Source organism: Candidatus Ichthyocystis sparus (assembly GCF_900078745.1).
In the GTDB taxonomy this organism is placed as follows: domain Bacteria; phylum Pseudomonadota; class Gammaproteobacteria; order Burkholderiales; family 2013Ark19i; genus Ichthyocystis; species Ichthyocystis sparus.
Map to the genome: position 1 here is coordinate 1 of NZ_FKII01000047.1, position 57,671 is coordinate 57,671.

The window sequence follows — 57,671 nt, forward strand, 5'->3', positions numbered from 1 at the left end:
AAATATTATTTAATATTTTGCTTGCAAAGCGTAAAGATAACTTGTCTGCTCTTTCTATGTCTGTATTAAGGAATAAATTTAATGCCATTTTAGCTTTTGGTAGTCTTTTGGATAATATTTTTATGCTCAAAGATGTTATGGATGCTAGAAGAATAGCTAATATGATTTTTTTTCTATTGGATCATAGAAGTAAAAGGGGATATTCTGCTCTATTTTATGCTGTTAAAGGAGATTGTGCTGATGAAGTACGTGCTTTAGGTGCATTGATAGATAGGTTGCTTACTATGAAAGGATGTATACCTAATGATGATATGGCAAGCATGATTTTTAGACTATTAGAATCTGAATCTAAAGGAATGTCTGCACTATTTATTGCTTTGTTCTGTGGTAGTTCTAATGCAATGGTTGCTTTTTATGAATTGATGGACAGATTATTTATTATGAAAGGAAGTATACCTGATAATGATATGGCAGATATGATTTTTAAATTATTAATACACAAACCTAAAATCTATTCTTCCGGTCTGTTAATTGCTTTGGAAAAGGGTCACATTGATACAGTAGTTGCTTTTAGTGGATTGATAGGTAGAGTTGTGGTGTTTCTAAAGGAGAGTGTGTCTACGCCTAAATTCGATTATATGATGCTAGAAATATTAATGATTAGGGAACGTGACGGCACATCCGGTATATTCAGATTATTAGAATTGGCAGAAGGTAACATTGGTGTTATGGGTGCGTATAATTCATTATTAATGCATGCATCTGAAGAAATTAGAAGAGGAATGTCTTGTGAAATATCTCGTGTTAAAAATAAAGTTAAGATGAGTACCATGTATTCTTCATATTCTATGAAAAAAATACCATGTGATAGAAAAAATTCACCTTATATATCTAAAAAAAATATTGATAATGTATTAAATTTAAGTGATCAAGTTGAAATTGATGGAACAATTGTTTCTTCTATGGATTTATCTTTATTATTTCTTCTTAATAGTATTGATTGCTATAGAAGTAGCACCGAAATGAAAATTTGGGAACTATTTTCAGATGAAGAATCTGTTAGAGCATCAGCTCTTAAAAAAATTAAAGAGGTTCGTAAAATTACGATGGAAAGAGACTTTTCTTATGCTCGTACTATAGATTGCGGTAGGTTTGGTAATTTTTTGCATGATACAGCATCTGATTTGACTCTTGGAGAGCAGAGATTCTTCATTTTGCAGAGTTACAGTCACGCAATGTCTTTTAATATAATACACAAAAATAAGGAAATAGAAGGAGCACCAACAAGTATGAGAGAGTACGTAATACATTTTTTCGATCCTTACAAGACCAACGTTGTATCACGTAGTGAGGTTTTAAGCTGTGAAGAATTTTTAGACCCAAGTAAATTCTCTTTAAAAATGTTTATAGGTGAAGATTCTTATAAAAATTATTTTGAATATGAGGGAGGAAATGAATGTGCAGCAATACATGAGTATTATGGCACAACTGGAGAAAGGTTAGTTTGTTGCCAAATACTATAAAATCTTAATCATCTGAAAGTGTGCCGGCTTTATTTGTAGACATGCACGGAAATTATGTTGAGTGTATAAATGGTTTGGGTTTATTATTGGTATATGAATAGAATATAGAAAGCATTTCTTGAAATGCTCTTCTCTTTTCCGCGCTAATGTAGTATAGAACCATTATATTTACTATGCTTAAAAAAACAATTTGTTATGTAAATAACTGGTTTATTATTATACACATATCAGTGTGGCAAATTTGTCACTTACTCTGACTTTAATTCTCTTTTAAATTTGTTGTTTATTAATGATTTATACTGTTGTATAGCAAATATGTATCATTGCATATTAATAATATTGTATCTAATAACAATCCAAAATCAACTACTTAAACAGTGTTATTTTCCTGAATAATTCATAAATGACTCATCAATTTTTCTGCTAGTTATGGTAATCCTCCATAGTATTTTACAGATGCTAAATCCATCACCGTACATTACAATATTTCATTTTTTTGTGTTATTACTACAGCAGTAAGTACTCATCGTAGCATAAATAATGAAGACAAGTGAGAGAAAGACAATTTATTATATTGAGTTAATTATAACTGAATACAACCACATGTACTACCTATAACTTTGTTGTAATTTATGTTGATTTTACTTTTATGGAATTTTTACACCTGCACATTATAAAGCTCAAATCTATCATTTGCTCTGTTTAATAATAACTAATATCATCCGATGATTACAAGATTCATTAGCATCTGTAAAGTAATTTAATGTCCTTGTCTAGAGCTTCTAGCAAGTTCTTCAACCTTTTCCAGTAAAAGATTATACCCTCCATCAAGATTGCTATCACTTACAATTATATGTTCAATTGACCTTCTTACGCTACTAAGCTGTGAATGTAAAGCATATATAGTATCAGTAGGTAATTCAGATATCATTGTTAAATAAGCATCCAAGGCTTCCTTGCAAACAAATAATGCAGCAGGTATTCCATAACTATCAGAAGCTACTAATACATTAATTAACTCATCTTTAGGTATCAAGGTAAGAAATAGGCCATAAGCTTCAATTACTTTAGGAAAATTATTTTTCAGTGCTACAAACAACCCAGGTATACCATCTGACCGTCTAGATATTACAGTATCTAAAAGCATATTATTAAAGAATTCGCTTAATATATCACCCTTAAATATCATTGTTTTTTCTAACAATTTTCTAAAAGCATCTATAGCTTCATGATGTCCATCTTGCATAGCAACAAACAAACCTGGAATATCATCATTACCACTTTTGCACATTAGTAAATCAAATACCATATCAGACAATGAGACATCTTCTATGTATTCTTTCATACCAATAAGTTTATCTAATAACAAGCCAAAAGCAGTCACTGCATCAGCATTTCCTTTTTGCAAAGCCATAAATAATCCATCAACGTTTGTGCTAATATTTCTAGCCTTCAACAATTTAAAAATCATATACGCAAGCTTATCGTCAGATATATAACCTTTCATTAATACTAATTTATCAACTAATAAACTAAAAATAGCAACAGAATCAGCATGTCCTCTAGATAGGGCTGTAAATATAGGGCTCTCATCAGAAGAAGGCGGGTGATATGAAATTAATGTATAAATAATATCAGCTAACTTATCAGCTGATATAGTGCCATTTAGTAATAATAAAATTTTGTCTAACAATCCAGAATAAGCTTCCATAGCACTAACTCTATTATCATACATTCCCATGATTAAAGCAGATATTCCATCACTTCTTTTAGCAGATACAATATCTAAAACTAGGTTAGCAAAATCATCGGGAGACATTAAGTCCCTAATTGTCGTTAACTGGCTCTCTATCAAGACACCATATGCAGCAATACAATCGCTGTGTCCTTCTTGCATGGCTATAAACAAAGCAGGATCACCATTATCATTCTTAGAAGTTAATATCCCTGGCAGCAGATCAATTCGCTCATCATAAGAAAGAGATCGCAAAAAACAATCATATGTTGTAAGAGATTGCGGATTATTATGAATCATTAATCTATAAAGGGCAGGTAATCCGTTACTATCTCTAATGCAAAATATTTCTCTTCTAACCTCTTTAGGTGCATATACTAATAATGAACTATAAGCGGTAACAACATCAATATCATTTTTTGCTAACGCTGTGAATATACCAGGTGTATTATCACTTTCCGTAGCTATTAATATCTCTAACATCATAGAGTTAAACATAGCTTTAGGTATACTGTGACTTAATAGTAAAAATTTACTTATTAATCCACCAAAAGCAATCACTGTGTCAGCATGACCTTTATCCAAAGCAAAAAACAAACCAGTATCACCTGTATTAAATTTAGGAGTTAACAATTTAAAAACCACATATGCCATGTCAGTATCAGATACATCTCCTTTAATAACAAATAATCTATCCAACAATTCAGAAAAAGCAAATATCATGTCAGAACAGCCTCTGTACAAAGCAAAAAATAGAACAGTAAAACCTACGCCAGATTCAGATTCTAGTAGTCTATAAATCATACTAACCAAATCACTATCAGGAACATGTCCCTTCACAACAAATAATCTATCCATTAATGTACCAAAAGCACGTACTGTATCAATATAACCTTCTTGAAAAGCATAAAACAGAACAGACATTCCCTTGTTGTCTTTGTAATTCAATAATCTAAAAATTATATTAGCTAATCTTCTAGCATCCATAATATCTTTGAGTATAAAAACATTATCTAAAAGATTACCAAAAGACAAAACAGATCCAACATTATTTTTGGATAAAGCTACAGAAAGAGCAGAGCTTACATTTGTAAAATCAGCTAACAGAATATCAAAGAGTATTTTAGAAAAATATTCTATATGAATTTTATGTCTTATATTTATTAATCTATTTATCAATAAACCAAAACTATTAATACATTCAACATGCCCATCTTGCATAGCCATAAATAAAGCAGGCACACCTGCAGGTGATTTGGTATTTATAATATCAGGTAAAAAATTTACTTGCTCATCACAAGAAAGTTCTTCCAAAAAATCATCATACGATTTTATAGCGTTGTCGTTATTTTGTTCCATTGCTAACTGAAGTGCAGAAACACCTGAGGAGCTTTTAGCAAAAAATATCTCTTTTCTAGTATCAGCACTTAAGGTAGAAAAAGATCTGGATTTTACTATTCCTCTAATGTCGAATGAACTAATGTTACTAGACATCATATGATATATCATGCATCCAGAAATTCCATCTTGGGACAGAGTTTCTAAAGTTGAAAAATACAAACCTACATTTTTTTTATCAGAGTACTCGTGTATTGAACATTCATTTTCTATTGGCTCGAATTCGGTACGTTCAAAATAATCTTTATAAGAACCTTCAGTCATAAACATTCTCAAAGAAAATCTACTAGAATCCAGAAATTCCTCGCAATTTAAAACTTCGCTACGTGATACAACATTAGTCTTATTAGGGTCAAAAAAATGTATTACCCACCTACTTACTGGCACCCCTTCTATTGCTTTAATTTTATGCGTAATCTTGAAAGACATTACATGATTGCAACTTTGTAAGGTAAAAAATCTCTGTTCCCCAGAAATTGTGGTAGATGCTGTTTTATGCAAAAAATTACCGAATTTATTACAAGCTATGATATGTCTATCACATGAATTTTCTACTATATTTCTATAAATTTTTTTGAAGTTAGAGGGAACTAATTTTTTTAGTGAACTTTCATCTGAAAACAGTTTGCTGATTTCCATTTTCCTGTTGCTTCTATAACAGTCAATGCTATTCAAAAGGAACAATGAAGACAAATGAGAACAACTAATAATTTCCTCGTCAATTTCAACTTTGCCATTTAAATTTAGTAAACTTCCAACTTTTTTATTAGATAAATAGGGCAAATTCTTTTGACTAAATGGTACTAACTCCATCGAATGTGAGGATACATGAACATGCATGTCGTAACTATAACTCATGTCACTCTACTTTGCTTTGCTTTGCTTTGTCATCGATATTACTACTATAGATATAAAAACAGGCTCCACGTTAACACCTCTAACATGAATATGCATATAAAAAATTGTCTTATAAAACAATTTTTTATATTGATGTGGTGTCGTTAAGTATAATTACATACCACTAATATGATAAAATCAGCATCCACGCTAATTTTAATTTTATTAAAGTTTTGCATTGCAAAAGATTATGAAATACTAAATCTAAATCTACTACTTATTTTGTTTGGGGATAAGAATATTTCAACTGTAGTTCTAGACTATTACAATACCCTGTATGGAATTTATAGCAAATTCTTTAATCTTTTCCAATAAAAATTTATATTTTTCATCAAAGCTACTATTACTTAAAAGTGTATGTTTAATCGACATTCTTATAGAATTAAGTCGCAAATATAAAGCACATATAGTCTTAGCTGGCAAGTTAGATATTATTTCTAGATAACTATCTAAAGCCTCTTTACCAGCAAACAATGCAGCAGGTATACCATAACTATCGGAAGATACTAACACATTAACTAATCCATCTTCAGGTATTAAGTTAATTAATAGTCCATAAGATGAAACTACCTCAGGAAAATTATTTTTTAGTGCCAAAAGTAGCCCAGAAGTACCATCTAATCTCTTAGACATTACAGTATCTAAAATCATATTATTAAAATATTCACTGAACACCTCATTCTTAAATATCATTGCTCTTTCTAATAATTTTCTAAAAGCATCTACAGCTCCATGGTGTCCTTGTTGCATAGCCATAAATAAACCCGGAATATTATCATCACCACTTTTGCACATTAATAAATCAAATACCATATCAGCCAATGAGACATCTTCTATGTATCCTTTCATACTACTAATAAATCTGTCTAACAAAAATCCAAAAGCATTTACTGCATCAGTATTACCTTTTTGCAAGGCCATAAATAATCCGTCAATTTTTGTGCTAGTTCTAGCCTTCAACAATTCAAAAATCATATGCGCAAGCTTACGATTAGATATATAATCTCTCATTAATACTAGTTTATCAACTAATAAACTAAAAATAGCAACAGAATCAGCATGTCCTCTGTGTAGGACTGTAAATATAGGGCTTTCATCATAAAAAGGAGGGTTATATGAAATTAATGTATAAATAATATCAGCTAACTTATCGGCTGATATAGTGCCATCTAGTAATAATAAAATTTTGTCTAACAATCCAGAATAAGCTTCTATAGCACTAACTCTATTATTATACATTCCCATGATTAAAGCAGATATTCCATCGCTTCTTTTAGCAGATACAATATCTAAAACTAGGTTAGCAAAATCATCGGGAGGCATTAAGTCTCTAATTGTAGTTAACTGGTTCTCTATTAAGACACCATATTCAGCAATACAATCATTATATCCTTCTTGCATAGCTATAAATAGAGCAGGGTCCCCTCTATCATCCTTAGAAATTAACATCTCTGACAGTAGATCAATCTTCTCATCACGAGAAAGTGATTGCAAAAAACAACCATATGTTGCCAAAGATTGTGGATTATTATGAGCAATTAGTGTACTAAGTGCAGGTAATCCGGTACCATTTTTAGCAAAAAATATTTCTTTTCTAACTTCCCTAGATGCATACACTAATAATGAACTATATGCAGCAACAACATTAATATCATTTTTTTCTAATGGTATAAATATGCCAGGCGTATTGTTACTTCCCATAGCAATTAATATGTCTAGCATCATGGAATTAAACATAGTTTTAGGTATGCTGTGTTTAATTAGCAAAAATTTACTCACTAACGCACCAAAAGCAATTACTGTATCAGCGTATCCACCCTCCAAAGCATAAAATAGACCAGTATCACCTAAGACAAATTTAGACATTAACAATTTAAAAATCATATATGCCATATCTGTATCAGGTATATAGCCTTTCATAATGAGTAATCTATCCATCAATTCAGAAAAAGCAAATACCATATCAGAATAACCATTACACAAAGCAAAAAATAGAACAGTAAACCCTGAGCCAGATTTAGATTCCAAAAGTCTAAAAATCATATCAGCTATGTCACTATCAGGCACATGACCTCTCATAACAAGTAATCTATCCATCAATCTTCCAAAAGCACATACTGTATTAGTATAACCTTCTTGAAAAGCATAAAATAGAGCACACATTCTTTTATCGTCTTTATGGCTTAGCAATCTAAAAATAAGATTAGATAATTTTCTACCATCCATAATATCTTTAAGCATAAAAATATTATCCAAAAGATTCCCAAAAGCCAAAACAGATCCAGCATTGTTTCTTGATAAAGCCATAGAAAGAGCAGAGCTTCCATCTTTAAAATCAGCTACCAAAATATCAAAAAGCATTTCAGAAAAATTTTCTATAGGAACTCTATGTCTTATATTCATAAGTCTATTTATCAATAAACTAAAACTATTAATACATTCAATATGTCCATCTTGCATAGCCATAAACAAGGCAGGTACGCCTTTAGGTGATTTAGTCTGTACAATATTAGGCAACAAATTTACTTGTTCATCACAATAAAGCTCTTCCAAAAAATTATCATACAATCTTATAGAGTTATGTTTACCTTGTTCCATGGCTAACTGAAGAGCAGAAACACCTATAGAGCTTCTAGCAAAAAATATTTCTCTTCTAACATCACTATTCAAAGTTGAAAAAGATCTAGATTCTACCACTCCTCTAATATCCAATGAACTAATATTATTTGACATCATATGGTATATCATACATCCAGAAATGCCATCTTGAGACAGGGTTTCCAAAGTTGAAAAATACAAACTTGCATTTCTTATATCAGAGTACTCATATACTGCGCATTCATTTTCTATTGGCTCTGATTCTACATTTTCAAAATAATCTCTATAACTATCTTTAGTCATAAACATTCTTAAAGAAAATATACTAGAATCAAGAAATTCCTCACAATTTAAAACTTCGCTACGTGATACAACATTGGTCTTATTGGGGTCAAAAAAATGTATTACCCACCTACCTACTGGTACCCCTTCTATTTCTTTAATTTTATGCATGATCTTAAAGCACATTGCATGATTGCAACTTTGCAAAATAAAAAATCTCTGTTCCCCAGGAGCGATGGTGGATGCTATTTCGTGCAAAAATTTACCAAATTTATCGCATGCTATAATATGCCTTCCACATGAGTTTTCTATTATATTTTTATGGATTTCTTTAAAATTAGCAGGAACTGCTCTTTTTATTGATTCTGCATCTGAAAATAGTTCGCTAATTTTCATTTTAGTGTTACTTCTATAGCAATTAATGCTATTCAAAGTAAATAATGAAACCAAATGAGAACAACGAATAACTTCCCCATCGACTTCAATTTCGCAATTTAAATTCAATAAAGTTTCAACATTTTTTTTAGATATATAAGGCAAATTCTTTTGATCAGACGGTATTACTTCCATCGAATACGATGATATATGAACATGCGTACCACAATCAAAGTCCATATAATTTTGCCTTATTTTATATTAATACAAACCATAAGTAATGTACTGCATTATGCTTTTTTAACATGAGCGATCACATAAATAACCGCTTTTTAAATAACTATTTAGTTGCTAACACCTTATTAAGGCACAACCAAACGTATTAATGTAACATTATCAGAATTTACATTAATTTTTATGAAAATTTTGCATTTGAGACCAGGAAATTTTAATCTGTTGTTTATTTTATTTAGTAGTAATTTGTACTACCTAAGTGAAAATACTATTTCCACTTTATTGAGGACCTGATACCAGCCATTTAATGGCTCTGTCTGGAGCTTCTAACAAGTTCTTCAATCTTTTTCAATAAAAGTACGTACTTTTCATCAAGCTCAATATTGCTTAAAGATGTATATCTAATTGACCTTCTTATGCTATTAAGTCGTGAATGTAAAGCATACATAGTCCTAGTTGGCAAGCTAGATATTATTTCCAGGTAATTATCTAAAGCCTCTCCACCAGTTAATAACGCAGCAGGTATGCCATAGCTATCGGAAGCTACTAGTACATTAACTAATTCATCTTTTGGTATTAAGCTAAGCAATGAGCCATAAGATCTAATTACTTCAGGAAAATTATTTTTTAATGCTACAAATAAACCAGATATACCATCTGATCGTTTAGATATTACAGTATCTAAAAGCATATTATTAAAGAATTCAGTTAATATATAATTCTTAAATATCAATGTTTTTTCTAATAATTTTGTGAATGCCTCTACAGCTCCATGATGTCCTTCTTGCATAGCCATAAACAAACCTGGAATATCATTATCACCACTTTTGCACATTAATAAATCAAATACCATATTAGCCAATGAGACATCTTCTGTGTATTCTTTCATACTAATAAATATATCCAACAAAAATCCAAAGGCAACTATTGCACCACTATTACCTTCTTGCAAGGCTATAAATAATCCATCAATATTTGTGCTACTTCTAGCCTTCAACAATCTAAAGATAATGTTTGCAAGTTCATTATCTGATATAACACTCTTTAGCAATGATAAAACTTTATCTAATAATACTGCATAAGCTTTTATAGCACTAACTCTATTATTATTCATCCCTATGAGTAAAGCAGATGTTCCATCACTTCTTTTGGCAAATACGATACTTAAAACTAGATCGACAAAATCGTTTGGAGGCATTATATCTCTAATTGTCATTAATTGATTTTCTATAAAGATGGAATATGCGTTAACACAATCTTCATATCCTTCTTGCATTGCTACAAATAGGGCAGGGTCACCATTAGCATTTTTAGAGATTAACAATATTGGTAGTAGATCAATTTTCTCATCATGAGAAAGTGCCTGCAAAAAATGATCATATGCCATCAAAGATTGTGAACTATTGTGAGCCATGAAAGCATGAAGGGCAGGTAATCCCTTGCTATCTTTAACACAAAATATTTCTTTTCTAACTTCTTTAGGTGCATATACTAGTAACGAACTATATGCAGTAACAGCATTAATGTCACCTTTTCCTAATGATACTAATATGCCAGATATACCATCACCGCTTGTAGCCATCAATATGTCTAGCATCATAGAGTTAAACATAGCTTCAGGTATACTGTGCCTTAGGAGCACAAATTTGCTTACTAACCCACCAAAAGCAATTACTGCATCAGCCTGACCTTCTTGCAAAGCAATAAACAGACCAGTATCGCCAGTGTCATGTCTAGACATTAATAATTTAAAAATCATATTTGCCATATCATTATCATGTATATCTCCTTTCATAACAAGCAATCTATCCATCAATTCAGAAAAAGCAAATACTATGTCAGAATAACCATTGCACAAAGAAAAAAACAGAACTCCAAAACCTAATCCTCTAGATTCTAAGAGTCTAAAAATCATGCTAGCCATATCATTGCCAGGAATATTACCTTTCATGAGAAGTAGCCTATCCATCAATGTTCCAAAAGCGCGTACTGTATCAGCATAACCTTCTTGAAAAGCATAAAATAGAACACTCATTCCCTTGTCATCTTTATAAGATAGCAATCTAAAAATCAGATTAGCTAATTTTTTAGCACCCATAACATCTTTAAGTATAAAAACATTACCCAAAAGATTACCAAAAGCCAAAACAGATCCAGTATTATTTTTGGACAAAGCCATAGAAAGAGCAGAACATCCATTTTTAGAATTAGCCAACAAAATATCAAAAATTACCTCAGAAAAACTTTCTATAGGCATTCTATATCTTAGATTCATTAATCTATGTATTAATAAACTAAAATTATTAATACATTCAGTATGTCCTTGTTGCATAGCTATAAATAAGGCCGGCACACCTTCAGGTGATTTAGTGTGTACAATATTAGGTAACAAACTTAATTGTTCATCATAAAAAAGTTCCCCCAAAAAATCATTATATAACCTTATAGAGTTACTCTTATTTTGTTCCATGACCAACTGAAGCGCAGAAACACCTACAGAGCTTTTAGCAAAAAATATCTCTTTCCTAGTATCATAACTTAAGGTTGAAAAAAATCTGGATTTTACTATTTCTCTAATATCCAATGAAGCAATATTACTAGACATCATATGATATATCATGCATCCAGAAATCTCATCTTGAGACAGGGTTTCCAAAATTGAAAAATTAAAACTTGCGTTTCTTATATCTGAGTATTCAGATATCGCGCATTCATTTTCTATTGGTTGTGCATCATTATTCTCAAAATAATTCTTGTAAGAACATTTAGTCATAAACATTCTTAAAGAAAATCTGCTTAGATCTATAAATTCCTCAGGGCTCAAAACTTCTACACGTGACACAACATTAGTCGCATTAGGATCAAAAAAATGAACCACCCACTTATGTACCGATGCTCCTTCTATCTCTTTAATCTTATGCGTAACCCTAAAAGACATTACATGATTGCAACTTTCTAAGATAAAAAATCTCTGCTCCCAAGAAACTGTAGTAGATGCTATTTTACGCAAAAAATAGCCAAACTTATCGCAAGCTATAATATATCTACCACATGCATTTTCTATTATATTTTTATAAACTTCTTTGAAATTACCAGGAAGTGTTCTTTTTATTGAACTTTCATCTGAAAACAATTTGCTAACTTTAACTTTTCTGTCATTTCTATAACAATTAATGCCATTCAAAGTAAACAATGAAGCAAAATGAGAACAACGGATAATCTCTCCGTCAACTTCAACTTTGCAATTTAAATTTGATACACTTCCAACATTTTTTTTAGATGTGTAAGGCGAGTTCTTTTCATCAGATGGTACTATCTCCATCGTATGTGAAGATAAATGAACATGTGTATTGTAATTATAATCCATATTACTCTGCTTCGTTTTATTATTGGTATTACTACTAGGAATACGCAAATAGAACACCAGGTTACCATCTTTAACATGGATATACACAGACAAAATTGTCTGCTATAACAACTTTTTATACTATGATGGTATGTTATTTAGTATGACTACACACATCAATGTGACATTATTAGCATTTACGTTAATCTTACTTTCTTTTATGAAATCATTGAAAATTATAAAACTTAAATTTGTTACATACTTTATACTATCTAAGTGTAAAAATACTCCTTTAATTATCAATTAATATGGTACCAACTATCTTTAATAGTCCCGTTTGGAGATTGTGGCAATCTCTTTAATCTTTTTTAATAAAAATTCGTACTTTACATCAAGATCATTGTTACTTAAAAGTATATTTCTAATTGACCTTCTTATGCTATTAAGTCGTAAATATAAATCATATATAACCTTAGTAGGCAAGTCAGATATCACCTTGAAATAACTATCCAAAACCTCTCTACCAGCAAATAATGCAGCAGGCGTGCCAGAAATATCAGGAGCTACCAGTATATTAACTAATTCATCTTTAGGTACCAAGTTAAGAAATGACCCATAAGATTTAACTACTTCAGGAAAATTATTTTTTAGTGCCATAAATAATCCAGAAATACCATCTGATCGTCTAGATATTACAGTTTCTAAAAGCATATTATTAAAATGTTCACTTGACATACCATCTCTAAATATCATTATTTTTTTTATTAATTCTCTAAAAGCATCCACAGATCCATGGTATCCTTCTTGCATGGCCATAAATAAACCTGTAATATTAGCATCCCCACTTTTGCACATTAGTAAATCAAATAACTTATCAACCAATGCAATATCTTCTATACATCCTTTCATACAAATCAATTTATCTAGCAACAAGCCAAAAGCAGTTATTGAATCAGTATTACCTTCTTGCAAAGCTATAAATAATGCATCAACGTTTGTGCTACTAGTTCTAGCCTTCAATAATTTAAATATCATGTTTACGAGTTTATCACTAGATATGCAATCTTTCATTAATATTAATTTATCAATCAATAAAGCAAAAGCATTAATAGATCCGGCATATCCTCTGTATAGAGCTGTAAAAATAGGGCTCTCATCATAAGAAGGTGAGTAGTATGAGATTAATATATAAATAATATCAGCTAATTTATCATCTGATATAGTCCCCCTTAGCAATGATAAAACTTTATCCAATAATCTTGAATAAGCTTCTATAGCATTAACTCTATTATTATATACTCCCATAAACAAAGCAGATATTTCATCACTTCTTTTAGCCAATACAATACCCAAAACTAGATCGGCAAAATCATCAGGAGACATTCTTCCTCTAATCGTCGTCAGTTGATTTTCAATCAAGACACCATATGCGTCAACACAATTGTTATACCCTTCCTGCATGGCTATAAATAGAGCAGGGTCCCCATCATCATTTTTAGAAATTAGCAGCCTTGGCAGTAAATCCATTTGCTCATCACAAGAAAGTGCCTGCAAAAAACAATCGTATGCTATTAAAGATTGTGGATTATTGCGAAGCATGAGCGAATAAAGAGCAGGTAATCCATCAGCACCTTTAATACAAAATATTTCTTTTCTAACTTTTTTAGGTGCATATACTAATAATGAACTATATGCGCCAACAACATCAATGTTATTTTTCGATAATGGGATAAATATACCAGGTATATTGTCACTTCTAGCGGCCATTAATATATCTAGCATCATGGAGTTAAACATACCTTCAGGTATGCTATTCCTTAGGAGCGCAAATCTGCTTAACAACCCACCAAAAGCAATTACTGTATCAGTATGCATTTCTTGCAAAGAAAAAAGTAAACCAGAAGGGCCTTCATCAAATTTAGGCATTAATAATTTGAAAACCATGCCTGCCATATCTGTATCAGGTATACATCCTTTCACAACAAGTAATTTATCCAACAATTCAGAAAAAGCAATTACTGTATCAGTATGACCATCTTTCAAAGCAAAAAATAAACCAGGAACAGAGTGATTATCTTTACAACTCAATAATTTAAAAATTGTATCTGCCATATTAATATCAGGAACATATCCTTTCATAAGAAGCAATTTATCTATTAATATTCCAAAAGCACGTACTGTACCAGAATTACCCTTTTTCAAAGCAAAAGATAGACCAGGAACTCCTATGTTATCTCTATAACTTAACAAGCTAGAAATCATGTTAAATAATTTTTCACTACCGATATTGTCTTTAATTACGAAAATTCTATTCATAAGATTAGAAAAAGCTAAAATAGAATCAATACTATTTTCAAGTAAAGCCATAGAAAGAGCAGACAATCCATCTTTACGTTTGCCCAGCAAAATATAAAAGAGTATTCTAGAAAAATTTTCTGTATCAATTCTATATCTTATATTCATTAATCTATCTAGTAATAAACCAAAACTATTAATACATTCAATATGTCCATCTTGCATAGCCATAAATAAAGCTGGTACTCCTGCAGATGATTTAGCTCCTATAATTTCAGGTAATAAACTTACCTGCTCATCGCAAGACAGTTCTTCCAAAAAATTATTATACGACCTCATAGAGTTACTCTTATTTTGTTCCATGGCTAACTGGAGAGCAGAAGCACCTGATGAGATTTTAGCAAGAAATATCTCTCTTCTAGTATCATCACTTAAAGTTGAAAAATATCTAGATCGTACTACTCCTCTGATGTCAAATGAGCTAATGTTATTAAACATAATATGATATATCATGCATCCAGAAATTCCATCTTGGGACAGGGTTTCTAAAGTTGAAAAATCTAAACTTGCATCTCTTGTATCAGAGTACTCATATATTGCGCATTCATTTTCTATTAACTCTGATTTAGAACCTTCAAAATAATCTTTATAAGAATATTTATTTATAAACATTCTTAAAGAAAACCTACTTGAATCCATAAATTCTTCATGATTTAAAACTTCACTTCGTGCTACAACGTTAGTTATGTTAGGATCAAAAAAATGTACCACCCAACTATTTATTAACTCTCCTTTTATTTTCTTAGTTTTATGAACGATATTAAAAGACATTACATGATTGCCACTATGTAAAATAAAAAACCTCTGCTCCTTGGGAGTAGTAATAGATGCTATTTTATGCAAAAAATTACCAAATCTATCGCAGGCTATAATATGTCTACCACATGAATTTTCTATTATATTTTTATGAATTTCTTTAATATTAGCAGGAACTGCTCTTCTTATTGAGTCTTCATCTGAAAATAATTCACTAATCTTCACTTTTCTTTTACTTCTATAACAATCCATGCTAGTTAAGGAAAATAATGAAGCCAACTGGTAACAACGAATAACTTCCCCATCAATTTCTACTTTGCCATTTAAATTTAATAAACTCCCAACGTTTTTTTTAGATATATAAGGAGAATTTTTTTCGTCAGATGGTACTATTTCCATCGAATGTGAAGATATATGAACATGCATATTGTAATTAAAGTCCATGTTTCTATGTTTTATCTGTTATTAGTGCTATGTTTACAGGCAGGAGGACGTTTATATTATAATCTTTAATATAAATGTGCGCAAACAAATTTTTTTTGTTTGCTATAACAGTTTGTTAGATCGAGACAATATATTGTTATAGGTATAATTGCACATATTAATACGGTATTATTAACTGTTTAAGTCAATCGTAGCATTTGCAAAGTAGAAAACTCAAATCTGTTATTTATGGTATTCAACAGCTAGTGATTATGTTTGGAGCTTGTAGCAAGTTCCTTAAGCCTTCCCAATACAAATTTATACCTTACATCAAGATCAATATTACTTAAAAGTTTATCTCTAATTTCCCTTCTTATACTGTTAAGTCGTAAATATAAGTCATACATAACCTTGGTGGATAAATCAGATATTATTGAGAAATAACTATCCAAAGCCTCTTTACCAGCAAATAATGCAGCAGGCATGCCAGAAATATCAGAAGCTACTAGTATATTAACTAATTCATCTTTAGGTACTAAGTTAAGAAATGGTCCATAAAATTTAACTACTTCAGGAAAATTATTTTTTAGTGCCATAAATAACCCAGTCGTACCATCTGATCGTCTAGGTATTACAGTATCTAAAAGCAAATTATTAAAATATTCACTTAACATACTATCTCTAAATATCATTATTTTTTTCAGTAATTCTCTAAAGGCACCTACAGCCCCATGGTGTCCCTCTTGCATGGCCATAAACAAACCTGTAATATTATTATTACCACTTTTGCACATTAGCAAATCAAATAACATATCAATCAGCGTAATATCCTCTATGTATCCTTTCATACTAATAAATTTATCTAACAACGAGCCAAAAGCAGTTACTGAATCAGTATTACCTTCTTGCAAAGCTATAAATAATCCATCAATGTTTGTGCTAGTTCTAGCCTTCAACAATTTAAATATCATGCTTACAAGTTTATCGTGAGATATGCAATCTTTCATTAATATTAATTTATCAACCAATAAAGCAAAAGCACTAATGGAACTAGCATGTCCTTTATATAAGACTGTAAATATAGGGCTTTTACCGTAGGAAATTGAGTGATGTGAAATTAATCTATAAATAACATCGGCCAATTTATCATCCGATATAATGCCCTTAAGTAATGATAAAACTTTATCCAATAATCTCGCATAAGCTTCTATAGCACTAACTCTATTATTATACATCCCAATGAGTAAAGCAGATGTTCCATCACTTCTTTTAGCAGATACAATATCTAAAACTATATCGGCAAAACCATCTGGAGTCATTCTGTCTCTAATTGTTATTAATTGGTTTTCTATCAAGACACCGTATGCATCAATACAACCGTTATATCCTTCTTGCATGGCTATGAATAGAGCAGGGTCTCCATTATCACTTTTAGAAATTAATAACCCTGGCAGTAGATCCATTTTCTCATCATGAGAAAGTGCTTGCAAAAAACAATTATACGCTGTCAAGGACTGTGGGTTATCATAAGATATGAGAGCATGAAGGGCAGGTGATCCCTCAATGTCCTTAATACAAAATATTTCTTTCCTAACTTCTTTAGGCGCATATAATAACAATGAACTATACGCATCAATGATATCAATATTGTTTTTCATTAATGGTACGAATATACCAGGTGTACTGTCACTTTTCGTAGCCATTAATATACCTAGCATCATAGAGTTAAACATAGCTTCAGTTATACCGTTCCTTAGTGTTAGAAATTTACTCACTAATCCACCAAAAGCAATTACTGCATCAATGTGACCTTCTTGCAAAGCAAAAAATAAACCAGTGTCACCTTCATCAGATTTAGACATTAATAGTTTAAAAATTAAATTTGCCATTTCAGTATCAGGTATATCTCCTTTCATAATAAACAATTTATCCATCAATTCAGAAAAAGCAAATATCATATCAGAATAACCACTATACAGAGCAAAAAATAGAACGGTATATCCTGGATCAGATCTAGATTCCAAGAGTCTAAAAATCATACTTACCATATCACTATCGGGTATATCTCCTTTCATGACAAGCAACCTATCCATTAACGTTACAAAAGCACGTACTGTATCTGTGTAACCTCTTTTAAAAGCATAAAATAGAGCACAAATTCCTTTGTTATCTTTATAGCTTAATAATCTAAAAATTAGATTAGATAATTTTCTACTATCCATAATATCTTTAAGCATAAAAGTCTTATCTAAAAGATCACCAAAAGCCAAAACAGCTCCAGAATTATTTAGGGATAAGGCCATAGAAAGAGCAGATAAATCATTTACATTATTAGCTATTAAAATATTAAAAAGTATTTCAGAAAAATTCTCTATAGGCATTCTATGTCTTATATCAATTAACCTATTCATCAACAAACCAAAATTATTAATACATTCAATATGTCCATCTTGCATAGCCATAAATAAGGCTGATGCTCCTTCTGGTGGTTTAGCATGTATGATATCAGGTAACAAACTCAATTGTTCTTCATAAGAAAGTTCTTCCAAAAAATCATTATATGATATTATGAATCCAGGATTGTTCTGCTCCATAGCCACATAAAGTGCAGAAATACCTACAGAGCTTTTAGCAAAAAATATCTCTCTCCTAACATCACGACTTAACATTGAAAAAGATCTAGATTTTACTACTCCTCTAATATCCAATGGGTTAATATTACTAGACATCATATGGTATATCATGCACCCAGAAATCCCATCTTGGGACAGGGTTTCCAAAGTTGAAAAATCAAAGCTTACGTTTTTTATATCGGAGTATTCATATATTATGCATTCATTTTCTGTTGGACCCAATTTGTTATTCCCAAAATAATCTTTATAAATATCTTCCGTCATAAACATTCTTAAAGAAAATTTACTTGGGTCTAGAAATTCCTCAGAATTTAAAACTTCACTTCGTGCTATAATATTAGTCCTATTAGGATCAAAAAAATGTACCACCCATCTATTTATCGATACTCCTCTTATATCCTTAATTTTGTGCATAATCTTAAAAGACATTGCATGATTGCAACTCTGTAAAATAAAAAACCTCTGCTCCCCATAAGAGGTGGTAGATGCTATTTTATGCAAAAAACTACCAAACTTATCGCAAGCTATAATATGTCTACCACATGAATTTTCTATTATACTTTTATAGATTTCTTTAAAATTACTAGGAATTGCTCTTTTTATTGATTCTTCACCTGAAAACAATTCGCTAACTTTCATCTTTCTACTACTTCTATAACAGTCAATGCTATCAAGAATAAATAGTGAGGACAAATGAATACAAGAAATAATTTGCCCGTCAACTTCAAATTTGCCATTTAAATTTAACAAACTTCCAGCATTTTTTTTACTAGATATATAAGGCAAATTCTTTTTGTCAGACGGCATTACTTCCATCGAATATGATGATATATGAACATGTTTATCACAATTAAAGTTCATGTCACTTTGCTTTGTTTTATTATTGGCACGGATTCACGGGTAGCACACCACGCTACCATTGTTACAAAAGGTAATTAAAGAAAAGAGAAACATTAGTTACTAATAACTTATTTATCTTTGCTATAACTCTTTACCCACCCCAACACATGTTTCCATATACTCAATATATAATTTTACGTTATTACAATGTTAGGTACAGATCTTATGGCTAGTTTCTTAACCTTTTTCAATAAGGCTTTATACCTTCCATCAAGATCACTATTACTTAACGGTGTATGTATAATTGACATTCTTATGCTACTAAGCCGTGAATATAAAGCATATATAGCACTAGTTGGTAAACTAGATATTATCATTAAATAACTATCTAAAGCCTCTTTACCAGCAAATAACGCAGCAGGTATATCACAATTATCAGAAGCTACTAATACGTTAACCAATTCATATTTAGGTATTAGATTAAGTAATAATCCGTAACATTTAACTACTTCAGAAAAATTATTTTTCAGTGCTACTGATAACCCATATACCCCATCTGATCGTCTAGATATTATAATATCTAAAATAATATTATTAAAATATTCACTCGATGTATCATTCTTAAATATCACTGTTTTTTCTAATAATTCCCTAAAAGCATCTACAGTACTATGATGTCCATTTTGCATAGCAACAAACAAACCTGGAACACCATTATCGCCACTTTTACAAATTAGTAAACTAAACACCATATCAAGCAGTACTACATCTTCTATGTAGCCTCTCATAATAAATAACCTATCTATCAATGCTCCAAAAGCACGTACTGTATAAGCATGGCCTTCTTGAAAAGCATAAAATAGACCAGGAAGTCCGTTGTTGTTTTCACAACTCAATAATCTAAAAATCATACTTGCCATATAATTATCAGACACATATCCCTTCATAACCAATAATCTATCCATCAGTGTACCAAAAGCACGTACTGTATCAGCATGACCTCCTTGAAAAGCATAAAATAGACCAGGAAATCCGTTATCGTTTTCACAACTCAATAATCTAAAAATCATACTTGCCATGTAATTGTCAGACACATGTCCCTTCATAAGAAGTAACCTATCTATCAACGCTCCAAAAGCAAATACTGTATCAACATGACCTCCTTGAAAAGCATAAAATAGAGAATTAATTCCTCTGTTATCTTCACTATTCAATAACATAAAAATCATATTAGATAATATTCTGCTATCAACCACATCTTCCTTAAGTACAAATATACTATCCAAAAGATTGCCAAAAGCCAAAACGGAATCAACTTCATTTATTAATAAAGACATAGAAAGAGCAGACAATCCATCTCTACGCTTGGCCAACAAAATATCAAAGATCAGTTCAGTAAAATTTACTATTCTATGTCTTACATTAATCAATCTATCTATCAATAAACCAAAAACATCTATACACTTAACATATCCATATTGCATAGCCACAAACAAAGCAGGCACACCTTCAGATGATTCAGTTTTTATAATATCAGGCAACAAATTTACTTGCTCATCATAAGAAAGTTCTTCCAAAAAAATGTTATACGCTATTATAGCACTAGGATTATTTTCTCCCATAGCCACATGAAGCGCAGAAATACCCAAGGAGCTTTTAGCAATAAATATCTCCCTTCTAATATCAGCACTTAATGTTGAAAAAGAGCTAGATTTCACTACTCTTATAATATCTAATGGACCAATACTATTACACATCATATGATGTATCATGCACCCAGAAATTCCATCCTGGGACAGGGTTTCTAAAGTTGAAAAATCTAAATTCGACTCTCGAGTATCAGAACATTCATATATTACACATTCATTCTCTATTGATCCTGATTTAACATCTTCAAAATAATTTCTATAAGCACCTTCGGTCATAAACATTCTTAAAGCAAATCTACCTAGGTCTAGAAATTCCTCTAAATTTAGAACTTCACTACGTGATATGACATTAGTCTTGTTAGGATCAAAAAAGTGTACTACCCACCTACTTAATGATACTCCTTCTATTTCTTTGGTTTTATGCATAACCTTAAAAGACATTACATGATTGCCACTATGTAAAATAAAAAATCGCTGCTCTCCTAAAGCCGTGGCAGACGCTATTTTATACAAAAAATTGCCAAACCTACCACAAGCTATTATGTGCCTATCACATGAATTTTCTATTATATTTTTATGAATTTCCTTAAAATTATTAGGGACTGACATTTTTATTGACTCTTCATCTGAAAACAGTTTGCTGATTTTCATTTTTTTGTTACTTCTATAGCAATCTATGCTGTTCAAAGCAAATAGTGAAGCTAACTGAGAACAAAGAACAACTTCCCCATCAATTTCAAATTGACCATTTAAATTTAATAAATTTACAACATTTTTTTTAGATATATAGGGCAGACTCTTTTCACTAGATGGCATTATTTCCATCAAATTTGAAGATATATGAACGTGCGTGTTATAATTGGAGTCCATATCACTTTGCTTTATTTTATTATTAGTGTATAAGTACTATATATTCACAGATATGGTACTACGTTAGCATCTTTAACTAAACATGCATAGACAAAATTGTCCACTAAGGTAACTTTTATATCAAGTTAATAGCCATTGAGTAATCTACACACACACAATGTGTCATTATTGGCATTTACGTTAACTTTGTTTTTATAAGATTTTTGCTTTGCATATAAATAAACTCAAATCTTATTTAGATTGCTGTTGTCCAAGGATATATAGAAATTGACTTTCTTATGTTATTAAGCAGTGAATATAAAACATGTATAATCCTGCTTGATACAAGTCATACATTATTTCCAGATAACCACCTACTACAGCAAATAAGGCAGCAGGAACTACATAACTATCGAAGCTACCATTACAAAAGGTAATTAAAGAAAAGAGAAACATTAGTTATTAATAACTTATTTATCTTTGCTATAACTCTTTTCCCATCCCAACACATGTTTCCATATACCTCAATATATAATTTCATGTTATTACAATATTCGGTACAGAGCTTATGGCTAATTTCTTAACCTTTTTCAGTAAGGCTTTATACCTTCCATCAAGATCACTATTACTTAACGGTGTATGTACAATTGACATTCTTATGCTACTAAGACGTGAATATAAAGCATATATAACGCTAGTTGGTAAATTAGATACTATCATTAAATAAATATCTAAAGCCTCTTCACCAGCAGATAAAGCAGCAGGTATATCACAATTATCAGAAGCTACTAATATACTAACCAATTCATATTTAGGTATTAAATTAAGTAATAAGCCATAAGATTTAATTACTTTAGAAAAATTATTCTTCAGTGCTACTGACAACCCAGATACTCCATATGATCGTCTAGATGTTACAATATCCAAAAGCATATTATTAAAATACTCTCTCGATACATTTTCCTTAAATATCATTGTTTTTTCTAATAATTCTCTAAAAGCATCCACAGCACTATGATGCCCATTTTGCATAGCCATAAACAAGCCTGGAATACCTTTATCGCCACTTTTACAGATCAGTAGACTAAACAGCATCTCAACCAGTACTACATCTTCTACGCAGCCTTTCATACCAAGAAATTTATCCACCAATGAGGAAAAAGCAACTATTGCATCAGTATTACCTTCTTGCAAAGCCATAAATAATCCGTCAACATTTTTGATAGTTCTAGCCTTCAATAATTTAAAAATCATCCTTGCAAGCCTATCGTGAGATATACGACCTTTCATTAACATTAATTTATCAATTAGCAAACCCAAAGCAATGATAGAATCAGCTTGTCCTCTACACATGGATATAAATATAGAACTCGTATCACAAGAAGGTAGGCAATATGAAATTACGATATAAACAACATCAGCTAATTTATCATATGACACAGTGCCATTTAGTAATAATAAAATTTTATCTAATAATCTCGAATAAGCTTCTATAGCACTAACTCTATTGTTATAAATTCCTACAAGTAAAGCAGATACTCCATCACTTCTTTTAGCTAATACAATATTTAAAACTATATCAGCAAAATCATAGGGAGAAATTCTATCCCTAATTTTCATTAATTTATTTTCTATCAAACTAGCATATGCATCAACACAAGTGTCATATCCTTCTTGCATGGCTATAAACAGCGCAGGGGTACCACTATCATTCTTAGAAACTAAGATATCTGGCAGCAAATCAATTTGCTCATCACAAGAAAGTGATTGCAAAAAACAAGCATATGCTGTCAAAGATTGTGGGTTATTATGAAACATTAGTGTGTAGAGTGCAGGTAATCCGTTACTATCCTTGGCACAAAATATTTGTTTTCTAACTTCTTTAGGTGCATATGCTAATAACGAATTATACGCACCAACGATATTAATATTATTCCTTGCTAATGGTAAAAATATACCAGGTACACCGTCACTTCTCTTAGCCGTTAAGATTTCTAGCATCATAGAATTAAACATAACCTCAGGTATACCGTGTCTTAGGAGCACAAATCTGCTTACTAACTCACCAAAAGCAACTACTGTATCAATATTCATTCTTTGCAAAGAAAAAAGTAAGCCAGAAGATCCTGTGTCAAATTTAGGCATTAGCAATTTGAAAATCATATCTGCCATATCGGTATCAGGTATACCTCCTTTCATAATAAGTAATTTATCTATCAATGTTCCAAAAGCACGTACTGTATCAGCATAACCTTCTTTAAAAGCATATAATATACCATGAGCTCCATCATTGTTTTCACAATTCAATAATCTAAAAATCATACTTGCCATATCATTATCAGGTATATGTCCCTTCATAAAAAGTAACCTATCTATCAATGCTCCAAAAGCAAATACTGTATCGGTATATCCTTCTCGAAAAGCATAAAACATAGAATGAGTTCCCATCCCATCTTTACAATTCAACAACATAAAAATGATATTAGATAATATTATGCTATTAATCTCCTTAAGTACAAAAATAATATCTAAAAGACCACCAAAAGCCAAAATAGAGTCATAATTATTTCTGAATAAAGCCATAGAAAGAGCAGATAATCCATCTCTACGCTTTGCGCTCAAAACATCAAGTACTATTCCAGAAAAATCTTCTGTAGACATTCTATATCTTATATTCATTAATCTATTTATCAATAAACCAAAACTATTAATACTTTCAGTATTATTCTCTTGCATAGCCATAAATAAAGCTGGTGCGCCTTCAGCTGATTCAGCTTTTATAATTTCAGGCAACAAGACTAATTGTTCATTATAGGAAAGTTCTTCCAAAAAATTATCATATAATATTATAGAATTAGGCTTATTCTGTTCCATTGCTGAATAAAGCGCAGTAAAATTTGAAGAACTTTTAGAAAAAAATGTTTCTCTTCTAATACTACTACTTAATGTTGAAAAAGACCTAGATTCTAGTATTCCTCTAATGTCCAATGAACTAATATTGTTAGACATCATATGATATATCATGCATCCAGAAATTCCATCTTGGGACAGAGTTTCTAAGGTTGAAAAATTCGAACTTGCATCTCTTACATCAGAATATTCATACACTGCGCATTCATTTTCTACTGGAGCTAAGCCAGAAACTTCAAAATAATCCTTATAAGAAGATCTACTTATAAACATTCTTAAAGAAAATTTTCCAGAATCTAGGAATTCATCACGATCTAAAACTTCGCTACGTGATACAACATTAGTCCTATTAGGATCAAAAAAGTGTACTACCCACCTATCTAATAATACTCCTCCTACTTCCTTAGTTTTATGCATGATCTTAAAAGACATTGCATGACTAGCACTATTTAATAAAAAAAATCTTTGCTCACCAGAAACTGTGGTAGATGTTATTTTGTGTAAAAAATTGCCAAATCTATCACAAGCTATAATCTGCCTATCACACGATTTCTTCATTAGATTTTCATGAATTTCCTTAAAGTTATTAGGAACTGCCACTTTTATTGAGTTCTCATCAGAAAAAAGTTCAGCAATTTTCATCTTTTTGCCACTTCTATAGCAATCTATGCTGTTCAAAGCAAATAATGAAGATAAATGAGAACAAAGAATAACTTCCCCATCAATTTTAACTTTACCGTTTAAATTTAATAAACTTTCAACATTTTTTTTAGATACATATGGCAAACACTTTTCACTAGATGCCATTACTTCATCAGAATGTGAAGATATATGAACATGAGTATTATAGTTAGAATCCATGTAACTTTGCTTTATTATTAGTATTAATACTATAGATTTACATGCAGTAAACCACCGCTAACATCCTTAACTAAATACTACGCACAACGCACAAACAAAATTATCTGCTAGAGCAATTTTTTTATATTAAACCAACAACTGGTACAACTACAAGATTATAATTACACACACACATACTAACGTGCCACTAGTTGACACTTAAATCAAATTTTTTATGAGGGCATTGCATACCAAGAAATCTAAACCTGTTTTATCTTGTTTGGTAGTAATTTATACCTACCCAACTATAAACATTAGTTCAATTTTATCAAAGTCATACATAATCTTCAATAGTTCTGCCTGGAGGTTCTAGCAAGTTCTTCAATATCTTTCAATAAAAGCTCGTATTTCCTATCAAGATCACTATTGCTTAAAGGTGTATATCTAATTGAGATTCTTATGCTACTAAGTTGTGAATATAAATCATATATAGCCCTAGTTGGTAAGCCAGATACTATTTCGAGATAGCTAGCTAAAGCTTCTCTACCAGCAAATAAGGCAGCAGGTACGCCATAACTGTTAGAAGCTATTAATACATTAGTTAATTCATTTTGAGGTATTAATTTAAGCAATAAGCCATAGGATCTAATTACTTCGGGAAGATTATTTTTTAGTGCTACAAATAATCCAGATATCCCATCTGATCGTTTAGATATTACGGTATCCAGAAGCATACTATTAAAGAATTCACTTAATATACAATCCTTAAAGATCATTGCTTTTTCTAATAACTTCCCAAAAGCATCTACAGCCCCATGATGTCCCTCTTGCATAGCCATAAACAAGCCTGGTATACAATCATCACCACTTTTGCACATTAGTAAATCAAATAACATATCAGCCAGCGGAATATCTTCTATGTATCCTTTCATACTAATAAATCTATCTAACAACACTCCAAAAGCAGCTACTGAAGCAGTGTTTCCTTCTTGCAAAGCCATAAATAATCCATCAATGTTTGTACTATTTCTAGCCTTCAACAATTTAAAAATCATATTTACAAGCTCATCGTGAGATATACAACCTCTCATTGATATTAGTTTATCAACTAATAAACTAAAAATAGCAACAGAACTAGCATGTCCTCTATGCAGAGCTGTAAACATAGGAGTTGCATCATAAGAGGGCGAGCAATGTGAAATCAAGATATAAATAATATCAGCTAATTTACGAGGTGATATAATGCCATTTAGTAACAATAAGACTTTGTCTAATAATCCCGAATAAGCTTCTACAGCTCTAACCTTATTGTTATACATTCCCACAAGTAAAGCAGATATTCCATCATTTCTTTTAGCCAATACAATATCCAAAACTATACTGGCAAAATCATCAGGAGACATTCTGCCTCTAATCGTCATCAGTTGATTTTCAATCAAGACACCATATGCGTCAACACAATCTTTATACCCTTCTTGCATAGCTACAAATAGAGCATAATCACCATTATCGTTTTTAGAAATTAATAACTCTGGCAGTAGATCTATTTGCTCATCACAAGAAAGTGACTGCAAAAAATAGTCATATGCTATCAAAGATTGTGGATTATCATTGGCCATGAGAGCATAAAGAGCGGGAAATCCATCACTATCCTTGATACAAAATACTTCTTTTCTAACTTCTTTGGGCGCATACACTAATAGTGAACTATATGCACCAACAATATCAATATTATTCATTGCTAATGATATAAATATTCCGGGTATATTGTCACCTCTCCTAGCCATTAATATATCTAGCATCATAGAGTTAAACATACGTTCAGGTATACTGTACCTTAGTAGCAAAAATTTGCTTATTATCCCACCAAAAGCAATTACCGTATCAGTATGACCTTCTTGCAAAGCAAAAAATAACCCAGTAACACCAGTATCAGCTTTAGGTATTAATAACTCAAAAATCATATATGCCATATCAGTGTGGGATACATGATCTTTCATAATAAGTAATTTATCCAACAATTCAGAAAAAGCATGTACTGTATCAACATGACCATTTTGCAAAACTAAAAATAGTCCAGGAAGTGCATTATTATTTTTACAATTCAATAATCTAAAAATCATACTTGCTATATCAGCATCAGGTATATGTTCTTTCATAACAAATAAGATATCTATTAATGTTCCAAAAGCACGTACTACACCAGAATGACCCTCTTGCAAAGCATAGAAAAGACCAGTAATTCCAATGTTATCTTTAGAATTCAACAATTCAAAAATCATATTAGATAATTTTTTACTATCAACAATATCTTTGAGTATAAAAATTTTATCCAAAAGACGGCCAAAAGCTAAAACAGCATCGCTATTATTTCCAAGCAAAGCCGTAGAAAGAGCAGATAGTCCATCTCTACGCTTGGCCAACAAAATATCAAAAAATATTCTAGAAAAATTTTCTATACCAATCATTAATCTTATATTAATCAATCTATCGAGCAATAAACCAAAATTATTAATACATGCAGTATATCCATTTTGCATAGCCATAAATAAAGCAGGTACACCATTAGATGATTTAGTGTGTATAATATCAGGTAATAAACTTACGTTCTCGTCATAAGAAAGTTCTTCCAAAAAACTATTATATGATCTTATAGAATTAGGTCTATTTTGTTCCATAGCCAACTGAAGCGCGGAAATGCCTAAAGAGCTTTTAGCAAAAAAAATCTCCCTTCTAACATTAGCACTTAATGTTGAAAACGATCTAGATCTTACTATTTCTCTAATATCCAACGAACTAATATCACTAGACATCATATGGTATATCATGCACCCAGAAATATTATCTCGGGACATAGTTTCTAAAGTTGAAAAATGCAAACTTGCTTCTCTTGTATCAGAGTACTCATATACTGCACATTCACTCTCTATTGGACCCAATTGGGTATTTTCAAAATAATCTTTATAAGAACTTTTACTTATAAACATTCTCAAAGAAAATCTGCTTGAATCCAGAAATTCTTCGCAACTTGAAACTTTGCTACGTGATAAAACATTGGTTTTATTTGGATCAAAAAAATGTACTACCCAACTATCTGTCAATGCTCCTTCTATTTTACTAGTTTTATGCGTGATCTTAAAAGACATTGCATGACTGCAACTTTGCAAGATAAAAAATCTCTGTTCCCCGGAAGTGGTGGTAGACGCTATTTCGTGCAAAAAGTTACCAAATCTATCACAAGGTATAATATGCCTAGCACACGAATTTTCTATTATGCTTTTATAAATTTCTTTGAAATTATCAGGAACTGCTCTCTTCACTGAATCTTCATCTGAAAACAGTTCACTAATTTTAATTTTTTCGTTACTTCTATAACAACTAATGCTATTTAAAGTAAATATTGAAACCAAATGGGAACAATTAATAACTTCACTCCCAACTTGGACCAAGCAATTCAAATTCACCAAACTTCCAACATTTTTTTTAGATATATAAGGCGAATCCTTTCTGTCAGATGGTATTACTTCCATCGAACAAGAGGATATATGAACATTCGTATCGTAATTAGGGTTCATGTCACTTTGCTTTGTTTTATTATTAGCATAAATCTATAACTGGCGTACCACGTTAGCATCTTTAGCACAAATCTGCATAGCAAAAACTGCTTGATAAACAATAATTATCTATATTAAGTTATCGGGCTATTAAGGCAAAATTACACATGGCAATATGACATTATTGGCATCTAGATTAATTTTTATGGAAGTCTTGCATTACAAATTAAAAAACTTGAGTCTGTTATTTACATTATTTTATTTTGTTTGGCGGTAATTTATACCATCTATCAAAAATGTTTACCATTATATACGCTCTTTAACCTAACAATTAAAAAAAATTATAATTTTTTTTAGCAACAAACAACCGAATTATGTAGCAGCTTTATTACACAGTTATGAACAAACCAATAGTACCTTCATATTCATAATTTTACAGATTAGTAAATTTAATGCCTCAAACAACACAAATTAATTATCTGATACTCAACTTTTAATAGTTCTGGTTAGAACTATCAACAAGCTCTTTAATCTTTTCCAATAAAAGTTTATACCTTCCGTCAAAGTCGCTATTATATAAAAGTGTATGTCCAATTGATCCTCTTATGCTCTTAAGTTGTGAATACAAAGCATATATAACACTAGTAGGTAAGTCAGATATAACTGCAAAATAACTATCCAAAGCTTCTCTAGCAGCAAATAACGCAGCAGGTACTCCAAAACTATTAGAAGCTACTAATACATTAACTAATTCATCCTTTGGTATTAAGCTAAGCAATCGTCCATAAGATTTAACCGCTTCAGGAAAATTATTTTTTAGTGCCGCAAATAAACCAGATATACCATCTGATCGTCTAGATATTACGGTATCTAAAAGCATATTATCAAAGAATTCACCTAATATATAATCCTTAAATATAATTGTTCTTTCTAACAATTTTCTAAAGGCATCTACAGTACCATGGTGTCCCTCTTGCATAGCCATAAACAAACCTGAAATATTATTATCACCACTTTTGCACATTAATAAATCAAATACCATATCAGCCAATAAGACATCTTCTACGTATCCCATCATACTAATAAATCTATCTAACAACACGCCAAAAGCAGCTACTGAATCAGTATTTCCTTCCTGCAAAGCCATAAATAATCCGTCAATGTTTGTGCTAGTTCTAGCTTTCAACAATTTAAAAATCATATTTACAAGCTTATTGTGAGATACATAACCTCTCATTAGTATTAGTTTGTCAATTAGCAAAGCAAAAGCAACAACAGAACCAGCATGCCCTCTACGTAGGGCTGTAAACACGGGACTCTCACCATAAGAAGGTGAGAAATATGAAATCAAGGCATAGATAATATCAGCTAATTTATCATCTGATATAGTGCCCCTTAATAATGATAAAACTTTATCTAATAATCTTGAGTAAGCTTCTATAGCACTAACTCTATTATTATATACTCCCATAAATAATGCAGATATTCCATCACTTCTTTTAGCGGATACAATACTTAAAACTAGGTTAGCAAAATCATCGAGAGACATTTTGTCTCTAATTGTCATCAATTGTTTTTCTATTAAAACACCATATGAGTCAATACAATTAGCATATCCTTCCTGCATGGCTACAAGTAGAGCAGGGTCTCCATTACTATTTTTAGAAATTAATAACTCTGGCAATAGATCAATTTGCTCATCACAAGAAAGTGCCTGCAAGAAATAATTATATGCTGCCAAAGATTGTGGATTATTATGAAACATGAATGCATAAACGGCAGGATATCCATCACCATCTTTAAGACAAAATATTTCTTTTCTAACTTCTTTAGATGCATATACTAATAATGAACTATATGCACCAACAACATCCATATTGTTTTGTGATAATGGTGCAAATATGCCGGGTATATTGTCACCTCTTATAGCAGATAATATATCTAACATCATAGAATTAAATATCTTTTCAGATATACTGTGCTTTAGTAAAACGAATCTACTTATTAACCCGCCAAAAGCAAGTACCGCATCAGTATGACCTTTTTGCAAAGCAGAAAATAGACCAGTATCACCTGCGCCATTAGACATCAATAATTCAAAAATTATATCTGCCATATAAGCACCAGGCAAATAATCTTTCATAAGAAGCAATTTATCTACCAAAGTGCCAAAAGCAAGTACTGTATCAGAACAACCCTTTTGCAAAGCAAAAAATAGAATGGGAATTCCTCTTGTATCTTTACAATTCAACAATCCAAAAATCATATCAGATAACTTTTTACTATCCATAATATCTTTAAGTATAAAAATTCTATCTACAAGCCTACCAAAAGATAAAACAGCTCTAGTATTATTTTTTGATACAGCTATACAAAGAGCAGACAATCCATCTTTACGCTTTGCTAGCAAAGTATCGAGGAGCATTCCATAAAAATCTTCTATAGACATTCTATATCTTATATTCATTAATCTATCGAGCAACAAACCAAAATTATCAATACTTTCACTATTATCTTGTTGCATAGCTATAAACAATGCTGGCACGCCCTCAGGAGACTTATTATTTATGATATCGGGTAACAAATTTACTTGTTCATCATAGGAAAGTTCCTGTAAAAAATTATCATACAGTATTACGGAGTTAGGCTTATCCTGTTCCATTGCCAAGTGAAGTGCAGAAACACCTGAAGAGTTTTTAGCAAAAAATATCTCTCTCCTAACATCACAACTTAACGTTGAAAAAGATCTAGATTCTAGTACTCCTCTAATATCAAACGAACTAATATTGCTAAGCATCATATGATATATCATACATCCAGAAATTCTATCCTGAGACAGAGTTTCTAAAGTTGAAAAATACAAATTTGCATCTTTTATATCAGAATACTCATATATTGAGCATTCATTTTCTATTGTCTCAGATTCATTATTTCCAAAATAATCTTTATAATAACATTTACCAACAAACATTCTTAAAGAAAATTTTCTTAAATCTAGAAATTCCCCGGGATTTAAAACTTCGCTCCGCGCTATAACGTTAGTCCTATTAGGATCAAAAAAATGCACTACCCACCTATTTCTCGATATCCCTCCTACTTCCTTAATTTTATGCATAATCTTAAAAGACATTGCATGATTACAACTCTGCAAAATAAAAAATCTCTGCTCCCCAGAAGAGGTGGTAGATGCTATTTTGTGCAAAAAATTACCAAATTTATCACAAACTATAATATGCCTACCACACGAATTTCTTATTATATTTTTATGAACTTCTTCAAAATTACCAAAATTACCGAAAACTGTTTTTTTATCAGAAAATGCTCTTCTTATTGAGTCTTCATCTGAAAACAATTCACTAATTTTCATTTTACTGTTACTTCTATAACAATCCATGCTATTTAAAGTGAATAGTGAAGAAAATTGAGTACAATTGGCAATTTTTCCATCAACTTTAACTTTGCCATTTAAATTTAACAAACTTCCAACATTTTTACTAGATATGTATGGTAAATTCTTTTCATCAGATGGTATTATTTCCATAGAATGTGGGGACATATGAAAATGCGTGCTGTAACTAAGATACATTTCACTCTGCTTTATTTTATCATCATAATTACTACTATAATTCTACATATATAACTACGCTTTAGAATATTTAACATAATATGCATATACAAAAAATAATCTTCTAATTCTAAAAAAATTACTTACCTTACATTAAGTTAATATGTTAGTGGGTGATTTACTATATGTAATGGTAATTATTGCCAAGTTTTTCCATTAACAATATTAATTATTTAATGAAATTTAAACACTGCAAATTAGGAAAATTAAATATGTTATATTTTGGTAGTAATTTATGCATCTGGCACACAAATTTTAACGATTATGCCTAGAGTTTCTAGCAATTTCTTTAGCCCTTTCTAGTAAAATGGTATACTTTCCATCAAGATCACTATTACCTGAAAGTGTATGTCCAATTGACCTTCTTATGGTCTTAAGTCGTGAATACAAAGCACATATAACATTGGTAGGCAAGTCAGATATTATTTCGAAATAACTACTCAAGGCCTCATTACCAGCAAATAAGGCAGCAGGTATGCCAAAACCATCAGAAGCTACTAATACATTAACCAATTCATCCTTTGGTATTAAGCTAAGCAATCGTCCATAAGATTTAACTACTTCAGGAAAATTATTTTTTAGTGCCGCAAATAAACCAGATATACCATCTGATCGTCTAGATATTATGGTATCTAAAAGCATATTATCAAAGAATTCACCTAATATATAATCCTTAAATATAATTGTTCTTTCTAACAATTTTCTAAAGGCATCTACAGTACCATGGTGTCCCTCTTGCATAGCCATAAACAAACCTGAAATATTATTATCACCACTTTTGCACATTAATAAATCAAATACCATATCAGCCAATAAGACATCTTCTACGTATCCCATCATACCAATAAATCTATCTAACAACACGCCAAAAGCAGCTACTGAATCAGTATTTCCTTCCTGCAAAGCCATAAATAATCCGTCAATGTTTGTGCTAGTTCTAGCTTTCAACAATTTAAAAATCATATTTACAAGCTTACTGTGAGATACATAACCTCTCATTAGTATTAGTTTATCAATTAGCAAACCAAAAGCAACAACAGAACCAGCATGCCCTCTACGTAGGGCTGTAAATATAGAACCCTCATCGTAAGACGGTGAGTAATATGAAATTAGGGCATGGATAATATCAGCTAGTCTATCATCTGATATAGTACCCCTTAATAATGATAAAACTTTATCTAATAATTTTGAGTAAGCTTCTATAGCACTAACTCTATTATTATACATTCCCATAAACAATGCAGATATTCCGTCACTTCTTTTAGCAGACACAATACTTAAAACTAGGTTAGCAAAATCATCGGGAGACATTCTATTTCTAATTTTAATTAATTGTTTTTCTATCAAAACACCATATGCGTCAATACAATCAGCATGTCCTTCTTGCATGGCCATAAATAGAGCAGGGTCTCCGTTATCATTTTTAGAAATTAACAACCTTGGCAATAAATCCATTTGCTCATCACAAGAAAGTGCCTGCAAGAAATAATTATATGCTGTCAAAGATTGTGGATTATTATGAAATATTAACGCATAAATGGCAGGGTATCCATTACTATATTTAACACAAAATATTTCTTTTCTAACTTCTTTAGATGCGTATACCAGTAATGAACTATATGCAGTAACAACATTAGTATTATTTTTTATTAATGGTATGAATATGCCAAGTTTATTATTGCCTCCCACAGCCATTAATATATTTAGCATCATAGAGTTAAACCTAAATTCAGGTATACTGTGTCTTAGTGACGAAAATTTACTTACTAACCCACCAAAGGCAATAACTGTATCAAAATGGCCATTTTGCAAAGCAGAAAATAGACCAGGAGCTCTTTTGTTATATGTATAACTCAATAATCTAAAAATTATATTAGATAATTTCTCACTACCTATACTGTCTTTAAGTACAAAAATACTATCAAAAAAATTACCAAAAGCCAAAATAGCCTCAGCATTATTTTTCGATATAGCTATAGAAAGAGCAGAGCACCCACTTTCACGCTTTGAAAGCAAAACATTAAATAGTATTTCAGAAAATTTTTCTACAGATAATCTATGTCTTATATTAATTAGTCTGTTTATCAACAAAGCAAAATTATTAATACATTCAATGTTTCCATCTTGCATGGCCATAAATAATGCCGGTACTCCTTTAGGTGATTTAGTGTGTATAATATCAGGTAACAAACTCAATTCTTCATCATAAGAAAGTTCTTTCAAAAAGTCATCATAGGATATCATAGAGTTAAAATAGTTTTGTTCCATAACTAACTGAAGAGCAGAAACACCTAAAGAGCTTTTGGCAAAAAATATCTCCTTTCTAGCATTAGCACTCAACGTTAAGAAAGATCTGTATTTTACTACTCCTCTAATATCCAATGAACTAATATTATTAGACATCATGTGATATATCATGCACCCAGAAATATTATCCTGGGATAAGGTTTCTAAAGTTGAAAAATCCAAACTTGCTTCTCTTATGTCAGAGTACTCATATATTGCACATTCATTTTCTACCGGCCCTAATGATTTAGGGCCTCCAAAATAATCCTTATAGGAACATTTTTTTATAAACATCCTTAAAGAAAATTTACTTAAGTCTAGAAATTCATTACAATTTAAGACTTCGCTACGTGATACAACATTAGTCTTATTAGGATCAAAAAAATGTACTACCCATCTATCTGTAGATACTCCTTCTATTTTTTTAGGTTTATGCATGACCTTAAAAGACATTGCATGACTGCAACTTTGTAAGATAAAAAATCTCTGCTCCCCAGAATGGGTGGTAGATGCTATTTCGTGCAAAAAATTACCAAATTTATCGCAAGCTATAACGTGCCTGGCACATGAATTTTTTATTATATTTTTATAAATTTCTCTAAAATTACCAGGAACTGCCCTTCTTATTGAATCTTCATCATAAAACAGTTCGTTAATTTTAACTTTTTTGCTACTTCTATAAGAATCAATGCTATTTAAAGTAAATAATGAAACTAAATGAGAACAATTAATAATTTCCCTATCAACTTCAACTTTGCCATTTAAGTTTAATATATCTCCAACTTTCTTATTAGATATATAAGGCAAATCCTTCCTGTAGGACGGTAATTCTTCCATAGAATATGAGGCTATATGAGCATGCTTATTGTAATCGAAATCCACGGCATTCTTCTTTATTTTACCATCAGTATTATTACTATAGATCTATATTACAGGACATTACTCTAGCACTTTTAATACGAACGAGTATATCTAGTAGATAACTTAAGTACAATTACATATATCTGGAGCTTCTAGCAAGTTCTTTAATCTTTTCCAATAAAAGTTTATACTTTACATCAAGATCGCCATTACTTGAAAGCATATGTCCAATAGATCTTCTCATGCTATTAAGTCGTGAATACAAAGCATATATAATCTTAGTGGGCAAGTCAGATATTATTTCTAAATAACTATCCAAAGCCTCCTTACCAGCAAACAATGCAGCAGGTGTACCAGAACTATCAGAGGCCACTAATATGTCAACTAATTCATCTTTAGGTATTAGGCTAAGCAATAGCCCATAAGATTTAACCACTTTAGGAAAATTATTTTTTAGTGCCGCAAATAAACCAGACATACCATCTGACCGCCTAGAGACTACAGTATCTAAAAGGATAATATTAAAATACCCACTAGATATATCATCCTTAAATACAATTGCTTTTTCTAATAATTTCCTAAAAGCATCTACAGTACTATGGTGTCCTTCTTGCATAGCCACAAACAATCCTGGAATATCATCACCACCACTTTTACACATCAGTAAATCAAATACCATACCGGCCAATGTAATATCTTCTATGTCTCCTTTCATACTAAGAAATTTATCCAACAATGAGGAAAAAGCATCTACAGTACTATGGTGTCCTTCTTGCATAGCCATAAATAATCCGTCAATATTTTTTATGGTTCTAGCCTTCAACAATTTAAAAATCATTTTTGCTAGTTTATCGTGAGATATATGATCTTTCATTAATATTAGTTTATCAACTAATAAACCAAAAGCAGTAATAGAACTAGCATATCCTCTAGATAATCCCACAAACATAGGACTCTCACCATAGGAAGGCGAGTAATAGGAAATTAAACTATAAATACTATTAGCCAGTCTATCATATGATATAACACCATTCAGTAGCAATAAAACCCTATCTAATAACCCTGCATAGGATGCTACAACATTAGTTCTATTCCTGTACATTCCTATAGATAAAGCAGATACCCCATCACTCATCTTAGCAAATGCAATATTTAAAACTAGACCAGCAAAATCATCAGGAGACATTCGGTCTCTGATCATCATTAATTGATTTTCTATCAAGATGTTATATGAATCAATGAAACTACTACATCCTTCTTGCATAGCTAAAAATAGGGCAGGAACATTATTATTATTTTTAGAAACTAATATCTCTGGCAGTAGCTCAATTTGTTCATCACAAGAAAGTGCTTGCAGAAAATGCCCGTATGATATCATAGATTGTGGGTTATTATAAAACAAAAAGCCCCAAAGGGCAGGTGATCCATTACTATCTTTAACACAAAATATTTCTTTTCTAACTTCTTTAGATGCATGTACTAATAGTGAAGTATATGCACCAATAACATCAATATCGTTTGAAGCTAGTAATTCAAATATTCCAGGTGTGTTGCTACTTATTCTAGACATCAATAGATTTAACATCATAGAGTCAAAAATAGCTTTAGGTATACTGTCCTTTAGGAGCACAAATTTACTAATTAATCCACTAAAAGCAATTACTGTATCAGTATGACCTTTTTGCAAAGCAAAAAATAGACCAGTGTATCCTTCATTATTAGTATATCCTACATTAAGTTTATTATACAACAATCTAAAAATCATTTTTGCCATACGACCTTCAGGTACATGCCCCTTCATAACAAGTAGCCTATCTATCAATGTCCCAAAAACACGTACTGCATCAGCACAACCTCTTAGGAGAGCATAAAACAGACCAGCATTTCCGTCTTTATCTTTATAATCCAACAACATAAAAATCATATTAGACAATTCTATGCTACTGATCATATCTTCTTTAAGTATAAAAGTTTTATCCAAAAGATTGGCGAAAGCTAAAATAGCACCAGCATTATTTTGGCACATAGCTATAGAAAGAGCAGACAAGTTATCTACACGTTTGGCCAGCAAAATATCAAAGAAGAGCATTCTAGTAAAACATCCACCAATGCTATGTCTTAAACTAATCAATCTATCTATCAATAAACCAAAATTATCAATACACTCAGTATGTCCTTCTTGCATAGCCATAAATAAAGCCAACGCACCTTCAGATGATCTGATTTTAAGAATATCAGGTAACAAATTTACTTGCTCATCACAAGAAAGTTTTTCCAAAAAATTATCATACGATCTTATAGCGTCAGGATTATTTCGTTCCACAGCCACATGAAGCGCAGAAGTACCTAGGGAGCTTTTATAAAAAAATATCTCCCTTTTAATATCAGCACTTAAAGTTGAAAAAGAACTTGACTCTACTACTCTTACAATATCCATTGGACCAATCTCATTAGACATCATATGATGTATCATGCACCCAGAAATACCATCCTGGGACATGGTCTCTAAAGTTGAAAAACCAGAACTTGCATTTCTTACATCAGAATACTCATATATTGCACACTCATCTTCTATTGGCCCTAATTTAACATCTTCAAAGTAATCTTTATAAGTATCTTTAGTCATAAACATTCTTAAAGAAAATTTACTTAGGTCTAAAAATTCTTCATAGTTCAAAACTGCGCTACGTGATACAACATTAGTTTTATTAGGATCAAAAAAATGTACTACCCACTTATCTACTAATACTCCATCTACTTCCTTGGCTCTATGCATAATCTTAAAAGACATTACATGATTACCGCTATGTAAAATAAAAAATCTCTGCTCCCCAGGAGTAGTGGTAGATGCTATTTTACTCAAAAAATTACCAAACCTATCACAAGCTATAATATGCTTTCCACATGAGCTCCTTTCTATTTTAATTTCATGAACTTCTTTAAGATTATTGAGAGCCGCTCTTTTTACTGATTCTTTATCCGAAAACAGCTCATTAATTTTCATTTTTTTTCTACTTCTATAACAAGTAATGCTATTAAGAGTAAATAATAAAGATAAATCTTCGCAAGAAATATCTTTCCCATCAACTTCAACCTTGTTATTTAAACACAATAAACTTCCAACATTTTTTTTAGATATATAAGGAGAAATCTTTTCATCAGATGGCACTATCTCCATCGTATGTGAAGATATATGAATATGTGTACTACAGCCAAAGTCCATGTCTAAAGTCCATGTCATTCCGATTCTGTATGAGCATTAACACTATAAGTATTACTACTATATGTTGTGCTTGATATAGATATAAGAACAAAATGTAGAGCACCACTTTATCATGATCAACATAAATTTTCATAGAAAAAATAGTATTCTAAAACAATTTCTTATGTTTATTTGGTATCTTATTGAATAATACATATTAAGTTAGAAATTTCTAGCAAGTTCCTTAACATTTTTTAATAAAAGCTCATATTTTCCATTAAGATCGCTATCACTTGAAAGTATATGTTCAATCGAAATTTTTATGCTATTAAGTCGTGAATATAAAGCACATATAACCTCAGTAGGCAAGTTAGATATTATTTCCAAATAACTACTCAAAGCCTCATTACCAGCAAATAACGCAGCAGGTACACCCAAACTGTCAGAAGCTATTAACACATTAACTAATTCGTCTTTAGGTATTAAACTGAGCAATAGTCCATAAGCTCTAATTACTTTAGGAAAATTATTTTTTAGCGCTATAAGCAACCCAGATACCCCATCTGATCTTCTAGATATTACAGTATTTAACAGCATATTATTAAAATATCCACTAAACACATGATCCTCAAATATCATTATTTTTTCTATTAATTTTCTAAAAGCATCTACAGCTACATGGTGTCCTTCCTGCATAGCCATAAACAAACCTGGAACATCATCATCACCACTTTTGCACATTAATAAATCAAATAGCATATCAATCAGTGCAATCAGTGGGATATCATCTGTATATCCTTTAATACTAATAAATTTATCTAACAAGAAACCAAAAGCAGTTATTTCATCAATATTACCTTTTTGCAAAGCTATAAACAATCCATCAAAGTTTTTTCTATTTCTAGCCTTCAATAATTCAAAAATCATGTCCACAAGTTTATCGTGAGGTATATAATTTTTCATTGATACTAATTTATCAACCAATAAACCAAAAGCGGCAATAGAACCAGCATATCCCATGTGTAGGCCTGTAAAAATAATACTCTCACCATAGGAAGGAGAGCAACATGAAATTAATTTATAAATAATGTCAGCTAATTCATAATCAGATATAGTTCCCTTTAACAGTAATAAAACTTTGTCTAATAATCCTGCATAAGATTTTATAGCACTAACTCTATTGTTGTACATTCCCATAAACAGAGCAGATATTCCATCAGTTCTTTTAGCAGATACAATATTTAAAACTAGATTAGCAAAATCACCAGGAGACATTCTATCTTTAACCGTCATTAATTGATTTTCTATCAAAGTAGCATATTCATCAATACAAGTATCATATCCTTCCTGCATAGCCAAAAACAGAGCAGGATCACCTTTATCATTTTTAGAAATTAATAGTTCTGGAAGTATATCCATTTGCTCATCACAAGAAAGCATCTTCAAAAAATAATCATAAGTTATTATAGACTGTGCTTTATTAGAAGATATGAGTGCATAAAGGGCAGGAAATCCATCATTATCTTTAATGAAAAATATTTCTTTTCTAACTTCTTTGGGCGCATAAACTAATAATGAACCATATGCAGCTATAACATCAGTACTATTTTTTATTAATGACATTAATATGCCAGATAAACTGTCACTCCTCCTAGCCATTAATATATCTAACATCATAGAATTAAACCTAGCCTCAGGTATACTCTGCTTTAAGAGAGCAAATTTACTTACTAACCCACCAAAAGCAATTATTGTGTTAGTATACCCTTCTTGTAAAGCAAAAAATAAACCAGGGATACCTGTATCAGATTTAGGCATCAATAACTCAAAAATCATATTCGCCATATAACTATCGGATACATGTCCTTTCATAGCAAGCAATTTATATATCAATTCAGAAAAAGCAAATACTGTATTAGCATGATTATTTTGTAAAGCAAAAAATAAACCAGGGATAGCTGTATCAGATTTAGCAATTAATAACTCAAAAATCATATTCGCCATACGATTATCAGGAACATGACCTTTCATAACAAGTAATTTATCTATCAATGATCCAAAAGCACGTACTGCATTAGCATGGCCGTCCTGCAAAGAAAAAAATAGGCCAGGAATTCCTCTATTTGTTCTAGATCTTAACAGCCTAAAAACCATATCCACTATATAACTATCAGGAACATAACCTTTCATAACAAGTAACTTATCCACCAATAATCCAAAAGCAACAATTGCACTATCAGATCCATAAGACAAACCTATGAACAATGCCGTTCTACCATCATTGTACTTATGATGTAACAACCTAAAAATTAAATTAGATAATTTTATACCATCCATAACATCTTTAAGCATAAAAATTCTATCCATAATCCTACTAAAAGCTAAAATAGACCCAGCTTTATTTTTAAATAAAGCCATAGAAAGAGCAGACAATCCATCTGTACGCTTAGCTAAAAAAACATCGAAGATTATTTCAGAAAAATTTTCTATAGGTATTCTGTGTCTTACATTCATTAATCTATTTATCAATAATCCCAAACTATCAATACTTTCATTACTTCCATTTTGCATAGCTACAAACAAAGCTGGTGCTTCTAAATGTGACTTAGATAGTACAATATCAGGCAATATACTTACTTGCTCATCATAAGAAAGCTCTTCCAAAAAATTATCATACGATCTTATGGAGTTAAAATTATTATGTTCTATAGCTAAGTGAAGTGCGGAAATATTTAAGGAGCTTTTAGCAAAAAATATCTCTTTTCTAACATCACTACTTAAGTTTGAAAAAGACCTAGATCTTGCCAATTCTCTAATATCTAATGATCTAATATTGCTGTACATCATATGATATATCATGCATCCAGAAATTCCACATTGAGACAGAGTTTCTAAAGTTGAAAAACACAAACTTTCATTTTTTCTATCAGAGCATTCATATACTGCACATTCATTTTCTACTGGACCTAATCCAGAACCTTCAAAATAATCTTTATAATCACTTTTACTCATAAACATTTGTAAAGAAAATTTACGCAAATCTAGAAATTCATCAGTATTTAAAACTTCACTGCGCACTACAACATTAGTTTTATTAGGATCAAAAAAGTGTACTACCCACCTATCTAATAATAATTCTCCTACTTTCTTAGTTTTATGGATTATCTTAAAAGACATTACATGACCGCAACTCTGCAAGATAAAAAACCTCTGCTCCCCATAAGTTGTGCTGGATGCAATTTTATGTAAAAAGTTACCAAAATTACCACAAGCTATAATATGTTTACCACATGAATTTTTCACCATATTTTCATGAATTCCTTTAAAATCGCCAGGAATTGCTCTTTTTATTGAGTCTTCATCTGAAAACAGTTTGCTAATTTCCATTTTTTTGTTATTTCTATAACAATCAATGCTATTAAGAGCAAATAATGAAGACAAATAGGTGCAAGAAATAATTTCCCCATCAATTTCAACTTTGCCATTTAAGTTTAATAAACTTCCAGCATTTTTCTTAGATATATAAGGCGAGTTCTTTTCGTAAGATGGTATAACTTCCATTGTATGCGAAGATATGTGAACATGTGTGTTGTAATTAAAATTCATGTCTACTATGCTTTATCTATTATTATTGGATTAAGAGCTATCGTATCGTGACCATTATACTTATTATTCGGGATGTGTGTACGTCTAAATTGTTCTGTGGCACAATCTTTGTATTAAATAAGTATAATATTTGTGCATAATAACACATAACCAATTAGTCTTATTTTACTTATTGGTGATTTATAATTTCTATCAATGTAGCTCTTGAATAACGTATTATAAAATCTTCTCGAGTATAACAGATCTGGCCTGATAATTAGGCACCTATAAGACAAGCCCCCAAAGATCCCTTCGCATGCAATCGGTAGGACTGCATTTTTACCCGTTCTAAACTCGCAAGCTACAAATATACCGATTACACTCACCAATATATGCAAAATATACTGCAAACGCATGTATTAATTTTATATATTCAATAATATAGAAGCCATACGTAACATAATCATTAATAGGACCTATCAGTAACACCCAAGTCATGAGTAACAAATCATGCTGTTTTACACTACTATATTAATATTAATTAATTTATTTTCTGCCACTAACTTTAACACTATTATTGTATTGACATATATATAAAATAAAAAAATCATGTAAAGGTTTTCTTAGTGCGATAGGTTATAACCACTTGTGCAATATAACATAACAAGTCAGTACCGATCAAAGCAAAGATTACTTGCGTCATTTTTTGCAAAAAATTAATCTACATCATAAGGAAGTAATTGTAGATATAACTACTGACATGACATCATCAGAAAACAAACTTATTAATTCTAAATAAGAATATAAAGCTTCTTTACCTGCAAGTAATGCAGCAGGCGTGCCATGATTATCGAACGCTATCAATACATCAACCACCTTGGTTTCAGGTATCAAATTAAGCAGTGGGGCATAAGATCTAACCACATCAGGATAATTATTTTTCAGTGCCACAAACAATCCAGACGTACCATCTAATTGTTTAGACATTACAATGTCAGTAAGCATATGATCAAAATATTCACTATATATATCATTCTTAAAGAGCATTATTCTTTCTAATAAGCCACAAAAAGCAGTTATGCTAGTAGCATGACCATTTTTCATAGCCACAAACAAACCAGGAACACCATCGCTACTCTTACACATTAGTAAATCAAATACCATATCAGCCAATTGTGCATCTGGAACATAACCCTTCATAAGGAGAAGCCTATCTATCAATGAACCAAAAGCAAGTACCGCTTCAGCATGACCTTCCTGTAAAGCAATAAATAGTCCAGTAGATCCAGTATTATCCTTGGACATCAAGAGCTCAAAAATCGTACTTGATATGTAAAGATACGAAACACTATCTTTCATAACAAGCAATCTATCTACCAACAATCCAAAAATCATTACCGTATCAGCATGTCCATATTTCAAAGCACAATATAGACCAGAAACTCCTGTACCATCTTTAGCTATCAACAATCTAAAAATCATATTTGCCAAATCTATATCAGGTATATGTCCTTTCATAACAAGCAATCTATCTATCAATAATCCAAAAGAGCATACAATATCAGCATTACCTTCTTGAAAAGCAAAGAATACACCTGGAACTCCTGTACCATCTTTAGCCATCAACAATTCGAAAATCATATTTGCCAAATTTATATCAGGTATATGTCCTTTCATAACAAGCAATCTATCTATCAATAACCCAAAAGCAGATACTGTATTAGCAATCTCTCCTTGAAAAGCAAAGAATAAACCGGGAGATCCTGTACCATCTTTGGCCATCAACAATATAAAAATCATATTTGCCAAATTTATATCAGGTATACGTCCTTTCATAACAAGCAATTTATCTATCAATGTCCCAAAAGCTATAATTGCATTATAGCACCCTCTGGATAGAGCTAAAAACAATCCTGTCGTACCAATATATGATTTATAATGTAATAAGCCAAAAATCATATCAGATAATCTTTCATTACCTATATTATCATTAACTATAAAAATCCTATTCATAAGATTACCAAAAGCTAAAATAGCATCAGCATGATTTCCATATAAAGCCAAAGAAAGAGCAGTAAATCCACTGTTACGTACAGATAAAAAAACATCAAACAACATGTTACAAAAATTGTCTGGAGTCATTCCAGGTCTTATATTTATTAATCTATCTATCAATAAACCAAAACTACTAACACATTCAGCATGTCCTTCTTGCATGGCTATGAATAAAGCTGTTGCCTCAGATGAAGATTTATCATTTATAATCTCAGGCAACAAACTTAATTGTTCATCATAAGAAAGTTCCTGCAAAAAATCATTATATGATTTTATAGAGTTAGGTCTATTTCGTTCCATAGATGCATAAAGTGCAGTAACATTGGAAGAGCTTTTTGCTAAAAATATCTCTCTTCTAATATCACTGCTCAACGTTCTAAAAGGAGTATGTTTTACTGCCTCCATAATGTTAAATGAACTAATATTATCAGACATGATATGATATATCATACAGCCGGAAATTCCATATTGAGATAGAGTTTCTAGGGTTAAAAATTTTAAGCTTGCAGGTTTTTTGTCAGAATACTCTTGAATTAAACATTCATGATCTACTATACCTGAATTAGAATTTCCAAAATATAATTTATAATTATCTTTACTGATAAACATCTGTAAGGAAAACTTTTCCTGGTCTAGAAAACTCTCATAATCTAAAACTTCACTACGTGTTACAACATTAGTTATATTAGGATCAAAAAAATGCACTACCCATTTGTTTAATGATGCTCCACAACTTTCCTTAGTTTTATGCATGATCCTAAAATACATCACATGATTGCAACTATGTAATAAAAAAAATCTCTGTTCACAGCAAGACATACTAGATGCTATTTTATGCAAAAAATTACCAAATCTACTGCAGGCTATAATGTGTCTGCCACACGAATTTTGTACAATATTTGGATATATTTCTTTGATATTTTCTGGAATTACTCTTTTTACTGATTCTATATCCATGAAAAATTCATTAACTTTAATTTTTTTACAATTATTATAATAATCGATGCTATTCAACATAAGCAATGAAGATAAGTGAGAACAAACAATAGTTTCACCATAGGCCTCAACTCCATAATTTAAGTTTAACAAGCTCCCAACATTTTTCAGGGATATATAGGGCAAAGTTTTTTCTTCAGGTGACACTGCTTCCATCGAATACGAGAGCATGTTAACACGCGTACCGTAATTAGTATTCACGTCATTCCAATTTAATCATTGTACTGTAATAGTGAGTTTTGTTTAGTTACACAATACACCCACGCACATTACTGATAGATAGATCAGTCTTGTTCTGTTTTGATAAAATTACTGCGCCACAAATGCCCAGCATAGAGCATGTTATGCTGTATCCATTTACCTTGTCTAATAAGAATTTATACCTTATATGGAGGCATCTATCACTTAAAAACATATTATTGATTGATCTTCTTATTTTTTTAATTCTTAAATAAAATGCAAATCATCGCGTATGATCATATCAGGTAAAATGGCTATTATTGTTAAGTAGTACTCTACGGCCTTCTTACCCAAATCAAAACACCAGGATCCCCGGAACAATCTGACGCCAGCAATATACTAACCGCTCTAGATTCTGGTATTAACTTAAGCAACATGGAATAATATTTAATTACATTGGATGGAAAAATTGTTTTTTTATCGATATGGATAAACCAGAAGTACTGTACTATAGTTTAGAATTTACAATGTCCAAAAGTTCACCATATAAAATATCTACTATCGTTTATACTGTAGCATGGGAGAACAATTGCAGTAAATGACTAACAATCCGTAACGTTACGAACTACATCAGTATAAGCATCTTGCATTACAAGTTGTGCCATAAAATCCAGACTTAATTTTTTTTATCCTATCCAACAACAGCTTGTACCTTAAACAAAAATTACTATCACCCAAAAATATGTGAGCAATCGATTTTCTTATGCACTTAAATTCTGAGTATAAATTTTGTATAACGCCATAGGATGATAACGATGATATTATCGACAAATAAGCATCTAAAGCCTCTTTACCTGCAACTAATGCACCAGGCACACCATGGCTATTCAATGCCACTAACACATCAACTAATTTATCTTCTGGTATTACAGTTAACAATGATGAATAACAATCAATAACATTGGGTAAATTACTATCTAGTGCAATAAATAATCCAGATGTACCATCCGATCTTCTGGATATCACAATCTCCAGTAGCATGTTATTAAAAGGATTGTTATCCATAGCATCCTTAAAAACAGTTATTTTTTCTAGTAGTTTACCAAAAGCACGTATGGTACCGCAAAGACCATTTTCCATAGCAATAGATAAACCAGGAACACCATCACCACTTTTAGCCATTAGTAAATTAAATACCATAGTAGCCAACTTCTCGTCTGATATACATCCTCTCATAGCAAGCAGTTTATCTATAAGACAACCAAAAGAAAGTACAGCTCTACTATTTCCTTCTCGCAAAGACGTAAATAATCCGAAAGTACCATGCTTATCAGTAGAGGATAATAATTTATAAATCATTTCTGCAAGTTTATCGTGAGATATACAGCCTTTCATAATAATCAATTTATCAATTAATAAACCAATAGCACAAATAGAACTAGCATATCCTTTATTTAGAGCTAAGAATAAAGTGGTTTCACCATTACAAGGTAACGGAGAACATATTAAATTAAAAATAATATCAGCCAATCTATCATCCGGTATGGTTCCCTTTAACAAGAAAACTTTATCTAATACTTTTGCATAAGCACCTACAGCATCTGCATTATTCTTATTTAATCCCACGAATAAGGCTGATATTTCGTTATTCCTTTTCCCCGACAATAAATTAACAACTATATCAACAAAACTATCCTCAGGTAACATATCTTTCATTAAATTTAATTGACATTCTAATAGAGTAGCATATGAACTAATACATTCAACATGTCCTTTTTGCATAGCTATAAAAAGGGCAGGGGTCCCAGTATAAATCTTAGAACTTAACAATTCTGGTAACAAACTAATTTGCTCATCGCGAGAAAGCGCTTGCAGTAAATAATCATACGCCTTTACAGATTGTGACTTTCCTTGCTCCATAGCTGCATAAAGGGCAGGAGCACCTCTGCTATTTTTAGCAAAAAATAATTTTTTTCTAGTTTCTTTATTTATGCATGAACTAATTCTTTTTGTTATATCTGTTAAACAGAATGAAGCATACTCATCAAACATGATATGATATATCATGCAAGCAGAAACATTATATTGAGATAAAGCTGACAGTGTTGAAAATTTAAAATTAGCTTCAGCTTTATCTGAGTATTCATATACTACGCACTCATTCTCGGCCTCTGATTTATTGTCTTCATTTGTATAGAAAAAATATGATTCATAAAAATTATTATTTATAAACATATTAAGAGAGAAAACGTCTGAATTTAAAAAATCTCTAGGAGCTGAAACTTCACTACGAGATGTAATATTGGTTCTATTAGGATCAAAAAAATTAACTACCCAAGTATTTTTAATAAATTCTGGATATTCTCTAATTTTACGTGAAATCATGAACGACATTGAGTGAATAGAGCTATCTATTAAGAAAAATCTCTGTTCATTAGGGTTCATTCTTATAGAGATTTTGTACAAAAAATTACCAAAATTATTACACGGTATTATGTGTCTGCCACATGATCTTTCCAATATATTTTTATACAAATTCTCAACATTAGGTGGAGCAGATTTTATTATTGAATCTTTGCTTGCAAACAAGCTATTAACCTTAATCCTCTTACCTTTAGTGTAGCAATCAACACCATTAAACATAAATAATGCAGATAAGTGAGTACAAAAAATAACCTGACCATTAACTTCAATCTCTCTATTAAAGTTAACTACCTCGGCAACACCTCTGGGAGATATATATGGTCCTGTTTTACAATCAGGAAATATTTCACATCCAGAATTAGCATATATTCGAGCTGTTTGATTAAAATCTGCACACACAGCAAAAACTCCATTTTACTTATTTATCTATTTGTATGTATACATGAAGAAAAACAACTACTTCAAAAAACCATATAAAGTATATGATATATAAGCAAATAAAATCTTAAATTAGTAACGCTGTATTTTCAAAAAATTAACAACAATTATGAGTACACAAATACCACTCTTATAAAAAATTTATCATGTAACTTGTGTGTAATTTATCGTAATCTGTCCCATTTGCCATTTGCCGTATATGTCTTAATTATAGCGGTTATTATTCATACACATAAAACAATGGGTTCCGTTACGTAGCCACTGAACGAGATAACAGTTTTCTACGAATTAAGTACACTTTATTAGCATGGAAGCAACTATAACGTTCACAACAATAATTACTAACACTATCTACAAATAAGATCTGTATTGTTTTGATCGTTTTTCTATATTATAAATTAGCAATATATTCATCTCAATTTACATCAATGAACATCTTACATTACAAGTAGTAGTATGCGAGACTTGCGATGCTGCTTTATATTCTTTAATTCTACACATTAAGATTTTATACCTTTCATCAAGGTTACTATCATTCAAAAATATGTGAGCAATTAATTTCCTTATACGTTTGAGTTCTACGTATAAATCATGTATAACATCACCAGGCAATAAAGATATTATTGACAAATAAGACTCTACAGCTTCTTCACCTGCTAATAATGCCCCAGGAATGCCGTGAGCATTAGAAGCTACTAATATATCAACCAATTTATCTTCTGGTATTACAGCTAACAATGACGAATAACAATCAATAACATTAGATAAATTGTTTTCTAGTGCAATAAACAACCCAGGAGTCCCATCTGGTAGTCTGGATGATACAATCTCCAGGAGCATGCTATTAAAAAGCTTGCTATCCATACCATCTCTGAGGATAATCATTTTTTCTAGTAATTTACTAAAAGCAAGTATGGCATTGCAATGATGATTCTTCATAGCAATAAGTAAACCAGGAGTTCCATTGCCATTTTTAGACATTAGTAAACAAAATACCATAGTAGCTAATTGCTCATCTGTAATATATCCTTTCATGGTAAGCAATTTATCTATAAGACAACCAAAAGAAAGCACAGCATCACTATTTCCTTCTTGCAAGGCCATAAACAATCCGTGCGTACTATAGTCATTAGTGGACGCTAATATTTTGTAAATCATACGTGCAAGCTTGCCATCAACTATACAACCCTTCATAGCAAGCAATAAGTCAATTAAAAAACCAATAGCATAAACATAATTAGCATGCCCTTTATATAAAGCTAAGAACATAGCAGTTTCACCATTTAAAGGAATGGGGTAACATATCAAATCAAGAATAATATCAGCCAGTTTATCATCTGACACAATTCCTCTCAGTAGTGATAAAACTTTACCCAATAAATCTGCATAAGCCTCTACAACATCTGCATTGTTTTCATTTAAAGCTATCAATAAGGCTGATATTCCATCATCTCTTTTAGCTAATAAAAGATTAAAAACCGTATCTACAAAACTATCTGCAGACATTATATGTTTTATCAAGTTCAATTGAGATTCTAATAAGGAACCAAATTCACCAATACATTCAATATGTCCTTCCTGCATAGCTATAAAAAGAGCAGGTACTCCTTTATTTTTAGAACTTAATAATTCTGGTAGGAAACTAATTTGCTCAGCACGAGAAAGTGCCTGCAACAAAAAATTATAATACTTTACAGATTGTGCCTTTCCTTGTTCCATAACGACATAAAGAGCAGGAATACCTGTGCTATTTTTAGCAAAAAATACTTTCTTTCTAATTTCTTTATTCATGCATAAACTAACCCTTTTGGGCATATCTCTTAAGCAGAACGAAGCATTTTCATCGTACATGACATGGAATACCAAGCAAGCAGAAACATTATATTGAGACAAAGCCGATAATGTTGAAAATTTAAAACTGGCTCCAATTTTGTCTGAATATTCATATACTATGCATTCATTCTCTTCCTCATTATCTGTATCTGTAGGAGAAAAATATAATCTATACAAATCTCTATTAATAAACATTCTAAGAGAGAAGGTCTCTAAATTTAAAAAATCTCTAGGATCACAAACTTCACTACGAGATGTAACATTAGTTCTATTAGGATCAAAAAGATTAACTACCCAAGTATCAAGTGTAAACTCTGGATATTCTTTAATTTTACGTGAAATCGTAAATGACATTGAATGAGTAGAGCTCTCTAATAAGAAAAATCTCTGCTCTTTAGGATTCATTTCCAAAGAAACTTTATACAAAAAATTACCAAAATCATTACACGGAATTATATGTCTACCACATGATCTTCTAAATATAGTTTTATATAAATCTTGAATATTAGTAGGAGTTTCCTTTATTATTGAATCCTTACTTGTAAACAAGTCATTAACCTTAATCCTGTTACCTTGAGTATAATAATCAATACCCTTAAGCATAAATAATGCAGATAAGTGCTTGCAATCAACAAGATGGCCACTAATTTTAACTTTTCCATTAAGATCGCAAATTTTTCCGTAGCTTCTAGGAGATATATAGGGATATGCTTTGCTATCAGAAGGTACCTCACGTCCAGAATGAGCATGTATCCGAGCTGCTGAATTAGGACCCACAGCCATTGCAAAATCTCCGTTTGTTTATTATTTGCATATGCAATAGTAAAAAAACCACCTCAGACACCTATCTGAAGTATGAATTTATGAATACACAACGAAATCTGCAATAGCAGTGCTGTGTTTTTCAAAAAAACTATATAGTGAAAAAATTTGGCATTTCCTACACATTATCAATAAACATACACACATTTATTCTTTCTAAGTATTCAATATGTACATATTTTGTGCTAAAAAAGTTGATGCTTAGTTGGTATAAATAACACTCATTACTCATACAAGTATAAATTATATTGCATGGCCTTTGAGGTTTTTTAATTTTAACTTACGTATCGTAAGCTGCTACGTTATTTGTGACAAAAGTAACACATTATTAGCCAAATAAATAACAGACGCCATAACATATATGGCTCACCTACATCAACAAACATCTTAGATTGTGGTATGGATTGTCTGAAATCTGTAATCTGCGTTCTCTCAACCTACTTAGCAGAAAATTATACCTTGTGTCGAGATTACCACCAACTAGAAATATGTAATCAATTGACTTTCTTATGCGTTTAAATTTTAAGCATAAACCTTGTATCACTTTGCCAGAAAATAAGGACAGCATTGACAAATAAGCGTCCAAAGTCTCATCATCTGTAACAAAAGTACCAGGAATACCATAGCGATTAGAAGCCACCAATATATCAATCAACTTATCTTCTGGTATTACAGCCAACAATGACGAATAACAACCAATAACACTGGATAAATTGTTGTCCAGTGCAACAAACAACCCAGGAGTCCCATCTGGTAGCCTAGATGTTACAATATCTATTAGCATTCTATTGAAATGTCCGTTATCAATAGCCCCCTTAAAAAGGGTAATTTTTCCTAGTAACTTACCAAAAGCACCTACAGCACCAGCGCACCCATTTTTCATAGCAACAAATAAACCGGGAATACCCTTACCATTTTTGGCCATTAGCAGATCAAATACCATAGCAGCCAATTTCTCATCTGATACGCATCCTCTCATAGCAAGTAGTTTATCTATAAGATAGCCAAAAGAAAGTACAGCATCACTCTTTCCTTCTTTCAAAGATATAAACAACCCACAGGTACCATTTTTATCAGTAGATGATAATAACTTATAAATCATGTCTGCAAGCTTGTCGTGAGATATGCGACCTTTCATAGCAAGCAATCTATCAATTAATAGGGCAATAGCACAAATAGAACTAGCGCTCCCTTTATCTAGAGCTAGGAACACAGTAGTTTCACCACTATAAGGTACTGGGGAAGATATTAAATTAAAGACAATACCAGCCAGTTTATCGTCTGATACAGTACCATCCAACAAGAAAACTCTATCTAACACATTTGCATAAGCTCCTACAGCATCCGCATTATTCTTATTTAATCCCACAAGTAAGGATGATATTTCATTATCTCTTTTTCCTAGTAATAGACTAACAACTATATCAGCAAAATTATCCGCAGAAACTCTACCTCTTATCAACTTTAACTGAGATTCTAATAGCACAGCATATGAACTAACACATTTAGCATGTCCGTATTGCATAGCTATAAAAAGGGCAGGGGTCCCATTACAATTCTTAGAGCTTAATAATTCCGGTAACAAACTAATTTGCTCATCACGAGAAAGTGCTTGCAGTAAATAATTGTAAGCCTTTACAGATTGTGCTTTTCCCTGCTCCATAGCCACATAAAGAGCAGGGGTCCCTCTAATGTTTCTGGCAAAAAATATCTCCCTCCTAACCTCTTCATTTGCGCACAAATTGATCCTTTTTACTATATCCTTTAGACAGAACGAAGCATATTCATCGTACATCATATGATATACCATGCAAGCAGAAACATTGTATTGAGACAAAGTTGCTAATGTTGAGTATTTAAAATTAGCCCCAGCTTTATCTGAGTATTCATATACAAGACATTCACTATCTTCAATATCTCTACTTGTGGAGAAAAAGTATTCTCCATACAAATAACTATCTATGAACATCCTAAGAGAAAAAACGTATGAATTTAAAAAATCCGTGGGATAGCAAACTTCGCTACGAGATGTAACGTTAGTTTTATTAGGGTCAAAAAAATTAACTACCCAAGTATTATTACCAGTAGATCCTGCACTTTCTTTAACTTTACGTGAAATTATAAATGACATTGAGTGATTAGAACTCTCCAATAAGAAAAATCTCTGTTCATTAGGAGCCATCCTTATAGAGATTTTATACAAAAAATTACCAAAACTATTACACGGAATTATGTATCTGCCACATGATCTTTCAAATACATTTTTACATAAATACTTAATATTAGATGGAGTAACTTTTACTATTGAATCTTCGCTAGCAAACAAGCTATTAACCTTAATCCTCTTACCTTTAGCATAGCAACTAACACCATGAAGCATAAACAATGAAGATAAGTGAGTGCAAAAAATAAGTTGACCACTAACTTTAACATTTCCATTGAAGTTAACTACTTCTTTATTACCTCTGGGAGATATGTACGGTCCCATTTTACAATCAGGAAATATTTCATATCCTGAATGAGCATATACACGAACTGCTTGGCTAAAACCCACGCACATTACAAAAACTCCATTTTATTATTAATTATTTGTATATGAAATCGTAAAAACTTCAAACATCTATACTAAATATAAATTCATGGGCCCACAGACAAAATATGCAAAACTAGCAAAGCTGTACTTTAAAACATAAATTAACAAGTACAAAAACAAAAAATCCACCATATATTACTTTATTACTTGCCATGTACATCCGGACATTGTTTGTTACACAAATTTGATAGTGATAGTTATTATCCATGTAAAAAAAATCAAGTCTGCAGCCAATTGCATAATATAATCCTAGTTAACAAAACAAGCAAAATAAAACCAGGAATTTTATTATATATTAATGTTTTATAAATAAACATTTCATGCATTGTCTACTTGTAGTTAAAATATCATCAACAATTAGTGCAAGGAACTGCGCATACTAGAATTGCACATACTCATGCAAGTGTGGGTGCGGGTGTGTTTCATATCACAAGATAAAGTAGTCACCGATTATTAACTACACTTTTATTAGAATGGAAGTAGAGAAGACTGAATTATTGTAATACTAGTACTAATCTTATACACAGACACACACAAGATCACATTATTTGGATTATTTTTTTATATAATAAATCTAAATTAGCAACATACGTACCGTGATTTACTTACATCAATGAACATCTTACATTATAAGCAGTAGTACGCGACACTCGTGACGCTTCTTTAAGCCTACTCAGTAAAAGTTTATACTTTTCACCAAGATTACTATCATTTAAAAACATGTGAGCACTTAATTTTCTTATGCGTTTAAATTCTAAATATAAATTTTGTATAACTCTGTAAGATAATGATGACATTATTGAAAAATAGACCTCCAGAGCTTCTTCACCTGCTACTAACGCCCCAGGAATACCCTGGACATTAGAAGCTACCAATACGTAAACCAATTTATCCTCGGGTATTAAGTTTAACAGCAAGGAATAAGTACCAATCACATTACGTAAATTGTTATTCAGTGCGATAAATAATCCCGGTGTCCCATCTGGTAATTTAGACGATACAATTTCTAGGAGCATACTATTAAAATGCTTGTTATCCATGCCATCCTTGAGAATCGTTATTTTTTCTAGTAATTTACTAAAGGCACGTATGGCATTGTGATGTCCATTTTTCATAGCAATAAATAAACCAGGAGTATTATTGCCATTTTTAGACATCAGTAAATAAAATATCATGGTAGCTAATTGCTCATCTGGAATACATCCTTTCATGGTAAGCAATTTATCCATAAGATAACCAAAGGAGAGAATTGCATTACTGTTTCCATTTTGTAAAGCCATAAACAATCCATTCGTACCATAATTATTAGCAGATGCTAATATTTTATAAATCATACGTGCAAGTTTACCATCAGCCACACAACCTCTCATAATAAGCAATCTATCAATTAACAAGCCAATAGCACAAACAAAATTATCATGTCCTTTATGTAAAGCTAGGAACATAGAAGTTTCACCATTTACAGGCATGGGATAACATATCAAATCAAAAATAATATCAGCTAGTCTATCAGCTGATATAGTTTCTTTTAATAATAATAAAACTTTATCTAATAGATCTGCATAAGAGACTACAACATCTGCATTATCTACACATGACCCTATAAGCAATGCCGATACCCCATCATCTCTTTTAGCCAATAAGAGATTGAAAACAGTATCTACAAAACTATCTGTAGACATTCTACCTTTTATTAATTTTAACTGACCTTCTAATAAGGAACTAAATTCATTAATACATTCAATATTTCCTTCCTGCATAGCTATAAAAAGAGCAGGTACTCCTTTACTTTTATAACTCAATAGTTCTGGCAACAAATCAATTTGCTCATCAATGGAAAGTGCTTGCAATAAATGATTATATGCCTTTACAGATTGTGATTTCCCCTGTTCCATGGCTGCATAAAGAGCAGAAGTTCCTCTACTATTTTTAGCAAAAAATACTTTTCTTCTAATTTCTTTATTTACGCATGAACTAATTCTTTTTAGTATGTCTGCTAAACAAAAAGAAGCATTCCCATCGTACATGATATGATACATCATGCAAGCAGAAACATCATATTGAGACAAGGCTGATAATGTTGAAAATTTAAAATCAGCTTCAACTTTGTCTGAATATTCATATATTATGCACTCATTCTCTTCCTCATTATCTATATCTGTAGGAGAGAAGTATAATTCATACAAATCTCTACCAATAAACATTTTAAGGGAGAAAATATCTAAATTTAAAAAATCTCTAGGAGCAGAAACTTCACTACGAGATGTAACATTAGTTCTATTGGGATCAAAAAGATTAACCACCCAAGTATCAACTGTAAGTTCTTGACATTCTTTAACTTTACGTGAAATTATAAATGACATTGAGTGAGTAGAACTCTCCAGTAAGAAAAATCTCTGTTCTTTAGGATTCATTTTCAAAGAAATTTCATACAAAAAATTACCAAAGTTGTTACAAGGAATTATGTGTCTAGCACACGATCTTTCTAATATAGTTTTATATAAATCTTGAATATTAGTAGGAGTTTCCTTTATTATCGAGTCCTTACTTGCAAACAAGCTACTAACCTTAATTCTATTACCTTGAGCGTAGCAACTAACTCCATTAAACATAAATAGAGCTGATAAGTACTTACAATCAACACTACAATCATTAACTTTAACTTTTCCATTAAAGTCGTGAATTTTTTTAAAATTCTTAGGAGATATGTATGGACATATTTTATTGTCAGGAAATACTTCACGTCCAGAATGAGCATATATTCGAGCAGATGAATTAGAACTTACAAGCATTACAAAAAAAACTCCGATTTTTTAGCATGATCCTCACATGCAATCTAAAAAGCGATGATTTTAGATATTTAAAAAAATCACGATAAATAGGTCCCGTAGACGTACGCCAAGCACAAGTAAATGTGGGGCCATAAAAACTACTGTACCATCAACATAGTTGTTATATTACTCCATCGTTACCCACGCATTTTTGATCTTATACACATACAAAAGAAAGCTTTTAACTAATCCTTCATAAATATACAGATTAAATATATGACGACATTCTACGATTCTATCTATAATGTACGGCAAACATGGTACTTCTTAACCCATGAAAATAATAGATAATAATTGCTCACACACATAGCAACATGCAGCACATGTTAATTATCATAAAGTAGAAATGCAGCTAATATGCATTCAAAACCATTGAATGATTCTTTATTATTGTTGTTTATACGTTGTGGAATAAATACTGCAAATAATACAAACACATATCAACTTAAACTAATTTAGAAGCTACATCATCATCATAAATGCATTTCATATTTGCTGGATCAAAAACATACGAATTTGGTATATCTGTAATACAATCTACTGACATGAACCTACTTCCTGTTATATTTTTACTCATAAGCATTATAGTTTTATCCGAGAAAATAGAATTATTACTATCCGAGGCAGACTTAAAAACACCAGCAACTAAGCAACCAGACCTATCAGGAATAGTCTTTATGCGATAACTACTAAGATATTTGTGATCAGTTAAAGAAATGCTATATTTAGCAGAAGTTGGATCA

General features: G+C 31.2%; 19 protein-coding genes (1 of these 19 running past the window's edge). 1 reads left to right on the forward strand and 18 read right to left on the reverse strand.

Translation table 11 applies throughout. The features are described from left to right. Nucleotides 1-1,523, forward strand: a 1,523-nt coding sequence (locus A6733_RS03280; protein WP_176696762.1) for a ShET2/EspL2 family type III secretion system effector toxin, incomplete at its 5' end; no start/stop codon positions are given. A gap of 760 nt (nucleotides 1,524-2,283) precedes the next feature. On the opposite strand, the gene A6733_RS03285 is transcribed toward A6733_RS03280, so the two are convergent. The 18 genes from A6733_RS03285 to A6733_RS03370 all read right to left on the reverse strand — a co-directional run. Then, nucleotides 2,284-5,514, reverse strand: coding sequence for a ShET2/EspL2 family type III secretion system effector toxin (locus tag A6733_RS03285; protein ID WP_092460413.1), 3,231 nt, complete (start codon nucleotides 5,512-5,514; stop codon nucleotides 2,284-2,286). A 294-nt stretch (nucleotides 5,515-5,808) separates the two neighbouring features. Beyond that, complete coding sequence (locus A6733_RS03290) at nucleotides 5,809-9,048, reverse strand: ShET2/EspL2 family type III secretion system effector toxin (RefSeq protein WP_092460415.1); 3,240 nt, start codon at nucleotides 9,046-9,048, stop codon at nucleotides 5,809-5,811. A gap of 298 nt (nucleotides 9,049-9,346) precedes the next feature. Beyond that, entirely contained in the window at nucleotides 9,347-12,409 is a 3,063-nt protein-coding gene (locus A6733_RS03295; protein WP_092411531.1) for a ShET2/EspL2 family type III secretion system effector toxin, read from the reverse strand. A 303-nt stretch (nucleotides 12,410-12,712) separates the two neighbouring features. Continuing rightward, nucleotides 12,713-15,943 (reverse strand): ShET2/EspL2 family type III secretion system effector toxin, encoded by a 3,231-nt coding sequence (locus A6733_RS03300; protein ID WP_092415281.1) that lies wholly within the window; start codon nucleotides 15,941-15,943, stop codon nucleotides 12,713-12,715. A 242-nt stretch (nucleotides 15,944-16,185) separates the two neighbouring features. Further along, nucleotides 16,186-19,416, reverse strand: a complete 3,231-nt coding sequence (locus A6733_RS03305) for a ShET2/EspL2 family type III secretion system effector toxin (protein WP_092411533.1) — start codon at nucleotides 19,414-19,416, stop codon at nucleotides 16,186-16,188. A gap of 173 nt (nucleotides 19,417-19,589) precedes the next feature. After that, nucleotides 19,590-21,914: a ShET2/EspL2 family type III secretion system effector toxin gene (locus A6733_RS03310; protein ID WP_092411534.1), complete on the reverse strand. Its 2,325-nt coding sequence runs from the start codon at nucleotides 21,912-21,914 to the stop codon at nucleotides 19,590-19,592. Nucleotides 21,915-22,430: 516 nt separating this feature from the next. Continuing rightward, nucleotides 22,431-25,664: a ShET2/EspL2 family type III secretion system effector toxin gene (locus A6733_RS03315; RefSeq protein ID WP_092411535.1), complete on the reverse strand. Its 3,234-nt coding sequence runs from the start codon at nucleotides 25,662-25,664 to the stop codon at nucleotides 22,431-22,433. A gap of 326 nt (nucleotides 25,665-25,990) precedes the next feature. After that, nucleotides 25,991-29,218, reverse strand: coding sequence for a ShET2/EspL2 family type III secretion system effector toxin (locus A6733_RS03320; RefSeq protein WP_092460417.1), 3,228 nt, complete (start codon nucleotides 29,216-29,218; stop codon nucleotides 25,991-25,993). Between the two features lie 472 nt (nucleotides 29,219-29,690). Next, nucleotides 29,691-32,783 (reverse strand): ShET2/EspL2 family type III secretion system effector toxin, encoded by a 3,093-nt coding sequence (locus tag A6733_RS03325; RefSeq protein ID WP_092411537.1) that lies wholly within the window; start codon nucleotides 32,781-32,783, stop codon nucleotides 29,691-29,693. 294 nt (nucleotides 32,784-33,077) lie between these two features. After that, nucleotides 33,078-35,990 carry a ShET2/EspL2 family type III secretion system effector toxin gene (locus A6733_RS03330; protein ID WP_092460420.1) on the reverse strand — a complete coding sequence of 971 codons (2,913 nt, stop codon included), beginning with the start codon at nucleotides 35,988-35,990 and terminating at the stop codon, nucleotides 33,078-33,080. Nucleotides 35,991-36,102: 112 nt separating this feature from the next. Further along, nucleotides 36,103-39,192 (reverse strand): ShET2/EspL2 family type III secretion system effector toxin, encoded by a 3,090-nt coding sequence (locus A6733_RS03335; protein WP_176696763.1) that lies wholly within the window; start codon nucleotides 39,190-39,192, stop codon nucleotides 36,103-36,105. A gap of 201 nt (nucleotides 39,193-39,393) precedes the next feature. Then, nucleotides 39,394-42,777, reverse strand: coding sequence for a ShET2/EspL2 family type III secretion system effector toxin (locus A6733_RS03340; RefSeq protein WP_092460425.1), 3,384 nt, complete (start codon nucleotides 42,775-42,777; stop codon nucleotides 39,394-39,396). A gap of 705 nt (nucleotides 42,778-43,482) precedes the next feature. Beyond that, a complete protein-coding gene (locus A6733_RS03345; protein ID WP_092411541.1) occupies nucleotides 43,483-46,008 on the reverse strand; it encodes a ShET2/EspL2 family type III secretion system effector toxin in 2,526 nt (841 codons plus the stop codon). Between the two features lie 609 nt (nucleotides 46,009-46,617). Then, entirely contained in the window at nucleotides 46,618-48,810 is a 2,193-nt protein-coding gene (locus tag A6733_RS03350) for a ShET2/EspL2 family type III secretion system effector toxin (RefSeq protein ID WP_092411542.1), read from the reverse strand. 459 nt (nucleotides 48,811-49,269) lie between these two features. Then, nucleotides 49,270-51,465: a ShET2/EspL2 family type III secretion system effector toxin gene (locus A6733_RS03355; RefSeq protein WP_092460427.1), complete on the reverse strand. Its 2,196-nt coding sequence runs from the start codon at nucleotides 51,463-51,465 to the stop codon at nucleotides 49,270-49,272. A gap of 409 nt (nucleotides 51,466-51,874) precedes the next feature. Next, nucleotides 51,875-54,064: a ShET2/EspL2 family type III secretion system effector toxin gene (locus A6733_RS03360; protein WP_092403633.1), complete on the reverse strand. Its 2,190-nt coding sequence runs from the start codon at nucleotides 54,062-54,064 to the stop codon at nucleotides 51,875-51,877. A gap of 638 nt (nucleotides 54,065-54,702) precedes the next feature. Next, nucleotides 54,703-56,889 (reverse strand): ShET2/EspL2 family type III secretion system effector toxin, encoded by a 2,187-nt coding sequence (locus A6733_RS03365; protein WP_092411544.1) that lies wholly within the window; start codon nucleotides 56,887-56,889, stop codon nucleotides 54,703-54,705. A gap of 484 nt (nucleotides 56,890-57,373) precedes the next feature. Continuing rightward, a protein-coding gene (locus tag A6733_RS03370; RefSeq protein WP_092403519.1) for a hypothetical protein crosses the window boundary here: on the reverse strand, nucleotides 57,374-57,671 show its 3' portion. 161 nt of this gene lie beyond the right edge of the window; only the last 298 of its 459 coding nucleotides appear in the window; its start codon lies beyond the right edge, outside the window — the gene reads right to left on this strand; its stop codon occupies nucleotides 57,374-57,376.

What these genes read in the sequence shown, in the direction of transcription:
- A6733_RS03285 (WP_092460413.1), bottom strand. Translation starts at nt 5,514, where the DNA reads ATGAGTTATAGTTACGACATGCATGTTCATGTATCCTCACATTCGATG.
- A6733_RS03290 (WP_092460415.1), bottom strand. Translation starts at nt 9,048, where the DNA reads ATGGACTTTGATTGTGGTACGCATGTTCATATATCATCGTATTCGATG.
- A6733_RS03295 (WP_092411531.1), bottom strand. Translation starts at nt 12,409, where the DNA reads ATGGATTATAATTACAATACACATGTTCATTTATCTTCACATACGATG.
- A6733_RS03300 (WP_092415281.1), bottom strand. Translation starts at nt 15,943, where the DNA reads ATGGACTTTAATTACAATATGCATGTTCATATATCTTCACATTCGATG.
- A6733_RS03305 (WP_092411533.1), bottom strand. Translation starts at nt 19,416, where the DNA reads ATGAACTTTAATTGTGATAAACATGTTCATATATCATCATATTCGATG.
- A6733_RS03310 (WP_092411534.1), bottom strand. Translation starts at nt 21,914, where the DNA reads ATGGACTCCAATTATAACACGCACGTTCATATATCTTCAAATTTGATG.
- A6733_RS03315 (WP_092411535.1), bottom strand. Translation starts at nt 25,664, where the DNA reads ATGGATTCTAACTATAATACTCATGTTCATATATCTTCACATTCTGAT.
- A6733_RS03320 (WP_092460417.1), bottom strand. Translation starts at nt 29,218, where the DNA reads ATGAACCCTAATTACGATACGAATGTTCATATATCCTCTTGTTCGATG.
- A6733_RS03325 (WP_092411537.1), bottom strand. Translation starts at nt 32,783, where the DNA reads ATGTATCTTAGTTACAGCACGCATTTTCATATGTCCCCACATTCTATG.
- A6733_RS03335 (WP_176696763.1), bottom strand. Translation starts at nt 39,192, where the DNA reads ATGGACTTTGGCTGTAGTACACATATTCATATATCTTCACATACGATG.
- A6733_RS03340 (WP_092460425.1), bottom strand. Translation starts at nt 42,777, where the DNA reads ATGAATTTTAATTACAACACACATGTTCACATATCTTCGCATACAATG.
- A6733_RS03355 (WP_092460427.1), bottom strand. Translation starts at nt 51,465, where the DNA reads ATGGCTGTGGGTCCTAATTCAGCAGCTCGGATACATGCTCATTCTGGA.
- A6733_RS03360 (WP_092403633.1), bottom strand. Translation starts at nt 54,064, where the DNA reads ATGTGCGTGGGTTTTAGCCAAGCAGTTCGTGTATATGCTCATTCAGGA.
- A6733_RS03365 (WP_092411544.1), bottom strand. Translation starts at nt 56,889, where the DNA reads ATGCTTGTAAGTTCTAATTCATCTGCTCGAATATATGCTCATTCTGGA.